We start from the raw sequence: 53056 nt of genomic DNA on the forward strand, positions 1-53056 counted from the left end.
GCAAGCAGGGCAGCATTTCCGGCCTGCTGAAGACTCTGGGCAAGATGAGCCCGGAAGAGCGGCAGGAAAAGGCGCCCGCCATCCAGGCGCTGCGCCAGTCGGTTGCCGATGCGCTGACCGCGCGCAAGGACGAGATGGAGGCCGCCGAACTCGAAGCGCGCCTCGCCACCGAAACGATTGACCTGACCCTGCCCGCGCCGCAAGCGCCGAAAGGCAGCGTGCACCCGGTGAGCCAGGTGATGGACGAACTGGCGGAAATCTTTGCCGACCTCGGCTTCGCCGTCGCCACCGGGCCGGAGATCGAGGACGACTGGTACAACTTCACCGCGCTCAACATGCCCGAAAGCCACCCGGCGCGCGCGATGCACGATACCTTCTATTTCCCGGACGCCGCTCCCAAGGGCGGCAAGATGCTTCTGCGCACACATACCAGCCCGGTGCAGGTGCGCACCATGATGGCGGAAGGCGCCCCCTTACGCATCATTGCGCCCGGCCGTGTCTATCGCTCCGACAGCGATGCGACGCACACGCCGATGTTCCACCAGATCGAGGGGCTGGTGATTGACAGGGACATTCACCTCGGCCACCTGAAGTGGACGCTGGAAACCTTCCTGAAGGCATTCTTCGAGACAGAAGATATCGTCCTGCGCCTGCGCCCCAGCTACTTCCCCTTCACCGAGCCGAGCGTCGAAGTCGATGTCGGCTTCGCCATCGAGAACGGCCAAGATGGAAAACTTCGGCGCATCCTTGGCGGCAGCGGTGACGAGCCGGGCCACGGCTGGATGGAACTGCTGGGTAGCGGCATGGTCAATCGCCGCGTGATCGAATTCGCAGGGCTGGACCCCGACGAGTGGCAGGGCTTTGCCTTCGGCTTGGGCGTGGATCGCCTGGCCATGCTGAAATACGGCATGGACGACCTGCGCGCCTTCTTTGACGGGGATTCCCGCTGGCTGTCGCACTATGGCTTCAGCCCTTTCGACCAGCCCACCCTTTCCGCCGGCGTAGGAGCGAAGGCATGAAGTTCTCGCTCGAATGGCTGACCTATTTCCTCGAAACCGAGGCCAGCGTCGCCGAAATCGCCGCCAAGCTGAACGCCATCGGCATTGAGGTGGAAGACATCGAGGATCCGGCCGAGAAGCTGGAAGGCTTCCGCGTGGCCGAGGTGCTGACCGCCAAGCCGCACCCCGATGCCGACAAGTTGCAGGTGCTCACCGTGTCCACAGGAGAGGGCGATCCGCTGACCGTGGTCTGCGGCGCACCCAATGCCCGCGCGGGAATGAGGGGCGTGCTGGGCGTGGCAGGCGCCGTGGTGCCGGCCAACGGTATGAAGCTGCGCAAGTCGGAAATCCGCGGCGTCGAATCGAACGGCATGATGTGTTCGGTGCGCGAGCTGGAGTTGGGCGACGCGCACGAAGGCATCATCGAACTGCCCGAAGATGCTCCGGTGGGCGAAGACTTCGCCACCTACCACGGCGCATCGCCCGTGTTCGACGTGGCGATCACGCCCAACCGTCCCGATTGCATGGGCGTCTACGGCATTGCCCGCGATTTGGCCGCAGCAGGGTTGGGCACGCTGAAGCCCCTGCGCGAGCATGACATTGCTGCCACGTTCCCCTGCCCGGTGGAAATCCGCACCGACGATCCCGATGGCTGCCCGGCGTTCTACGGCCGCGTCATCAAGGGCGTGACCAATGGGGCAAGCCCCGAATGGATGCAGAAGCGCCTGATGGCGGCGGGCCAGCGCCCGATCAGCGCGCTGGTGGACATCACCAATTACATGATGCTGGCCTTCGGTCGACCGGCACACGTCTATGACCTTGCCAAGCTTTCCGGCCCGGTGGTCGCCCGCCGCGCGAAGGATGGCGAGAAGGTGCTGGCGTTGAACGAGAAGACCTACAACCTCGATTCCAGCATGACCGTGATCGCCGACGATAACGGCGTCCACGATATTGCCGGTATCATGGGCGGCGAAGAGTCTTCGGTGCAGCCCGAAACGACCGACGTATTGCTGGAGATCGCCTATTTCGATCCCGAAGCTATCGGCGTGACGGGCCGCAAGCTGGGCATCGCCACCGATGCCCGCACCCGTTTCGAGCGGGGAGTGGATCCGGCATGGCTGGACAAGGGGCTGGAAAGCCTCACCAGCCTGATCCAGCGGTTCTGCGGCGGGGAGGCGAGCGAGATCGTGCGCGCCGGAACACCGCCCACGGAGCCGAAAGTCATCGCCTTCGATCCGGGCTTGACCGCGCGCCTTGGTGGAGTGGACGTGTCCGAGGCCGAACAGAAGCGCATCCTCGAAGCGCTCGATTTCGGTGTTGGCGCGGACTGGAACGTCACCTGTCCGCCGCGTCGTCACGACATCGAAGGCGCGGCCGACCTGGTTGAGGAAGTGGTGCGCATCCACGGCCTCGACAACGTAGCGAGCGTGGCCCTGCCGCGTGCCGAAGGCGTTGCCCGGCCCACCGCCACGCCGATGCAGGCGCTGGAACGGCGCCTGCGCCGCGGTGCTGCCGCGCGCGGTCTGAACGAGGCCGTGACGTGGTCTTTCCTGCCCACTCCGCAGGCTGAGCATTTCGCCGATGGCGATGCGCTGTGGGTGCTCGACAATCCCATCAGCGAGGACATGAAAGCCATGCGCCCCTCGCTCATCCCCGGCCTCCTGAGCGCGGCCAAGCGCGACGCCGATCGCGGCGCTGCCGGCTCGCGCCTGTTCGAGATCGGTCGCCGCTACCTGCGCGCAAAGGACGGATCGAGCGACGAACATGCCACTCTTGCGGTGGTGCTGGCGGGCGAGAAGACCCCGCGTGGCTGGTCCAATGGCAAGGCTGCGAAGTTCGACGCCTTCGATGCCAAGGCGGAGGCCGAGGCGCTTCTTGCCGAGGCTGGCGCTCCGGTCGACAAGCTGATGGTGATGGGCGAGGCCGGCGGCCAGTTCCACCCCGGCCAGTCCGCCACCCTGCGGCTCGGCCCCAAGAACGTGCTCGCCCGCTTCGGCGCGCTGCATCCCGCAACGCTCGATGCCTTCGATATCGACGGACCGGTGGTGGCCGTGGAAATTTACCTCGATGCCATCCCTGCCAAGAAGGGGAAGGCCGGGTTCGAGAAGCCGGACTTCGCCCCGCCCGCGCTGCAGTCGGTGGAGCGCGACTTCGCCTTCCTCGTGCCGCAAGATCTTGCCGCGGCAGACCTGCTGCGCGCCGTGAGAGGCGCAGACAAGGCGAACATCGTCGATGCCCGCGTGTTCGACGTATTCGCAGGGCAGGGCGTGCCCGAAGGCAAGAAGTCGGTCGCCATCGAAGTGACGCTTCAGCCGGGTGAGAAGTCCTTCAAGGACGAGGAACTGAAGGCGATCAGCGACAAGGTCGTCGCCGCTGCTGCAAAGCAGGGCGCGGAACTTCGCGGCTGATCCATGACGTCCAATCGCCGAACATTCGCGATCATCTCGCACCCCGACGCCGGTAAGACCACGCTGACGGAAAAGCTGCTGCTGCAAGGCGGCGCAATCCACCAGGCGGGGCTTGTGAAAGCGCGCGGTGCTGCACGGCGGGCGCGCTCGGACTGGATGAAGATCGAGCAGCAGCGCGGCATCTCGGTCACCTCCTCCGTGATGACCTTCGAGAAGGAATACGATGGTGAAACCATCACCTTCAACCTTCTCGACACCCCGGGACACGAGGATTTCTCCGAAGACACCTACCGCACGCTGACCGCAGTCGATTCCGCCATCATGGTGATCGACGCGGCCAAGGGTATCGAGCCGCAGACGCGCAAGCTGTTCGAGGTGTGTCGCCTGCGCTCCGTCCCGATCATCACCTTCGTCAACAAGGTGGACCGCGAAGGCCGCGACCCGTTCGAGACGCTGGACGAAGTGGCCGACATGCTGGCGCTGGATGTCAGCCCGCAGATGTGGCCCATCGGCATGGGCGGCCTGTTCGAAGGCCTGCTGGACTTCAAGACCGGCGAAGTCGCGCGACCCGAAGGCGATTCGAAGGAATATCTCGGCAAGCGCGAGGCGAATGCCGACATCCCCGAACAGTATGCGGAGGAAGCGGAGCTTGCGCAAGCGGGCTATCCCGAATTCGACCTCGAAGCCTATCGCAACGGCGACCTGACGCCGGTTTACTTCGGTTCGGCGCTGAAGAACTTCGGGGTCGAGGAACTGATCGACGCCATCGCCCAAATTGCCCCGCCGCCGCGCCCGCAGCCCGCAGGCGAGACAAAGATCGGCCCGGAACATGACGAGGTTTCCGGCTTCATCTTCAAGGTGCAGGCCAACATGGACCCGAACCACCGCGACCGCATCGCTTTCATGAGGCAGGTGTCTGGCACCTTCAAACGCGGCATGAAGCTGACCCCCTCGGGCCTCGGCAAGCCCATTGCCGTCCATTCCCCGATCCTGTTCTTCGCGCAGGACCGCGAGATTGCCGATACGGCGGAGCCGGGCGATATCATCGGCATTCCCAACCACGGCACCCTGCGAGTTGGCGATACGCTTTCGGAAAAGAACGAGATCCGCTTCACCGGCCTGCCCAACTTCGCGCCGGAAATCCTGCGCCGCGTGCAGTTGAAGGACCCGACCAAGACCAAGCAATTGCGCAAGGCGCTGGACGACCTTTCGGAAGAGGGCGTGATCCAGGTCTTCTATCCGGAGATCGGCGGCAGCAGCATCGTCGGCGTGGTCGGCCAGTTGCAGCTCGATGTGCTCGTGTCGCGTCTCGGCGCGGAATACAAGGTGGATGCAGGGCTGGAGGCCTCGCCCTTTGCCACCGCGCGCTGGCTGAAGGGTTCGGACGCCGCGCTGCGCGAGTTCGAGCGGTTCAACCAGGGCAACCTGGCGCGCGACCGCGACGGCGACCTCGTTTTCATGGCGAAGAGCGCGTGGGACGTGGGCTACCAGGAAGAGAAGAACCCGGACCTCACCTTCTCCGCCACCAAGGAGCGGTGACAGGGCGCGGCCTCTCGCGTAGGTTGCCTCCATGTCCGACTTCTTCGACGAACTGAACTTCAAGCACATCGAGATGATCGAGGACCAGCCGGTCTTCTTCGTCGCGACTGCCGCTGCCGATGCGCGCATCAACCTTTCGCCAAAGGGCCTGCGCGACACCTTTCGCGTGCTGTCTCCCGGCCGCGTCGCCTATCTCGACCTTGGCGGATCGGGCAACGAGACGAACGCGCACCTGCTGGCGGACGGGCGAATTACGCTGATGTTCTGCAATTTCCAGCAGCCCGCGCTGATCCTGCGCATCTATGGCAAGGGCAGGCCGGTACTGCCGTGGGAGAGCGGGTGGGACGAGATCGCCCAGCACTTCATCCTCCTGCCCGGCACGCGGCAGATCTTCGATATCGAGGTGGAAAGCGTGCAGACAAGCTGCGGCTGGGGTGTGCCATTCATGGAGTACGAGCGGGAGCGCAAGACGCTGCTGAAAGCGCACAGCAATGCCGACCCGCAGGAATGGGCAGGCAAGCACAAGCGCCGCCGCGAAAGCATCGACGGCCTGCCGACGCGCACCACGGACCGCTATATCGCCGGGGACGTGCCGCAGGACGGCTGATGCAGCTCACTTTCGCCAGCTACAACATTCACAAGGGCGTGGGGCTGGACCGGCGCCGCGATCCCGATCGCATCCTGTCGGTGATCGAGGAGCTGGATGCCGATGTCATCGCCCTGCAGGAAGTGGACGAGCGGTTTGGCACCCGGCGCGCCGTGCTCGATCAGGAGGAGCTCAGCGACAACGGCTGGCAGATCGTTGCTCACTCCACCAAGCCTGCCAGCATGGGCTGGCATGGCAACGCCCTGCTGGTGCGCGACAGGCTGGAGGTGCTGGAAGTGGAGGCCGAGACTCTGCCTCAGCTCGAACCGCGCGGAGCGGTGCGGGCGCAATTGCGTGCCCACGGCCAGCAGATCTGCGTCACCTCGATGCACCTCGACCTGTCAGGCCTGCTGCGCAAGCGGCAGTTCGCGCACCTGTGTAACAACTCGCGCGCACCCGGCCTGCCAGCCGTGATGCTGGGCGACTGCAATGAATGGATACGCCCCATCGGCGGCGAACGCGGCCTTGCGGCGCACTGGGACATGGTGGAACCCGGCAAGAGTTTCCCCGCACGCAGACCCCTGCTGGCCCTCGACAGGCTGATGCATACGCCACACTGGAAACTGGAAAAGGCCGAAGTTCACGCAAGCCCGCTGGCACGGCAGGCATCGGACCACCTGCCGATAAAAGTGACATTGAGCCTATCGTAAGCACGGTGCTGCCCAAAAATTAGGCGCGCTGCCTGCGAATTGAGCGTTGAGGGAGCGCCACAACGCCGATCATCCCGTCAAGTTCCGGTAAACATTCACATCCCTGCATTTGGCACGGCTGTTGCAACGCAGCATCCGCGGCCGGGAGCAACCCGGCAAGTCATAGGGGTCAGGGATGAAATTCGTCATCGCCATCATCAAACCATTCAAGCTCGACGAAGTGCGCGAAGCACTCGCCGGCCTGGGCGTCGCCGGCATGACCGTGTCGGAAGTGAAGGGTTTCGGTCGCCAGAAAGGGCAGACCGAGATCTACCGCGGTGCCGAGTACTCGGTGAACATGCTTCCCAAGGTGAAGCTCGAAATCGCTGTCAGCGACGAGCTCATGCCGAAGGTCGTCGAGACCATCCAGGAAACCGCCAGCACGCAAAGCATCGGCGACGGGAAGATCTTCGTGCTCGAACTCGCTTCGACCACGCGCATCCGCACCGGCGAAACCGACGAAACCGCGTTGTGATCAGGGGGTCAGACAAAATGAAATCTGCAATTCTCAAGACTGGCGCCGTCGCTGTGACCGCGCTGCTTGCATCCAGCCCGGCCTTCGCGGCCCCGGCTGCCGATGCCGCCGCCGAAGTGGCGGCCGACGCCGTGGGTGGAGGCACCGCCTACATTTTCAACACGCTGCTGTTCCTTATCGGCGGCTTCCTGGTGATGTGGATGGCGGCGGGCTTCGCCATGCTCGAAGCGGGCCTCGTGCGCGCCAAGAACACCTCCACCCAGTGTCTCAAGAACATCGGCCTCTATTCGATTGCCGGCCTGATGTTCTGGGTCATCGGCTATAACATTGCCTACCCGGGCGACTTCAACGGCTTCATTGGTGGTTTCAGCGGCCCTTACGGTACACAGGGCGTCGGTGAAGCCGATCTGGAGACGGGCTACTCGGTCGCTTCCGATTGGTTCTTCCAGATGGTCTTCTGCGCCACCACCGCCTCGATCGTTTCGGGCACCTTGGCGGAGCGCATCAAGATCGTGCCATTCTTCATTTTCGTGACCATCCTCACCGGTGTGATCTACCCGGTCGTAGTCAGCTGGGAATGGGGTGGTGGCTTCCTTGACCAGATGGACTTCTCCGACTTCGCCGGTTCGACCTTGGTGCACTCCACCGGTGGCTGGGCCGCCCTCGTCGGTGCGCTGATCCTGGGCCCGCGCCTTGGCCGCTACACCGATGGCAAGGTCAACGTGTTCCCCGGTACCAACATTCCGCTGGCAACGCTGGGCACCTTCATCCTGTGGCTCGGCTGGTTCGGCTTCAACGGCGCATCGCAGCTGGCGATGGGCACCGTGGGTGACGTGTCGGACGTGTCGAAGATCTTCGTGAACACCAATATGGCTGCCTGCGGCGGCGTGGTTACCGCGATCATCCTGACGCAGCTTCGCTACAAGAAGGCGGATGTGACCATGGCGATGAACGGCGCGCTGGCTGGTCTCGTGTCGATCACCGCCGAGCCGCTGATGCCGAGTGTCGGCCAGTCGATCCTGATCGGCGCAATCGGTGGTGTCATCGTGGTCTTCACAGTTCCGCTGCTCGACAAGCTCAAGATCGACGACGTCGTCGGCGCCATCCCCGTCCACCTGTTCGCAGGCATCTGGGGCACGCTGATCGTCTGCTGGAGCAATCCGGACGTGCCGCTCGGTGCGCAGATTACCGGTGTCGCCGCAACAGCTGTCTGGGTGGGTGTCGCTTCGGCCATCGTGTGGTTCGCACTCAAGGCAACCATCGGCCTGCGCCCCTCCGCCGAGATCGAGACCGCCGGCCTCGACATCCACGAAACCGGCGTGGAAGCCTATCCGGGTCTCGCCAACCAGGCGTAACCCATCACCGAATTGGCGGGGGCGGGAACCACCTCTCCTCTCCCTCCCGACCCCGCCAACACTCGTTCCTCCTGCGAACGTACAACTCAACAAGGGTCGGAGCCGCAAAGCTCCGGCCCATTTTTTTGTTGCACGTGGGGGCCGGTGTCCGGTTACAAGGCCGCCATGTCCCGCCCGGCGCGGCGGGAATCCGAACCTACAGGGGAACCGCGCATGAAAATGGTCGTCGCAGTCATCAAGCCGTTCAAGCTGGAAGAGGTGCGCGAAGCGCTGGCCGTCATCGGCGTTGCCGGGATGACCGTGTGCGAGGCGAAGGGCTTCGGTCGCCAGAAGGGACAGACCGAGATCTACCGCGGCGCGGAATATGCCGTGAACATGCTGCCCAAGGTGCGGCTGGAAATCGTCGCCAGCGACGAGATTGCACCCAAGATCGTCGAGACCATTCGCGAGGCGGCCAACACCGGATCCATCGGGGACGGCAAGATCTTCGTTCTTGAAGTGGGCGATGTAACCCGCATCAGGACCGGTGAGACCGGTGAACTTGCGGTTTGATTCCAAAGGGATTGGTTGCCCTGTCATACGGTGGCGAAGCCCGAAAAATTTCGCCCTCGTGTAGACTTTTTACAACGCCGATCTTCCAGCCGGATTTAGTTGCGACTTAAGCCCCTGAAATACAACATGAATTCGAGGTGCGGGCGGGCGATCTCATCCGGTATTTGTGCAAATGCTTCAGTTTGCACGGCAGGATATTTTCGTTTGTTGCTGCATTGGCGCAATTCATGATTTAGTATTATCGGTCTTACAGCGAGAGGTAGATCAACCAATGAAGAAGCTTCTAATCAGCGCCTCGGTGGTTGCGCTTGCCATTCCGGCAACCGCTAATGCCCAAGTCTATATCGGTGTTAGTGGTGGTGCCGCCGCTAATGAGAACGCCGAGAACGAAGGTGAATTCACCGCGACTCTTCCGGCCCAGGGGCCGGTTGCGGCCGTTCCGTCCGGGACGGAGTATGAATTCGAAACCAATGTCGGTGTGGGCTGGACGGCCGGCGCGCAGCTTGGTTACGCTTTCGACAACGGCTTCCGTGTCGAGCTGGACGGCAACTACCAGGCGATGGATATCGAATACCATCGCGGCCTGACCGTCGGCGGCACCAACATCGACGACAGCGATCTTGGCCGCGTGCTGCTTCGCCAGGAGCCCACCAACAGTTCGATCGGCGCGTTCCTTGCCAATGGCACGGGCGACGTGGAAACCTACGGCGTGTTCGCGAATGTCCTTTACGATATCCAGCTGGGCAGCATTGAGCCCTACTTCGGTGTCGGTGCCGGTCTCTACTGGGTTGATCTTGATTATGCGCCGAGCGGCGTGGAGCTGGTGAACGACAACGACACGACCTGGGCCTACCAGGGCATCGTCGGTGTCTCGGGCAACATCGCCGACAACGTGCAGATGTTTGCTGAGTACAAGTATCGTCGCATGTTCGCAGATTCCGACAGCTATGATGTGTCGGTGCTGCCGGTAACGCTGTCGACGGAATTTGCGCAGCACACCGGCACGATGGGCCTGCGGTTCATGTTCGGTGGCGAAGAAGCGGCCCCGCCGCCTCCGCCGCCGCCGCCCCCGCCGCCGCCCCCGCCGCCTCCGCCGCCGCCGCCGCCTCCGCCGCCGGCTCCGGTCTGCGAGCAGGGCCCCTACATCGTGTTCTTCGATTGGGACGAGTCCACCATCACTCCGGAAGCAGCCACCGTGCTCAACTCCGCCATCACCGCCTATGGCGATTGCGGCACCGCGGCCATCATGCTGGCCGGTCACACCGACCGTTCCGGCTCGGTCGAGTACAACATGGGTCTGGCAGAGCGTCGTAACGCCTCGGTCCGCGAATACCTCACCGGTCGCGGCATTCCGGGCGGTCGCATCTCCAGCGAAGCCTTCGGCGAAAGCATGCCCCGCGTGCCCACCGCAGACGGCGTGCGCGAACTGCAGAACCGCCGCGTGGAAATCACTTACGGTCCGGGCTCGGGCATGTAAGTCCACTCGGACACAACAACGAAAAGGGCCGGGAGCAATCCCGGCCCTTTTTGTTTGCCTATTGTTCGCCCCGGCTTTCCAGCCAGCGCCGCCGGATCATGTCGGACGTTTCGCGGCTGCCGTCATGGCTCCAGCCGGGTTCTCGCCAAAGGTAGGAAAGTTTGTGCCGCCACGGTGCCTTCCACACGTCGCGCGCGATCCCGATCCATTCGTGAAATACGGCGTAGAAGAGGTTGAACGTGCCGAGCTGGCTGACGATGCCATAACGAATGCGGTCCTCGCCGTCTTCGGGAGCGAAGGTGCCGAACAGCCTGTCCCACACGATGAACGTGCCCGCATAATTCCGGTCGAGATAGCGGGCGTTCACGGCATGATGGACCCGATGGTGCGACGGGGTATTCATCACCGCTTCGAACCATCGCGGCAGTCGCTTCACCGTCTCGGTATGGATCCAGAACTGGTAGACGAGGTTCAATCCCGCACAGGCGAGGATCATGCCCGGCTCGAACCCGATCAGCGCGAGCGGCAGGCGGAAGATGAAGGACAGGGCAACGAAACCGGTCCAGCTTTGTCGCAGCGCGGTGGAGAGGTTGTAGTGCTGGCTGGAATGGTGATTGACGTGGCTCGCCCAGAACCAGCGCACGCGGTGCGCACTGCGATGGAAAACGTAGTAGGCAAGGTCGTCCAGCACGAAGCAGAGCGGCCAGGCCCACCATGCCCAGCCGATGGAGAGTGGCGCAAAACCGTGCACCCACACCAGCAAGGCAGCCGTCAATCCGCCGGTGATCGCGCCTGCAACGGTGCTGCCGAGGCCAATGGCGAGTGACGTGCCGGTATCGCGCCATTCATAAGCGTGGGCATCACCGGCAAAGCGCGTCCACAGCAGTTCGCCTAGGATAAGCGCCACGAAAACGGGAATCGCATAGGCCACGGGGTCGAAAGGCATCAGCCGTTATTATCACCGCTGTCAGTATTGGCCCAGTCTCTTGCGCTTTCGCCGATGGTGATTCGCAGGAAAGGCCGGTTTCCAGGGGTTACCGAATCGCCTTCCACCCGAATGGGTGTATCGGGCGGCACCAGCCGAAAAACGAACTGGTTGCCATGCGGCACCAACATGGCGAGCCGCCCGTCAGCATCGCGGGCGATGGCTGCTGCGCCTTCCGTATCGAGGGCGATCTCGACCGGTTCGAAACCTCCAGGGGCCAGCCTGAACAGTTCGCGCGCTTCCTCCTCATCGGAAAGGTTCGCGCTCTTCCGTGAGCCCAGCAACCAGGCGACCGTGACGATCGCCACGACGGCTGCAAGTGAACCGACGAACTGCAGCACCGCCGCTGGCACCGCGTCAGTCACTATTCCTGACGGCCAGCATTTCCAGCGTCGGCCGGATGCCGCTGATGTCGTATCCGGCGGAAGCTGCTGCGCGCGTCAACGTATCCGCATTCTTGCCACGATGCGCTTCCGCCAATGCCCAAAGGTAGGTCGAACGGGTGCCGGAACGGCAATAAGCGAGGATCTTTCCATCCGCCTTTTCAAGCGCCCGCGCCATGGCATCCACCTGGGGCTGGCTGAAGCCGGAATGGCCAACCGGGATGGCGACATAGTCCATACCCTTGTCGCGCGCGGCATGCTCTATCGCTTCACCGCGGGGCTGGTCCTCGCTCTCCCCGTCCGGCCTGTTGTTGACGATCAGGCCGAATCCCTGCGCCGCCGCCTCGTTTATGTCGCTTTCGGTAAGCTGCGGACTGGCCCACACGGTATCGGTCAGTCGCTTGAAATCGGTCATGGTCGGGTCCCTTGGTGCCTGGCGGCGGATGCCGCTATATGCCTGCAAAGGGAATGCGATATGCCGCGCTGAAGGGCAAGGGCAGGCCGTTGCAGCAGTGTCACAGGGGCGTAATCTTAAATCATTCGCGTCGGGACGCTTTCTCCGTTATACATGCACGCAGGTGCGACAGGGCAGGTCCGTCGTACCCGGTCGATGGGAGGTTCGCTCGCGCTATCGACTGCTGTTTTCGACGAGGGCGGGATTGAAGGTTTTACGTATACATGGGTTATGATCGAGGGCGTCGCGGTCGGGGGCGCGACAAGCGGGACAATATCGGCGAAGAAGGTTTCGATCCCTTCATGGACGGACCTCCGCCCATGGAAGGCGGCGGCTGGCGCGATGGCGGGAATGACCGCTTTGGCGGCGGCGGCGGTCGCTTCAACGATGATCGTGGCGGCGGCTATGGCGGTGGAGATCGCGGTGGCTTCGGCGGCGGCAACCGGGGCGGTGGCTTCGGTGGCGGCGGCGGTGGCCGTGGCGGTCCGCGCGGTGGCGGCGGCGGTGGTGGCGGCATGCCCGCTCAGGTCGTTGGCACTGGCCAGGGCAAGGTAAAGTTCTTCAACGCCCAGAAAGGCTTCGGCTTCATCCAGCGCGATGAAGGCGGTGAAGACGTGTTCGTGCATATCAGCCAGGTGGAACGCGCCGGGCTGGAAGGCCTGGCCGAAGGGCAGGAACTGCAGTTCAACCTCGTCGACCGTGGCGGCAAGATTTCCGCTGCCGACCTCCAGGTCGTTGGCGACGTGATTGAAGTGCAGTCCGCACCGAAGAGTCCGCAGCGCGAGCTGACCGGCGAAAAGGCCGTGGGCACGGTGAAGTTCTTCAACACCATGAAGGGCTTCGGCTTCATCACGCGCGACGATGGCAAGGAAGACGCTTTCGTGCACATCAGCGCTGTCGAGCGTTCGGGCCTTCCCGGCATTGCCGAAGGGGACCGATTCGAATTCGATCTCGAAGTCGACCGACGAGGCAAGTACTCGGCCGTCAATCTGGTGCCGGCGCAGGGCTGAGCCCGCACCCACCAGCCAAGGTAGTGGCGGCCGTGTATGTTTGACCGGCCGCCACCACCCTCCTAGATGAGAGCTATTGGCGGTCCGGCGAGACCGCTTTTTTGATTGCAAGCTTTCTCAAGGAAAATTCAAATGTCCATCACTCCGCTGATGCCCGTCTATCCACGGTGCGGCGTCCGGCCCGTAGAGGGCGACAACTGCCACCTGATCGACGAGGACGGCACCCGCTACCTTGATTTCGCTGCCGGTATCGCGGTGAATCTACTCGGTCATTCGCACCCCGGCCTGATAGGGGCGATCCAGCAGCAGGCCGCCAAGCTGATGCATGTGTCGAACCTCTACGGCAGCCCGCAGGGTGAGGAGCTGGCGCAAAAGCTGGTCGACACGACCTTCGCCGATACGGTGTTCTTCACCAATTCCGGCGCCGAAGCTGTCGAGTGCGCGATCAAGACCGCACGTGCCTATCACCAGCATGCCGGGAACGAAGAAAAGTACGAGCTGATCACGTTCAAGAACGCGTTCCACGGTCGCACGATGGCGACGATCAGCGCGTCGAACCAGGAGAAGATGCACAAGGGCTTCAACCCGCTCCTGCCCGGCTTCAAGTACGTCGAGTTCAACGATCTGGAAGCTGCGAAGGCAGCCATCGGCCCGCACACGGCAGGTTTCCTTGTCGAGCCGATTCAAGGCGAGGGCGGCATTCGTCCGGCCACGCAGGAATTCATGACCGGCCTGCGCCAGCTATGCGACGAGCATGACCTGATGCTGGTGCTGGACGAAGTCCAGTGCGGCGTCGCGCGCACCGGCACTCTCTACGCCTACGAGCAGTACGGCATCGAGCCGGATGTAGTCGCCACGGCAAAGGGTATTGGCGGCGGCTTCCCGCTGGGCGCGTGCCTTGCCACGGAAAAGGCCGCGCGCGGCATGGTGATCGGCACGCATGGGTCCACCTACGGCGGCAACCCGTTGGCGATGGCGGCAGGCAACGCCGTGATGGATACCGTCGCCAACGAGGAGTTCCTCGCCGAGGTGCGCGCCAAGGGCGAACGGCTGCGCAGCCGGCTGGAGCAGTTCATCGGCAACTATCCCGAGCTGTTCGAGAGCGTGCGCGGCATGGGTCTGATGCTGGGCATCAAGATGAAGGTCGAACCAAGACCGTTCATGGTGCACCTGCGCGACAATCACCAGTTGCTCACCGTGGCCGCGGGCGATTCCACGTTACGGCTGCTGCCGCCTCTCGTGATCGAGGATGCCGAGATCGACGAGTTCTTCGAAAAGCTTTCGGCAGCCGCTGCAGATTTCGAGGTCCCGTCAGACTCATGACCGATACGCCCCCGCTCGACGTTGCGCCGGTGGTGCGCAATTTTCTCGACCTGTCGGATGCTGGTGGTCACGCCATCGCGGCGATGATCAACGACGCGCAGGATCGCAAGCGCGCCCGGCGAGGTTGGCCCAGGGGCATGGCCGACACAGACCAGCCGCTGGCGGGCCACGTACTGGCCATGGTATTCGAGAAAAGCTCCACCCGCACTCGGGTTAGTTTCGATATCGCTATGCGCCAGCTTGGCGGTTCGGCGCTGATCCTCGATGCGGGAACGTCACAGCTCGGGCGGGGAGAATCGATTGCCGATACGGCACGCGTGCTGAGCCGGATGGCCGATGCCATTATGGTGCGCACCGACGATCACGGCAAGATCGAGGAAATGGCGCAATATGCCCACGTGCCCGTCATCAACGGGCTCACCGATCGCTCGCACCCGTGCCAGATCGTGGCTGACTTGCTGACCGTGATCGAGCATCGCAAGGCGCTGCCGGGTCTTGAGGTGGCGTGGTTCGGCGACGGCAACAACGTTCTGCAATCGATCCTCGAGGCAGCGGCGCTGATGAAGTTCAACGTGCGCGTGGCAACGCCCGCAGGTTTCGAACCCGAAGCGGAATTCGTGCAGATGGCTCGTTCCGCCGGCTCCACCGTCATCCTGACGCAGGACGCCGCCGAGGCGGCTTCCGGCGCGGACGTCATCGTAACGGACACCTGGATTTCGATGGGTCAGGCCCATGCCGAAGAAAAGCTGGCAGCGATGGAGCCGTACCGCGTGAATGCTGCGCTGATGGCGCAGGCCAAGCGCGACGCTATCTTCCTGCACTGCCTGCCAGCCCACGTCGGCGACGAAGTGAGCGCGGATGTATTCGAGGGTCCCCAGTCCGTCGTCTTCGACGAGGCGGAGAACCGGATTCACGCACAAAAATCCGTCTTGCTGTGGTGTTTCGGAAAGCTGGGCTGACCGCGCTTCAAAAAGCCGCGCTGCGCCCCATATGAGGCGCATGAGCGATACCCAATCCGAGACATTTTCCGACGAACTGCTTGGCTTCTCCATTCCCTCGCGCGATTCGCGTGGGCGGGCCGTGCGGCTCGGCCCTGTGCTGGAAGACGTGCTGTCCGCACACGATTATGCGCCCGCACTCAAGCACGCCCTGGCCGAGGCTCTCGTGCTGGTGACGCTGATGGGCGGTCTGCTGAAGGATGAAGGCGACCAGCTAACCATGCAGGCGCAGGGCGAGGGCGGTATCGTCAGCCTGCTGGTGTGCGATTACCGCGATGGGCAGATCCGCGGTTACGTGGAGCACGACGAGGAACAGATGGCAGCCGAAGGGGTCAACCCCTCGCTCGAAGCCCTGTTCGGCAAGGCGCACCTCGCTATCACGTTCGATATTGCCAAGATCGGCAAGCGCTACCAGGGCATCGTGCCGCTGGAAGGCAACTCGCTTTCGGCGGCCGTGGAGAGCTATTTCGCCCAGAGCGAGCAAATTCCCACCCTGATCCGCACGGCCATTACTTCCGGTTCAGGACGAACGACTGCGGCAGGATTGCTGGTCCAGCACCTGCCGGAGGGTGAGGAAGGACGCGAACGCCTCCATGTTCGCATGGACGATCCCGAGTGGGAGCACGTGTCCGTGATGGCGGAGAGCCTGCGGCACGAGGAACTGGTCGAGGCCGGTCTGTCGCTCGAGGAAATGATCTGGCGTCTCTATCACGAAGAGGAAAAGGTGTTGATCAGCCCGGGGGCGTCCCTTTCCAAGGGTTGTCGCTGTACCGTCGAGCATTTCGAAGATGTACTGTCGCGGTTCCCCAAGGAAGATCGCCGCGACATGGCCGACGAGGATGGGATAATACTCGTCGATTGTGCGTTCTGCTCGAAAGTCTTCCCAATTCTGGACTAACAGTTCGTCGTAACTGCAGTGCAATTGGTCGTTCATCTAATTCGTGCTACACAGCCTGTTGAAGGAGCAGAATACCGTGTCAGGCATCAAGGGCAGGTTTGGTATTGCGAGCGCGGCAGTGGCGACTGCCATGGCGCTGACCCCTGCCTCTGCCCAGGCGCCCGAACTGGCGATGCTCAATTCCCTCGACAAGGGCACGTGGGAATTGCGTCTGCGTCCCGAAGGGACAACTCAGCGAATCTGCCTGCGCACTGGCCGGGAATTCATCCAGTTGCGCCATCGCCAGCCGAATTGCGATCGCTTCGTTGTTCAGGATGAGCGGAACGAAGTCACGGTACAGTACACATGTCGAGGCAACGGGTATGGCCGCACGACCATTCGCCGCGAAGGACCCGACGTGGTGCAGATACGCAGCCAGGGTATCCACGGCGGCGCGCCGTTTTCCATCGAAGGCGAGGCTCGGCACGTCGGCTCCTGTTGACAGGCGGCTTCCGCTTGCCCGCGGCAGCATGAATGCCTAGCGCGCAGACATGACTGCAAACGAAAAGATCGCCGTCGTCCTTCTCTCGGGCGGGCTGGATTCCATGGTGACCGGCGCCCTGGCTCGCGAGCAGGGCTTTCGCCTGCATGCGCTTTCGATCGATTACGGTCAGAGGCACAGGCGCGAACTGGAGAGCGCTTCGATCATCGCGGGGAAACTGGGCGTGGAGCGGCACGTGCAGTTGCCACTCGACCTTCGCCAGTTCGGCGCCTCTGCACTTACTGACGACATCGACGTGCCCAAGAGCGGTGTGGGTGAGGACATTCCCGTCACCTACGTTCCGGCGCGCAACCTGCTGTTCCTTGCCCTGACGACGGCATTTGCCGAAAGTTCGGCGTCGAGCGACATTTTCATTGGCGTGAACGCGCTCGACTATTCGGGCTACCCGGACTGTCGCCCGGAATTCATCGCCAGCTTCGCGGAAACCGCGCGCCTGGGGACGAAACAGGGTGTCGAAGGGCGACCCTTCGAAATCCACGCGCCCCTGCAGCATATGACCAAAGCGGACATCGCCTGCGAATGCGATCGGCTCGGCCTCGATCCCGCGTGGAGCTGGTCATGCTACGACCCCGCGCCGGACGGACAAGCCTGCGGTCTATGCGACAGTTGTCGCCTTCGCCTGAAAGGCTTTGCCGAAGCGGGGGTGGAGGACACCACCCGCTATGCGGCCAAGCCGGACTGATCGCGTCAGCTGCGGGAGAAGACGCCGCAAGCCACGCGGCTGCCCGCTGCGCCTGCCGGGTCGGTCATGTAGTCGTCAGCGCCTTCGTGAACCACGAGAGCCGTGCCATCGGCGTCGAAAATCTGCGGGATCACCGTGGCGCTGGAACCGCGCAGTGTCGTGCTGACCGTGCCGACGCCTGCGGCAGAGACTTCGGCGTTGGGCAGGTCACCAAGGTGCGCGCCCTGCGGGTTCTGCGTACCGTGCTGGTTGCCCATCGGGTTCAGGTGACCGCCGGCTGAGGTGAAGTCGCTGGCACTGCAATCGCCGGTCGTGTGCAGGTGGACGGCGTGGGTGCCTTCGGAAAGGCCATCCAGAGACACCGACACCATCACTTCGTCGTTCTGCGAATAGAGCATGGCCGTGCCGACATCGTTGCCCGAACGGTCCTGAATCATGGCGCTGCCGATTTCCATGGCTTCCTGCTCGTAAGGCGTGGCGCAGGCAGCGGTGGCGAGAACGGCAAGTGCGGCGAGGGGAAGGGTGTGGCGGTGCATGGCGTTTCCTTTGAACTGCATTCCCCTGTCTTACGCATCAGGCCGCCAAAGTTTCCGTCACGCGAGGGGCAGGATGCCCAGCGTCACCATTTCCGAAATCAGATCCTCGATTGCAGCGCGCGCTTCCGCGTCGACGGTGCTGCCGCCATCGGGAACGGAAACAGGGGTTGCCCGATGCCAGCCCTCGGCGAAGCGCGCCATGCCGCCTGCTTCCTTGTCGAACAGCGTCATGCCTTCGACCGGGGTGAGAAACAGCCAGCTGCCACCTTGCCGGCAGGCGATGGTGCCTGCCTGCTCGGCCCAGTCGCCGGAGGGCTCTGCGCCGACGATCCAGCATTCGCCGTCGGAGGGAGTAACGGGCGGCACGCTGGCCTCGCCCTCGACGACGATATGCAGCAAGGCATCGAGGAGGGCGAAAGCCTCGTTCACGGTAAATTCCTTCTGCGCCTGCGCGGCAAAAAGGTTCGGCAGGCCGTGGCGCGGGGTAGAGGAGGTGAAAGCGAAGGGATCGGACATAGAGTTAGCCTTAGTCGAGTGCGGTCAGGAAAAGGGGTTTGGATCGGGCGTGGGAGCCGACTTGCAACACCCACAATGGCTTGCCGGGATGTTCTCCATGGAGCGCGGCAAGATCCGCAGCACCGATAGCCAGCCAAGGTTCTGAGGTTTCCCAGGTCACCACCGGCGCGTCGGGATTACCCAGACCCACTTCGTAGCGCTCGGCCTGCTCGTTCAGCGGCACGTCCACCGTGCCACTCCAGCCCCAGCTGCCACGCGAACGGCGGGTCCAGCGCAGCACAAGGCTGCCATCGCTATCGCGGACGGCGCGGCCGTGCACGGGCGTGAGTGGCTCGCGGCTTCGCCCTGCAGCCATGATCGGCGCGACCACGGCTTCGTTATCGGCAAGGCCGATCGCAGCAATCACACGACTGTCAGAGACTTCGCTCGGCTGCAATGCAATCGGCTTGCGGTCGAGCAGGATGAAACCCGCCCCGGCAGGCGTGCCACCAGCGGCGACGTGTTCCGTACCCCCGCGACCGCGAAGGAGTCCTGAGAGAAGCCATTGGCCTCCGCCTAGGTCCTCCGCATGACAGAACTGGATGATTTCCTCTCCGACCACCGCGCGGTTTGCGCCGCTCGCAAGGTCGTCCGGCGTGGCCGTTGGCAGGACGAGGTCCGTTGCGTCCAACAGAACGTCCAGAGTCGCCTGCCGATCGATGAACAGGGCGCTGCCGGGCGCAAGGGCGGAGGACGTGGTACCGGTTATGCTGCGCCGCGTGCCAGTGCCGCCGATAGGCACGAGGCTGCCGCCACGCTCGGCGTAGAGCGTAGCGCCGGTCCACCCGGACGTTGCCGAGCTGGGTGCGGCGAAGACCTGCCGCTGGTCCATGCTGCCTTCACCGTCCCAGGGCAATTCGACTGCGCGCAAGGTCGTGGGGCTTGCGACCGCGTCCTTGGGACTGGCGGGCGTGCCGGGGTCGGTCGGCGTCTCGGCGCCGCGCAGATAGGGCAGGCGGAGCAGTTCAAGCTCCAGCCCGTTCTCGCGCCATTCCCACGCCTCGATCCGCCACTTGCCGGACTTGCCCGGCACGGTGACGATCTGACCGGGGCCGATTGCCGGATCGAGCTGGGCCACGCGGTAGGCCATGCGCTCCTGCGACCAGCCAGCGCGTTCGGCGGCGTCGTCTGCCAGTTTGCGAGCTTTCGTCGCCGCAAGTGCTCCGGGAAATTCCACGATGCGGCTGCGACCGGCCTGTGCCCGCCCGCCCGCCCGTTGCAGACCTGCCTGGTAATCGCGGTCGACGTCGTAATAACGCAGGCCGCCGGGCAACTGGACCGCGTCTGCCCGCCGCTGGCTGGCGCGTCCGGACACGGCACCGAAACTCTCGCGCGACAGGTCCACCGCAGCTTCGGGCAACCGGGCGACGGGTTCGCCCGCCGGATGACCGTCGAAGAACGTCAGCCGCGTCCCGCTGGCATCGCAGGCGAGGGGATAGACCCGGTCGACCGAATCGAGCACCGCCTGAAGCGGGCCGCCGGAGTCGGAATAGCCTTGCAGGCCTGGCAGCACGCGGTCCGCAGAGCCCGTCGCGATGGCGGGCGAAACTATGGATTGCAGGCTCACCGCGCCATCGTCAGCCACGATCTCGAAGGTAAGAGCGGGAATGCGGTTGCCGAAGTCGCCCAATTGCAGGTCTTCGAACACGCAATAGGCCAAGCCCCGGAAGGCAGGGCAGGCCGCGCCCTTGTCGGCCGCGATCAGCGGGTCGGGCTGCTGGTCGCCGTGGCCGGAATGGACGCGGAACGTGCCGCCCACCTTCAGGTCGCCCGCGCTTCCGCGCAGCAGGTTTCCGTCCGCCCAGATGCGCCGGACAGTGGCAACCGGGCGGCTCGCCAGAGCGACCGCGAACGAGGTGGAATAGCTGTAGGTGGTGACAGAGGGCTGACCTTTGCCGCCGCCTGCTTCCTCGCTGCTTTCGACGAGGTCGGTAGCCCAGATGATCGTTCCGGCAGCGCGCATGGTGCCGAAATGGCGCGGCACGGGTGTGCCGTAGCTGGAGGTGGTGACGCTGAGTTCCTGCAGGCGTGGGCCTTCGCGGTCTGCGGGGCCGAACAGCGCGCCGTCGATCTGGCTGCCGAGCAGCGAGCCCAGCGCACCGCCTAGCGGTCCGCCGATGGCCGTGCCGACGGCAGTCAATACGAGAGTAGCCATGGAATATCCTTCAGTTGCCGGTCAGGCGCCAGCGGGCGACGACTGGCCAGGGCAAGGGCGCCGGGCTTTCCACCACGCGCCCCAAACCGGCATGGGCATGGATCAGCGACGATCGGGGGCCGACAATCGCGAGATGGAATTGCGCGGTCGAGGGGCGAAGCAGGACGACATCGCCGGGCCGCGTGCCACCTTCATGCGGAACCAGCCCGGCAGCGGGGAGCAGGCGGGCAAAGTGTGCAAGATCGAGGTTGCGCATCGCGTAGCGCGGCACCGCAGGCGGCGTTCGCCCGATCCGCGCCAATGCTGCGTAAACAAGTCCGATGCAGTCGACGCCGGTGCCGGGATCGCGGCCAAGCAGGCGGAAGGGCGCGCCGACCATCTGCTGCGCTGCTTCGGCGAGGGCTGTCGCATCGCTCACGAGGAACTCGTGGGATAGCGCGTGAGCAAGTCATTGCCGGGCAGGAACGGCTCCCCTTGGAAATTGGCGGCGTTGCCGAAGCGATTGGCGCAGGTCTCGATGGTGTGATCGCAACCCTCGCGCAGGTAGGCGCGGTGGCCCGCTGCCAGGTCGGTTGCGATGGATTGGTCAAGCACCAGCAAGCCGCCCAGCACATCCACGACATGCATCGTGATCCCGGAATGCGGGCCGTCAATCCAGCGCACTTGCCCGTGGCGGTAGGCTTCGGCGGAAGGTCCGCCAAAGCCCACGGCGTTTCTATCTGCATCGATCAGCGAGGCATGGCCGATCCGCGTGAAGCGCGCGGGGTTCAGGCGGCACGCGGCATCGCAGAAGGCGGCACGGCACGTGGGGCTGGTGCGAGGAACGAAGTCTTCCTCCAGCGCCGCCTTGGCGGAGCGCAATTCGGCGGTGAAACCCTGATCCTCCGCAGAGATGTTCCCCAGCGTGCCGTGAAAAAGGCTTGCGCGAGACAGGCTGGTCCAGTCGACAAGGCCGATGGCCACGCGTGCATCGGCGTAGCGCCCGCTTTCGAGGTCCGCCGCCGAAATGGTATCGTGCGCAAGGATTCCCTGCACTTCCACGCTGTCCCGCTCCAGCTTCGCGGTGCGGCGGATGGCGGAGGGCAACATGCCGGGCGCTGCAAGATGGGTAACGCCGTCGAACGTGAGCGGGCGATTGTGGCTGGTGAACGCCAGCGTCACCCCGTCCCGGCGCTCGATACGCCACCACGTGGCAACGCCTTCCAGCTCGTTGCCGAAGAACACGGGCGTCATACGTCCTCGCGCACTTCGACAAGCGGCACCGAGGGGGCCTCACCTGCGGCAAAGGTAGAGCAGGAGATGTCGAGCCGGTCCTGTGCAAACCGTACGGGCACGTCGAACAGGAACCCTGCGCGCACTTCGGTTCCTTCGGGCGGGGCATCGCTCAGCACGACGCGACCACCGGCGCCCAGCGTCCAGTCTGTTGTCTCCACGCCGCCTACGCTGACCCGAATCGTTTCCGCGCGGGGGCGAGTGATCTGGCGGACCTGTGGATCGTTGCCCGCACCGTAGGACTTCGACAGCCGGAAGGTTGCGGCAAGACCGTCGCCGGTGCCGATCAGCTGGTCTGTGGGCGTGGGGCTGCCGGTAAGGCCGTTGGAGCTGAAATCGAACGGGTCCGCCAGCCTGAACCCGCGGGCGGGGCCGCGGCGGGCACGGAAGAATTCCAGCAGCACGCCCAGCTCGGCCTCGGACCTGAGGCCGGGACCGACATCGTAATGCATCCGCGCGTCGCTCCACTGACTGTTGCGCCGTTCGAAACCCGACGCGGTGAGCGAGATGGAGGTGGAGAATTCGGGGCTGGCGGCGGTATCGCGCCCCAGCGCCAGCGGGTAGAGCACATCGTCGAAAGCTTGCAATTCGTCCTCCTGGGATTGGGTCAGGCGCACGTATCCGTCGCGCAGGACCTGGGGCATGGCCCATACGAACTGGCGCGGAACGCCGCGTTCGATGGCTTCGTCCACGCCGTCGTCGATCAGCTGCCAGAATGCGTCCGCGTCGGCCGGGTCGAGCACGAAGCCGGATAGGTAATCCTGCACGGCCAGCGGGTAGCCGAGCCGTTGCTGCACTTCAGCGTAGGCCCTCAGGCGCCGGGCTTCGGCTCCCGTGGTCAGCCAGTCGTAATCCTCGAGCTGAAGCCGTTCGTAGGCGGGATAGGCCCAGTCTGTCGGCATGTTCGCGCGCCGCAATTCCGGCCATTTCGGGTCGAGCACGGTAGGTGTGAATAGCAGCAGATAGACCTGCGCCGCCTCTCCCGCCGTCGCCTTAACCGTGTCGCGGATCGCCTTGGTGGCATTGGCAAGGCGCTTTCCGGCCCAGTCGAGGTGGTTGAGCTGCGCTTGGTCCAGCGTCGCGGTGAGGTCCGGAATGTCAGGCGCATCGGGCACAAGCCGCCGGGCGTCCTCGTCATAGATGCACAGCTTGCCTTCGGGCGTGATCCACCACCACGGTTCGCCGATCTGGAAATGCACCGGCAGTCCTGCGTCCATCACCTGCCGGACAAGCGCCGTCGCGACCTTGTGAAGGAAGAACATGCCTTTCGAAAGCGGGGTGATAAGCGTGGAGGGCGGGTCCCACCCCGTCAGCGCCAATTCGCCGTCGTAGGTGCGCTGGCCCCATTCGGGCGGGCAATGCTCGGCAAACAGTTCAAACGAAAGCGAGACGACCGGCTCGAAACCGAATTCCACGCAGCGGGCGAAGAAATCCTCGTGCCAGGCGATGAACGGCTGGCACAGCACTCCCGTCGGTTCTGCCTGCAACTTTCCCTGCTTTCGCGTGAGCCTGTAGTAATGGCTCATGCCGACGTAGTGGACCAGCGCATCGCGGTAGCCCAGTTGCATGATGCCGCGCATCATCCGGGCAGGCGTGAGGTTGTAGCTGTCGTCGTAGGCGGTGCACATATGCAGGCCGTGCGGCGGCACGATCACGTCGCCGATGGTCAGCATGGCGCGGTCGCCGTCGCAGTTGATCTCGGTCAGCTCCACCCATCCGTTGCTGCGGGCGAAGAGCAGTCCCGCGGCGTCGGGATCGTAGGTCGGGGCCACCAGAGAGATGAACATGCGGTCTATGTCGCCGGGCGCCACCGCGTCGCCGTCTGCCAACCATCCTTCGCGCAGGGCCGAGAACGGCAGGTTCACGCTCGCATCCTGCGGCGTTCCCTCGGCGTAGTTCCACAGCCGCACATACCAGCTACGCGCGGTTCCCGAAGCATCGCGGCCTTCGATAGTCAGCGTTGGCCCGTGCACCGCATCCAGTGGCAGAACGCCGTCGGAACGCCAGCGGAAGCTGAGCGTGGTGCGCGAATAGTCGCGGTCGGTATCGTAGGAGAGCAGCGGGTGGTCGAACCGGTCCTCGCTCTCCCAGATCAGCCCGACCAGCCCGCCCGCAAGCTGCAGTTCGAGATCGACCCGCAGCGAATCGGGGCCGGTGGAGACCACGCTGGCCATGTCGCCGCGCGGGAAATCCACGGTCCAGAAGCGCGGGTCGAAGCGCTGGATGAAATCGGTGTCCTGCCCATTGCGTTCACGGGCGAGCCAATAGGCCATTACCTGTCTCCCTCAGCCTTCTCTCATTGCGCGGGCAACGGCGCTTGCGACCTGGCGGGAGGAGCGTTGCAGCATCACCGGCGCATCGGTGCCGCGCGGAGCGGCGAGGTTGATCGAAACGCGCACATCGCGCCCGCCACCCGGTTGCGGAATGCCGGCCTCGACGCGGCCTGCACTGGTGGGCACGAACAGCTCCGGCCCGCGCTCGCCGACGAGATAGGCACTGCCAGGCGCGACGGGACCGCCGGTGGCGCGGCCGGGCAGACCGAGGACCGAACCGACGAGGCCGTTCAGCAGCGAGCCCAGCCCGCCTGCGCCGCCGCCCTGCCCCTTTCCGAACAGGCTGCCGATGCCGGACTGCACCGCTTGCGCTGCGATCTGGTTCATCGCGTTGAAGGCCACGTCCTTCAACTCGTCGAAGCCCAGCTTGCCGCGCCGGATAGCGGACAGCAGGCCGCGCTCCAGGACGTTCCCGGCGCGGGAAAAGCCGTCGAGCAACGAGGTGTCGAGGCTGGTGCGCATCGATTCCACGTCGGCGCGAAAGCCGGCGGTGCTGGCGCGCACGTCCACCATCAGGGTTTCCACGGTGTCATCCATTGCTGTCTTGCTCCAGGAGACGGTCGAGGTCGGCGCGGCTCATGCCGTCCGCTTCGCCATCGGGGGTTTCGAAAATGCTGGCGAATTCGCGCGGCGTGGCTTGCCAGAACCAGTGCGGCGGCCAGCCGAAGAGGCGCGCGGCCACACCGGCAAGGCGCCGGGCATGGTCGCCGAACCGCTCGTTCATGACCGGCCTTGCAGGATCTGCTTGAGCAGTTCGCGCAATGGGCCGGAGGCTGCGGCAAGGCCCATGGCCATCACCGCCTCGCCCATGACATTGCGCGAGATGCTTTCGCGCCCCTCGCAGCAATGCCAGAACAGCGCGGCGATTTCCGCCAGCCGCAACCGGCCCTCGCTGGCGCGTTCGACCAGGGCGAACAGCGGGCCGAGTTCGTCCTCTGCCGCCACCAGCGCGGCGAAGGTCGGGCGCAGGACGCGAACCTGCCCGGCGACGACCAGGGCAGCCTCGCCGCGTTCGGGATTGGCTGTCTGGCTCATGCGGGGATCACGGCTCCCGAGCTTTCCAGCTGCAGCGTGTAATTGCGCTCGCCGTTGAAATCGCCCGCGTAGTCGAGCCGCTGGACGAGGAAGCGACCGCGCAGCTTCGCGCCGTCCTCGAACGACAGTTCGAAATCCTCGATCGTGCCTGCCAGCGCATGGGCGCGGATCGCGGCTTCGGCATCGCTGCCGAGGAAAATGCCTGCCGCGCTGACGGAGACCGAGCGGGTGCCCGCGCCGGAGAGCAGGTCTCGCCAGCCGCCCGACTGCTTGTGCGTCACGACCACGGCATCGCCGTTGATCGACATCTGGGTGGTGCGGAGACCGGCGACGGTTTCATAGGTGGGCGGCTGTGCGCCGTCCCCGATCTTGAGAAGGAAGGCGCTGCCTTTCTGGGCTGTCATGGGTGTTTCTCCGGTGTTGGGGTCAGGCTTCGAGGATGCGGAAGCGGTATTCGATCAGCACCGCACGCGTGTTGCGCGGGCGCTGTTCAGCGCGGGCGCGCAGGAAAGTGGTGCTGGCCAGTTCAAGGCCGGGATGCTGGCGAGGCAGACTCTCGATACGCTCCTCGACCTGCGAGGCGATGGCCGAGGTTTCCGCCGCTGCATCCCCGCGGGTCTGCAGCTCCAGCGCCACGCGAACCTCGCGTCCGCGCCGGGTCTTCGTGCTCCAGTCGGTGCTGGCGCTGGCGGCGATGCCGAGCCATGGCAGGCTGGCGCGCGAGGGGGCTTCCTCGGCAACGTCATTCAGCGTGGTGGAAAGGACCGGGTCGCTCGCCAGCCATTCGATCAGGATCGTGCGCAGCAGGCTTTCCATCTAGCGGGTGTCCTTCATCGTATCGGGCCAGAGAAGGCGCGCGTCGCGCCAGCGCCAGGGATCGCGCTGCTTTTCGCGCAGAGTATTTTCGGCGCGGGCTTCGGCCTTGATGCGGGCGCGGGCGGCAAGGCGCCGGGCGAGGGCGGCAAAGCCGTTCGTCGATGCCTCGATCATGCCAGCCGCATCCGGCGCCAGGGCTGCCAAAGGGCTGCGACCGCACGCGGTGGGGCGTGGTTCGCCTCCCCGGAATCGCGGTCGCGATACTGGTGCGCGGCGAGGCGGATGATGCCGTGGCGCAAACCTTCGGGAAGGCTTGCCCAGTCAGGCGCAAGCCCCGCATCGAAGCGCACCACGATGCGGCTTTCGGCAATTGCGCGCGTCAACCGGACCCGGCCACAACCTTCTGCGGTAATGTCGATCAGGTATCCGTCCACCGGCAGCGGGAAGCGTGTTCCGTCGGACGCCAGGCGTTCGACACCGGTGATGGACACGACGGGCGCGGCGGCAATGCGCTGCCAGTCGTAACGATCGGGCAGCACTTCCTCGCATCCCGCCTCCAGCGGAATCAGCCCGGTAAAGGCCTCGCAGGTGTCGAGCGCCGCGCGCAGCAGGGCCGTGAGGGTATCGTCGTCGCGGGTGGTGGTAATCGCGAGCCAGTCTTTCAGCTCGGCAAGCGCCGCGTCCGCCAGCAGCGGCGGCACGATCATAGCTCGCTTCATTTGGTTTTCCTTTTGTGTTTCGATTGCGCCTCCGCGCAATCGTCCTCGGCGGATTCTTGTTTCATGCGCCCATCTCCGTGGGCGCGTCCTCGGTGCTATTCGCTCCGCTTCGCTGCGCGGCACCTGCGGGCTGCGCGGTCGCGCGCTGTCGGTCGCTGGTCGCGACCGAAATAAGTGCAGTGTCGACACGGAAGTGCGGGACACGGTCCGCGACTAGCGGACCGCAAGGACGAATGGCCGCCCGCAGCGGGCGCCGCTATGCTGCGCATCTAGCGAGGACGCTCCGACGGAGGTCGGAGCGAAAAACAAAGATGCCCGCCTGCCGGAGTTGGGGAAGGGAGAAACTCAACGGCAGGCGGGCTAAACGGGCGGCGGCATGTTCCTCGCCGCCCGCTGGTCGAAGCGTCAGATGGCGCGCGCTTACGCTTCGATTTTCAGCAGCTTGATCGCCGAGCTGTCGAGCACCTGGCCGCCCACGCGCTTCGTGGCGTAGAAGTGCACGAAGGGCTTGTTGGTGAACGGATCGCGCAGGATCTGCGTGGCGCTGCGTTCGGCGATGATGTAGCCGGCCTTGAAGTTGCCGAAGGCGATCGGGAAAGCGCCGCCTGCCACGTCCGGCATGTCTTCCGCTTCGATCACCGGGTAGCCCAGCAGGCGATCCGGCTGGCCTTCCACCAGGCCCGGCTGCCACAGGAATGCACCGTCGCTGGTCTTCAGCTTGCGCACTTCGGAAAGCGTGGCCGAGTTCATCACCCAGCTTGCACCTTGGCGATGCCCCGCCTTCATTGTGTGCACGAGGTCGATCAGGCGGCCCTCGGGATTGGCGTCGAAGCCGTCCGCATCGCCCGAACCGATGTACTGCACCGAGCCGAACGGACGCACGGCATCACCCGCCATCGAGGTCGGCGAGGCGAGGAAGCCGCGCGGCTGGTCCACGCCAGAGCCATTGACGAAAGCAGCACCTTCGGCGCGGGCGAATTCCATCGCCACTTCGCTGGCGAGCCAGCCTTCGAGGTCGAACGCGGCATCGTCCAGCATGGACTGGCTGGCGGCCGGGTTGGCGTAGAGCTCACCCGTCGGCGGCGCAATTTCGGCGAAGTTCGGGGCATCGGTTTCCGGGCGCGGGGCGCTCTCGCCGACCCAGCCCGACGCGGTGCCGCCGGTGGTGACGAGCTTGCGATAGCCCGCAGAGCCGACTTGCACCACCTGCGCGATCTGGCGGATGGGGGAGATTTCCTTCAATTCGCTCGCGATCATCGCATCGATCTCGCGCGGGACGGCATAGCCGCCATCGGCGGGGCTGGAGCCGGACATCGACTTCAGTTCTGTCTCACGGCCACGGCGCAGGTAGCCATCGACGAAGCCTTTGACTTCGGCGCTCGGTTCGGTGGCACCAGCATTGCCGATAGCCGGACGCGCGGCGGCCTTGCCGATCCTGTCGATCCGGGCTTTCACCTCGTCGACGTCCGAACGCAGCACCTTGATCGCTTCGTCGGCCTTGTCCTGGCGGGCGACGATGTCGAAGCTGTCGTTGAGCGTGTCGGTATTCAGAGGGGTTTCGATCTGGATATCCATGTATTTCCTTTCGGTGGGGGAGAGTAATCTTCGGGCGCGAAGCGACCGCAAGCGCGAACGCGCGTCGGCCGGTCAGGCCGGAAGCCAAGGCTGCGGACGCAGCCGCCGGCGCTTGAGGCTAAACAAACAGGTGGACTCGCGCATTCGGTTGCAGGGGGTGGGTGACGAGGCTGACTTCGAACAGGTCGATATCCTCCAGCACGCGCCCGGCTGGCCCGCGGCGGTATCCGCGGGCGCGGTAACCGAAGCTAAGGCCGTTGGTGCGGCGCGAGAGGAGTTCCTGGCTGGCGCGGCTGTCAGGGTTGTCTATGCGGGCGATCACCCTCAGGCCGCGCGCGTCTTCCTGCGCCAGTTCGACGGTTCCGATCGGCTGGTCCGGGTTGTGCTGCCAGTAGAGCGGGAGCGGTTCCTTCCGCTCCGCCAGCGTGCGGGCGAAAGCGCCTTTCACGATCACGTCCTTCGCGCTGTCGGCAATGTCGAATAGGGCGGCGTAACCCGCGATACGGGTCAACGCAGCAGCTCCGGCACGCCGATGCGCACGGCGATGCCGATCAGCAGCAGCGCCATCAGGCCGCGCACGCACCATTCTATCACCGCCTTGGATGCGCTGGCCTTCGCCGCGCGCCAGGCGCTCAGCAATTCGCGCAGTTCGTCGAGATCGTCGTGCGCGCCCTCGTCGTCGAGGCCCAGCTTGTCGAGCACGCGTTCCGCGCCCAGTTCGCTCGATTCCTCCACGATGGCGCGCAGCGTCACCAGGTCCGCGCCGGTATCGATCGCCTGGGCCACCAGCCCGGCGAGCATGTCTTGTCGGTTCATGTGTTGTCTCCAGCAGGCGCCGAAGCCGGGGCAAGACCAAGCATCGCGCGCTTCTCGTCAGCGGTAAGGAAGTCGGCCCCGCTCACCTGCGACCACAGCTTCTCGCGGTCCTCCGCCAGCGCGGGCACTCGGTCGAGATCGACCGACAGCGCGAGGTCCGGAAACCACGGCGAGAGGCCCTGCGAGAGGCCGTCGAGGATCTTGGCCGCCAACGGCAGCAGGGTGAGCCGCCACAGCGCGCGGTTGGCCTCGCGGTAATTGGAATAGGTGTTGTCGCCCGGCAGACCGAGCAGCATGGGCGGCACACCGAAAGCGAGCGCAATGTCGCGCGCAGCCGCCGCTTTCAGTTCGGCAAAGTCCATGTCGGCGGGCGAGAGGGACAGGCTCTGCCACTTGAGGCCCCCTTCCAGCAGCATCGGACGGCCCGCGTTGCCGCCGCCCTGGTAGGCGCTGGAAAGCTCTGCCTTCAGCCGGTCGAACTGGTCGGCCGTGAGGCCAGCGGTGTCGCTGCCGTTGTCATAGACCAGTGCGCCACTGGGCCGCGCCGCGTTCTCCAGCAGCGCGAGGTTCCAGCGCGCGGCCTCGTTGTGGATCGCCACGGCCTGTTCGGCAGCAGAAAGGCAGCCCGCGCCGTAGTGATCGTCCGCCGGGTGGAAAGCCTTGAGGTGGATGAGGCAGGGCCAGCCGTCCTCGTCCTCCACCGGAATGTCGCGGGTCATGTCGCCCACGCGGTAGCGGTAGCCGACGGGCCAGCCATTCTCGCCCTGCACGACCGAGACCCGCTCGGGCCGCAATGCGAACAGCGAGGCGGGGCGATTGCCCACGCCTTTTCCGATCTGCACGAAGGCATTGCCGTGCAACAGCAGGTGCGCGGCAAGCGTTTCCATCAGCGATCCGCCATCCTGCGCGGCGCGCAGCATCACGGCGATCTCCGGAGCAGTGTGGGACAGGGGCGCATTGCCTACCCCCTCCGCCACGATCCGCACCGCCCGCTGGGCGACCGGATTGTCGAGAAACGCGTGGCGCACGGCGGAGCGATATTCGAACGGCTGGCGAGCACCGCCGCGCTCGTGCGTCCACCCCCAGGCGGAATGAAACCCGCGCCCGATAGGCACGGCTGTAGCTCCGCCACCGCCCTTGAAGGCGGCGCGGAGGCTGTCGAAGAATGACATCGTGTTTCCTTTGTCTAGTGGCCTAGAGTTGTCGGACAGCAGGCTCGCCCCGCTTGCCCAGCATCAGTTCCGTCATTGCCCACACCAGCGCATCGGCCCTGTCAGGCGAGCGCCCCGGTCCTTCGTAGCCGCCGCCGGCCATCACGCCGCACAGTTCGTCTTCCAGGGGCGGGAAGGTGCCCACGTGGTTCACGCGGCCTGCTTCGTAGAGCGCGGCGACGGGTTCGGCGCGCGCGCTTTTGCCGGTCCTGGCGTGGACCAGTTTCAGCGGCATTTGGCAGTCGGCGGCGCGCAGCACGCTTTCCACCATCGCGCCACCCTGGTTGGCCTCGGCCACCACGCGGTCGGCTTTCCAGGCAATCGCGGCGGCGGCCACGGCGCGTGCCCAGCGTTCGGGGCTGGGGCGCTCCACGCTGGCATCGGCCAGCACCTTGGCCTGCCCGCTCTCTGTGACAGCGCAGACCACGATCCCGCAGGCATCGCCGCGCGCGCTGGCGGGCGGGTCCACGCCGATCACGGTGCGTACGCGCTGCTCCAGGCACAAGGTCTCGCGGCACTGCTCCAGCATGGAGCGGGACCACAGCGCGCCCTCGACATCGGCCAGCAATTCGCCGTCCAGCTCCTGCCGACCCAGCGCGCTGCCACCGTATTGCCCGCGAATGGTCTGGATAAAGCCCGTGGGGAGGTGGTCAACATTGTCGTAAGTGCTGCCCCGCGTCACCACCACGCCGGGGTCCCGCTCCTGCTCGATCAGGCGGCGCATGATCGGCACCGCGCGCGGGGTGGTGGTGGCGAGGACTTGCGGGTTTTCACCCAGGCGCAGGCCCATTTGCAGGTTGTCCCACGTCTTCATCGCGCGCTCCGAAGAATTATCCCATTTGGCAATTTCATCACACCAGGCATAACCATGTTGCGGGCCGCGCAGGCTTTCCGGCTCGCTGGCGGAATAGAGTGTTGCCTGCGCGCCATTGGGCCAGGTCAGCCGCCGTAGAGAGGGTTCGAATTCCGGCCCGTCCGGGTAGAGGTGGCAGGCAAGGATGCCGCTCTCGCCTTCCACCATCACGGCGCGCGCTTCCGCGATGGAACGGGTGACGAGGGCGATGCGGGCATCGGGGTTGTCCTCCGCCACGTGGCGCACCCATTCGGCCCCGGCGCGGGTCTTCCCAAAGCCGCGCCCGGCACAGATCAGCCACAGCCGCCAGTCCTGTGCAGGCGGCATCTGTTCGCGGCGCGCCCAAAGCGGCCAGTGGTATTCCAGCAGGTCGCGCTCTGCCGCGTTGAGTTCATCGAGGAAATCGTAGCGTTCCGGGTCCTCCGCCTTGGCGAGCGCCTTGCCGCGCTCAATCTCTTCCATTGGCCCCGACTTCGCTAACGCCCTTTACGACGCCATCCTCCTTCAGCAGCTTCTCCGCCGCGGCGCGGCGCTCGCGCATCCGGTCCAGCTTGGCATTCAGGCCGGCGAGGACGGTGGCCTTGTCGCGGCTGCCCTGCCGGGCCTTTTCCTTGGCCGCTGCCTCGCGGTGCGCGGCCAGCAGGCGCAGGGCATTGGCAATGTCGAATTTCGTTTCGCCCGGCGGCGTTCCGAAGCGAAGCCGCTGCAGCGTTTCCATTTCCAGGTGCTCGTATCCTTCCAGCAGGGCCGCGCTCCACTGGGCGCGGAATTCGGGGTTTTCCCGTCGCCACTTGTAGACGTACGACGTCATGGCTCCGGCCTTCTCGGCGGCCTTGGTGACGTTCGAGGTTTCGGCCAGCTCTTCCAGAAAGACGTGCTTCCAGTTCTGTTTCAGGTTCTGGCCCCGCTGTTCCTTGCGCGGTTTTACGCGTTTCGACATGTGATCCCGCCCTTGTCCTGAGCGATTGCCGAGCGCGCCGTGCGGGCACGAAAAAGGGCGGCTCCCGTAACGGGACCGCCCTTGAAGCGCCTCCTCGATGGGGCGGCGCCGACTCGGTTTATCGCGATGTTCCGTTTCTCTAACCAAACAGTGTGACGATGTCAACGTGAAAGTGCCATATGGGTTAGTTTGTTGGACTCGCCCTCACACTTGCGGGGCCGGTGAACCTGCCGTAGATGCCGCAAAACCTTCAGGGACTTTCCATGCTTCGCGGACTTTACAACTGGACGATGGCCAAGGCCGCGCATCCCCATGCGCAGTGGTGGCTGGCGTTCTTCTCGTTCATCGAATCGAGTTTCTTCCCCATCCCGCCGCACCCGCTGCTGGGTCTGATGTGCCTGGCGGAGCCGAAGCGGGCGATCCGCTTTGCCCTGATCTGCACGCTGGCATCGGTGCTGGGCGGCCTGTTTGGGTACCTCATCGGTTATTTCCTCTACGAAGCCGTGGGCGAATGGCTGATCGGAATGCTGGGCCTGACGGACAGCTTCCCCAAGGCCGCCTGCTACATCCGCGAACAGGGCGCGGCAGCGGTGTTCCTTGCCGCGGGTACGCCGATCCCATTCAAGCTGATGACCATCACCGCCGGGTTCATCGAGATGAACCTCGTGACCTTCATCCTCGCCGCGATCGCGGGCCGGGCGCTGATCTTCATGGTGGTGGGCGTGCTGTTCCAGTTCTTCGGCGCGCCGATCAAGGCGATCATCGACAAGTACCTGGGCACCGTCACCACGATCTTCGTTGTCCTGGTGGTGGCCGGTTTCATCGCCATCACCCAGCTTGGCGGCCACGAGGGCGAGGCCGACGCGAGCGACCCTTGCGCCAACGTCACTTCGATGGAGCAGCTTTAATTCGACAGTTGTCGAAATAACGCTTGCGCTGGCGGGCGGATATTTCGATAAGTGTCGAAATGAAGCAGCAAGACGTTATCGCCGCGCTCGGAGCGCTCGCGCAGGATTCGCGGCTGGAGGTGTTCCGCCTGCTCGTTCGCACCGGCAAGGAAGGGCTGGCCGCAGGCGATATCGCGCAGCGGCTGGGCATCCCTGCATCCTCGCTATCGTTCCACCTGTCGCAGTTGCACGAGGCCGGGCTAGTGTCCCAGCGGCGAGAGGGCCGCTCGCTGATCTACAGCGCCGACTATGCCAGCATGAACGCGCTGATGGCCTTCCTCACCGAGAACTGCTGCGAGGGGGAGGGTTGCGAAGCGACTGCCGCCCCGCGTACTGCCGGAGCCTGCTGAGCCATGCGCAACGTGCTGTTCCTGTGCACCGCCAACTCGGCCCGCTCGATCCTTGCCGAGGCGATCCTTCGCGATGCCGCGCCGGGCCGCTTCGCCGCATTCTCCGCCGGCAGCACGCCGCGCGGTGTGCCCAATCCGCTGGCGCTTGAACTGCTGGCGGCGAAGGGGCACGCGGTGGACGGCCTTTCCTCCAAGAGCTGGGACGTCTTCGCGGGAGAGGGCGGGCCGACCATCCACGCCGTCATCACAGTGTGCGACAATGCCAAGGGTGAAAGTTGTCCGATATGGCCCGGCCATCCGGTGCAGGCCCACTGGGGCATTCCCGATCCCGCGAGCGTGGCAGCCGACGGCACCCACATCGATGGGGAACTGGCGGGCTTCGAAACCGCCTACGCGCGCCTTAGCCAGCGGATCGAGGCGATGCTGGCGCTGGACGATGATTCGATGACAGCGCGCGAATGGCGCGATGCGCTCATTGCCATTGGCAAACAAAGCGAGGGAGCAAGCTGATGGCATCGTTCGAACGCTACCTGTCGGTCTGGGTGGCACTCGCCATCGCTGCGGGCGTGACGTTCGGCCTGATTGCCCCCGGTGTGGCGGCGGGCCTGGCGGGGCTGGAATACGCCTCGGTCAATCTCGTGGTCGCGGTGCTGATCTGGGCGATGATCTACCCGATGATGGTCGCCGTCGATTTCGGTGCGATCCGCGATGTCGGCACGAAGCCCAAGGGGCTCATCATCACCGTGGTGGTGAACTGGCTGGTGAAGCCTTTCACTATGGCAGCCCTCGCGGTGCTGTTCTTCGATTATCTCTATTCGGGCCTGATCGCACGGGACGATGCGCAGCAATACATTGCCGGGCTGATCCTGCTGGGGGCGGCGCCGTGCACCGCGATGGTATTCGTTTGGTCGCAACTGACGAAGGGCGATCCGGCCTACACGCTGGTTCAGGTGTCGGTGAACGACCTGATCATGATCGTCGCTTTCGCTCCCATCGTTGCCCTGCTGCTGGGCGTTACCGATATCGTGGTGCCGTGGGACACGCTGCTGCTGTCCGTCGTGCTTTACGTTGCCATTCCGCTGCTTGCCGGATGGCTGACGCGCCGGGCGATTACCGGAAGTGCGAAAGGCAACCACAACGCTGTCGGGGCCTTCACGGCCCGCCTGAAACCATTCTCGATCCTCGGCCTGCTCGCCACCGTCGTCCTGCTGTTCGCCTTCCAGGCAGAGACTATCGTCGGCCAGCCAATGCTGATCGTGCTGATCGCCATCCCGATCATCATCCAGTCCTACGGGATCTTTGCCGTGGCATACGCCGCCGCATGGGCGTGGCGCGTGCCACATGCCATCGCGGCACCCTGCGCGCTGATCGGCACGTCGAATTTCTTCGAACTGGCCGTGGCGGTGGCTATCGGCCTCTTCGGCCTTTCCAGCGGCGCTGCGCTGACCACGGTGGTCGGCGTGCTGGTGGAAGTTCCGGTGATGCTGTCGCTGGTGGCGCTTGCCAACCGGTCGCGGGAGAAATTTTCCGGCTGACCGGTTGGCAAAGAGCGATCAGCCCTCGAACTTCGTTTCGAGAGTGATCTCGGTATCGAGAAGGCGAGAGATCGGGCAGCCTTCCTTGGCGTCCTTCGCCAGTTCCTCGAACTTCGCCTGGTCCATGCCGGGCACCTTGCCCTTTGTGCTGAGTGCCGACTTCGTCACCTTGAAGCCGGCATCGTCCTTCTCCAGCGTGACTTCGGCGTGGGTGACGACGGAGCCGTCGGTATGCCCGGCCTCGGCCAGCTTGAAACTCAATGCCATGGTGAAACAGCTGGCATGGGCCGCCGCGATCAGCTCTTCCGGATTGGTGCCGGGCTCGTCCTCGAACCGGGTCTGGAAACCGTAGGGCTGCGCGGCGAGCGCGCCCGAGCCGGTGGACACGTGACCCTTGCCGCCTTTGCCAAGGCCCTCGTACGTCGCGCTGCCGGTGTTGGTCGTCTTCATGGGGAAATCTCCTTTCCACATGAAGACGAGCAGCAGGCGGCGCTGTTCCGGATCAGATAATACCCACGGCCTTTCCGGCGCGTTCGAACATGCCGAGGATGGTTTCCACCTCCTCGTCGGAATGCACGGCGCACAGCGAACAGCGAAGCAGCGTCATGTTGGCAGGTGTTGCCGGCGGGCGGGCGAGGTTGACGTAAAGCCCCTCGGTCAGCAGCGCGCTCCACATGGCGGCGCCCTTTTCCAGGTCCGGCATGATCACCGCGACGATGGCGCTCTGTGGCTCGTCGGTGCCCAGCTTGAAGCCGAGCTGCGTCAGGCCCGAGTGCAGGCGCTGCGAGTTCTTCCACAGGTGCTCGCGCTTGTCCTTCGCCGTCATCAGCTTGCGGATCGACGTTGCCGCCGTGGCTACCACGCTGGGCGGCAGGCTGGCGGTGAAGACGTACGGGCGGCACACCAGGCGCATGATCTCGAACTTGGGATGGTTGGAGACGCAGAAGCCGCCAACCGTGCCCACGCTCTTCGAGAAAGTGCCGATGATGAAATCGACATCGTCGATGACGCCTGCCTGTTCCACCACGCCGCGGCCATGTTCGCCGATGAAGCCCATCGAGTGCGCCTCGTCCACCAGCACCATCGCGCCGTTGTCCTTGGCGATCTTCACCATTTCCTTGAGCGGGGCGATGTCGCCCAGCATCGAGTAGACGCCTTCCAGCACCACCAGCTTGCCCGCGCCTTCGGGAATGCGCTTCAGGCGCTTTTCCATTGCGGTAATGTCGTTGTGCTTGAACGGCACAATCTCGGCGTTGCCCATCGCGCAGCCATCCCAGATTGAGGCGTGGCTATCGATGTCGAGCACGACGTAGTCGCCCTTGCCCGCGATCGTGGAAATGATGCCGAGATTAGCCTGGTAGCCGGTGGAGAAGACCATTGCGTGGTCCATGTCGTAGAACTCGCGCAGCGCGTCCTCGCACTCCTTGTGGCCCTGGTAGGTGCCGTTGAGCACGCGGCTGCCGGTGGTGCCGGAGCCGAAATCGGCCAGCGCCTTCTGCCCGGCGGCCACCACGTCCGGGTCGAACGTCATGCCCATGTAGTTGTAGGTGCCCAGCAGGATCGTGTCGCGCCCGTTGCAGATCGCGCGGGTGGGGGAGAGCACGCGCTCCATAACCAGTGAGAACGGATCTTCCACGCCGCTGGCGAGCAGGTTCTCGCGCAGCTTGATGGTGTCGTCGAACTTGCTGAACAGGTCGGGCGTGTCGCCGGTGAGTTCAGGCGGCTGGTCCGCCTGCATGATGCCTTCGCTCATAGCGTCCTCAGCTGCTCACCAGGTCGTGCACGGCATCGACGAGCTGGCCGTACTTCTCGATCTCGGCCTGCTGGTTCATCGAGATGATGATGTCGAATTCGTCCTCGATCTCGGCGACGAAATCCATCACCGTCAGGCTGTCGAATTCCAGGTCGCCGGCGAAGGTCGTGTCCTCGGTGATGGCGATGCCCTTCTTGTTGAAGGGCTCTATGATCTTGCGAATGCGGGAATCGACTTCGGCGCGGTCCATGCAGGAAATGTCCTCAAAGGCTACTGTGGCTGCTCCCCCTATAGGGGAGGCGAACGCCCGCGGCAAAGCTTTCGCGCCGCTGCTTGTCAAGCCGTTTGGCTCTTGGCAGGTTCACGAGAAGCGCCGCAGGTGGGCGGCCGCAATGGCGGGGGCACGATGAACGAAACGAAAACCGGGGAGCCGCGCAAGTTCGCCACCAATTCGGTGCAGATGCTGCGCACGGTGCAATCGAACACGCTGGCGCTGTCGCAGATGGCGGACCAGAAGGCCTCGATCCTGATGGGTGCGACCTTCGTGGTGTTCTCCATTGCGATAGGCCGCGCGCTGGAAGGAGAGATGCCATGGTCGCTGACGGTGCTGGCCGTGTTCGCCTTCCTCAGTTCGCTGTCGGCGGCGTGGGCCGTGATGCCTTCCATCCTGAGGCCGCCGCAGGTGCCGAACGGGCAGCAGAACCCGCTGTTCTTCGGTCATTTCACCTATCGCGACGAGAAGGAGTGGGCGGATGAATTCCTAGGGCAGATGCAGGACGAGGAAACGATGTTCCGCATGATGCTGCGCGATCTCTACCAGAACGGACTGGTGCTGCAGCGGCGCAAGTATCGCTACCTGACCTATGCCTACAGGCTGTTCATTGCAGGAATGGTGCTGACGCTGGCGGTGGCCGCCATCGAGTATTCGCTCGTCTGACTGGCTGGTCTGACTAGCTGGCAACCGCCTTGGGCGCGCCGTCGACGAGGCCCCTTACCGCCGCCATGAACGGGCCGATGGAAACGGGCTTTGCAAGGTAGCCTTCGGCGCCGGATTCGCGGATGCGCTGCTCATCACCCTTTCCGGCATAGGCGGTCACCGCCAGCACCGGCACTTCGCACAGGTCTGCATCGTGCTTGAGGATGGAGATGAGATCGAGGCCGGAGACGTCCTGCAACTGGATATCCATGACGACCAGGTTGGGCGTGAAAGCGCGGGCGGCTTCGATGGCGAGATTGCCGTCGGCCACCGGCTCGACAGAAAAGCCACCTGCCTGCAGCACGTCGCAGAAAAGTTTCCGGTTTAGATCGTTGTCCTCGACAACGAGGATACGCTTCGTCATTTAGCCCCCGAACCCCTCCGACCCGATGGAGGGACAACCAAACACTTATATTTATTACGGACTGCCAACCATTCTTAACACAGGTGAAGATTACGTAAAGGATGCTTCCGCATTAGCCCTTGCCGCCCTCGGCTGGGTGCTGGCGGACGAGCGGCGGGCGCACCGTTTTCTCGACCTGACCGGCCTATCGCCCGATGGCCTGCGCGAATCGATTGACGAAGTCTCCACGCACCGCGCCGTCCTCGATTTCCTCAGCCAGCACGAGCCGGACCTGCTGGGCGCGGCAGAGGCGCTGGACGTGCCGCCTGAAACGCTGGTTGCCGCTCGAAAGGACCTGCGCCGATGACCCCACTTTCCAACACTGGTCGCCCACTCGTCGTCACCGATTGCGATGAAGTGCTGCTGCACATGGTCCGCCATTTCCGCGACTGGCTGGATAGAGAGCACGACATCGAGTTCCAGCTGGAAGGCGATCCCTTCGTCCAGTCCATGCGCCGCCGCAGTGGCGAGCAGCCGCTGGAGGAGAAGGAGGTCTGGTCCCTGCTGGGCGGGTTCTTCGACACGCAGATGGACCGGCAGGAGCCGATCGACGGCTCGATAAGCGCGATCCGCGAATTGCAGCGCGAGGCCGACGTGGTGGTGCTCACCAATCTCGTCGACGAGCGCAACGAGGCGCGCCGCCGCCAGCTGGAATCGCTCGGCATCACCGCGCCGGTGTATACCAACCAGGGGCCGAAAGGCGGCGCGCTGTCGCGCATCGTGGAGGAGCACGGATCGCAGCGGATCGTTTTCGTGGACGATATCGCCAAGCATCACGAATCGGCGATGGAGACGATCCCGCACGTCCATCGCCTGCATTTCGTGGGCGAGCCGGCCATTGCCCCGCACGTCCCCTGCGCGCACAAGGCGGGCCACGCCCATGCGCGGATAGACACGTGGGCGGATGCCCTGCCATGGATCATGGAAACCCTGCACGGAGAGAAACAATGAGCATCGAGGCACGCCTTCAGGAACTCGGCATTGCACTGCCGGAAGTCTCGCCCCCGCTGGCCAGCTACGTGCCGGTGATGGTGCAGGGCGATCTCGCTTTCGTGTCGGGGCAGTTGCCGTTCATCGACGGCGAAGTGGTGACAGGCACTTTGGGCAAGGATGTCGACCTCGATAAGGCAATCGCCGCCGCGCGTGCCTGCGGGCTGATGATCCTGGCGCAGCTTCGCCACGAGATCGGCTCGCTCGACCGGGTGGAACGGATCGTCAAGCTGGGCGGCTTCGTCGCCTGCACCCCCGATTTCACGGACCAGCACAAGGTGGTGAACGGCGCGTCCGACCTGATGGCCGAGGTGTTCGGCGACATGGGCCGCCACGCCCGCGCTGCCGTGGGCGTGCCCAGCCTGCCGGTGGGGGCTGCGGTGGAAGTGGATGCGGTGATCGCCATTGGGCCTCGCTGACCTCGAGCGATCCGGGAAACTCGCCGCGCTGCATTCGCGCGCCTACGCCCATCGCGGGCTGCACGATACCGGTGTGCCGGAAAACTCGCTGGCGGCGTTCAAGGCGGCCATCGCGGCGGGACTTGGCATCGAATGCGATATTCGCAAAAGCAGCGACGGGCGGGCGATCGTGTTTCACGATGCGGACCTGGCGCGGCTGACAGGCCGGGAAGGGGCCATGGGTGCCTTCCCCGTCGGCGACCTCACCGCCATGACCCTGACCGGCAGCGAGGACACCATTCCAACGCTGCGAGACGTGCTGGACCTCGTCGATGGCCAGGTGCCGTTGCTGGTGGAACTCAAGAGTGACGATCGCCGCCCCGTCGGTGCGCTGTGCCGCGCGGTCCGCCGGGACCTGGAGGGTTACACGGGTGCGGTAGGCGTAATGAGCTTCGACCCGCGAATCCCGCGCTGGTTCGCCGGCAAGGAGCCGGAAGTGCTGCGGGGGCTGGTGGTGACGGAGCAGAATGCGCGCACCTTGATCGACAGCATCAAGCGCCGCCTGTCGGTGTCCCATGCGAAGCCCGATTTCCTCGCCCTCGACATCCGCGACCTGCCCAGCTCGCTTGCCAGATCGCAAGCGCGCAAGGGCCGCGCGCTGTTCACCTGGACGGTACGCAGCGCGGCGCAGGTGGAAACCGCCTTGCAGGCAGAGGCCGTGCCCATAGCCGAAGGTCCGGGGGTGGCAGCATGTGAGGCGGGTGCCTAGATTGAGGCCGATGGCCGAATCCTCTTTCACCGCCAGAGTAGCCCCGGCAGTCGGCGACATTCCCGCCGCCCAGTGGGATGCGCTGGCGGGCAAGGACAATCCCTTCACCAGCCACGCCTTCCTGACCTTGCTTGAGGAATCGGGCAGCGTCGGTCCCGGCACGGGCTGGCAGGCCGCGCCCCTGCTGCTGGAGGATGCCTCGGGCACGCTGGTGGGCGCACTGCCCAGCTACCTGAAGGGGCACAGCCAGGGCGAATACGTGTTCGACCAGGCCTGGGCCGATGCCTGGCACCGCGCGGGCGGAGAGTACTACCCGAAACTTCAGGTCAGCGTGCCTTTCACGCCCGCCACCGGCCCACGCCTGCTGCTGGCGGACGAGGGCTACGCCCCGCTGCTGCTAAGCGCGGCGGAGCAACTGGTGCAGCAGAACGGCTGGTCGAGCGCGCACGCGACATTCATCGAACCTGCCCAGCAGAAGCTGTTCGAGGACGCCGGCTGGCTGCGGCGCGAGGATATCCAGTTCCACTGGTACAACCGCGATTACGATAGCTTCGACGGGTTCCTCGCCGATCTCACCAGCCGCAAGCGCAAGGACCTGCGCAAGGAACGGCGCGCGGCGAACGAGGGGCTGGAGGTAAAGGCGCTGACGGGCGACGACATCCGGCCAGAGCACTGGGACGCCTTCTGGCTGTTCTACCAGGATACCGGCGCGCGCAAGTGGGGCACGCCCTACCTGACGCGCGCGGCGTTCGACCTGATGGGAGAGCGCATGGCGGACCGCGTGCTGCTGCTGCTGGCCTACGAAGACGGCAGGCCTATTGCGGGCGCGCTCAATTTCATCGGCGGGCAGGCGCTATACGGCCGTTACTGGGGCTGCCTGTCGGACAGGCGCTTCCTGCATTTCGAGCTGTGCTATTATCGCGCCATCGATGCGGCGATAGAGCTGGAGCTGGACCGCGTCGAAGCGGGCGCGCAGGGTGGGCACAAGCTGGCCCGTGGTTATGAGCCCGTGGCGACAGTGTCGATGCACTACCTCGCCGATCCGGGTTTTCGCGACGCGGTGGAGGATTTTCTCTCCCGCGAGCGGATGGGCGTGGGCATGGACCAGCTACATCTGGCCCAGCGTACGCCCTTCAGGAAGGGTTAGGCAGCGTCGGCCTCGCCGCGCAGCCATTCGCGCGCACGGCGCTGGGCTTCGGCGATTTCACGGGCGGTCATCTCGTCCGACACGTCGGCGCGGCACCAGCAGGCGGCTTCGTGCCCCTGTGCGGCGGCGAGGTTGAACCACTTGTGCGCCTCGATCAGGTCGCAATCCACGCCGTGGCTGCCGGTGGAATAGGCCACGCCCAGGTCGTAGTAGGCATTGGTATCGCCTTCCGCGGCGGCGGCCAGGCAGCGCGCCACCAGCATGTCGGCCCCCGACACGTCGGCAGGTTCGATCTTTGCAAAAGTCTCGATCTTGGCAAGTTCCATGATCGCTCGTCCCCATGTTGCTCCGCCGGACCAATGTGTGTCCGGACAGGGCGATGTTTTGATGAACGTGGTCAAGAAATGGTTAACGCGGCGGGAGAATTGTTGATTCCGCCCTTGACGGTGGGCTTCTCGAGATTGCCGCTTGTGCCGACTTTGCGTGAGCCCTATAGGGCCGCCGGACGACGGCTTCAGCAGCCGGGGGGATAGATCCCGATTCAAGGACGGGACGGTCGCCGGGTGCAGCAGGGGAAGCTTTCACGGATCCGTTTTTCGGAGTGACTGAATGGCCACCGCCACCCATGACGATATCGACATCCTAGCCAAGGCGAAGCGCGCCCTGCCCGCGGATTACTCGCCAAGCGAAGATGAAGAATACATGTCGGAGAAGCAGCTGAACTACTTCCGCGTCCTGTTGCTGGAGTGGAAGCGCAGCATCGTCCAGGCATCGGAGGGCACCCTGCAAAGCCTGCAGGACGGCCCCATACGCGAACCCGACCTCAACGATCGCGCCTCCAGCGAAACCGACTGGGGCATCGAACTGCGTACCCGTGATCGCCAGCGCAAGCTGATCTCCAAGATCGACGCGGCGCTGCGCCGCATCGACGAGGGCGAATACGGCTGGTGCGACAAGTCCGGCGAGCCCATCGGCATCAACCGCCTGATCGCGCGCCCGATCGCCACCATGACCGTGGAAGCGCAGCAGGCGCACGAGCGGCGCGAAAAGGTTTCCCGCGACAGCTGATCGCTTCCATGACCCGGAATGGGACAGGTGCAACGCTGATCGCAGGTCTTAACAACTCGTTAGGCAATTGGGCCCAATTCCGTGCGCGTCATTCGCGTGCAAGCTGATGACCGTGTCGCAACGGAAACGAAGAGCAAGCAGCCATGAGCAATGTCGATACCCGCCAGGTCGATCGCGACAGCCTGTTCCTGCTCGCGCAGCTGCGCGTCGACGGGCGCGACGAGACCTACCGCGTCAAGGTGCGCAACCTTTCCGCAGGCGGGATGATGGCCGAAGGCGACGTGAAAGTGCTGCGCGGCGCGCTGGTGGAAGTGGAACTGCGCAACATCGGCTGGGTCGATGGCACCGTCGCCTGGAAGCAGGACAACCGTTTCGGCATCGCTTTCGTGGACGAGATCGACCCAAGGCGCGCCCGCGCCTCGGTCAGCGGGTCCACCGTCAACCACGGAGCCGGCCCGAAGCAGGTGTTTGGCTCCGACGGCAAGCGCATGCTCAAGCTCTAGGCCGGTTAGCAAGCCCGGTTGAAGCCGCCCGCGACCGCGCCTATCGCAGCGGGCATGGTCGCCCGGCGATTCCTCCCTCTCGCAGCACTTTGCGCCGCCCTTGCCGCCTGCGGCTCGGCGGACGATGGCGCTGTTGACGTGGCGCTCATCGGCTCACCCGAAAGCGTTCTGACCACCAGCCTGCGCCTCTCCGCTCCCGCCCAGCACGTGCGCGCGGCCACCCAATCGGGCCTTGTCGCGCTCAACGCGCAAGGGGAAACCGTCCCTGCGCTGGCAGAACGCTGGATCGTGACCGACGACGGGCGCAGCTTCATCTTCCGCCTGCGCGAGGGCACCTGGCCCGACGGCTCCGAACTCACCGCCGCCAGCGCGCGCGATGCGCTGGAAGACGCTATTGATGGGCTGCAAGGCACGTCGCTGGGGCAGGACCTTGCCCCGGTGGAGGAAGTGCGAGCGATGGCCGGAAGGGTGATCGAGTTGCGGCTTTCCACGCCCGAGCCCTACCTGCTGCAGATCCTCGCCCAGCCGGAACTGGCGCTGCGCCAGCCCGGCGGCGAAACCGGGCCGATGACCCTGCAGCGCGAGGGCGAAGCGATCTCTCTGATGTTCAAGCCGCCGCTGGAACGCGGCCTGCCCGACGACGAGGAATGGCAGGAGGACGTGCGCGAAATCCGCCTGCATCCGCTGTCGGCCGAGGAGGCCATCGCCATGTTCGACAGCGGCGAGGCGGAAACGGTGATCGGCGGCACGCTGGGCAATTTCCCGCTCGTGGAAACCGGACCGTTGTCTTCCGGCACCCTGCGGCTGGACACGACCTACGGCCTGTTCGGCCTGCAGGTGCGCGCCGACGGCGGCCTGCTGTCCAACACCGGCGTGCGCGAGGGTCTGGCAATGGCGATAGACCGGCCTGCGCTTCTAGCGCGCTACAACATCAGCGGCTGGGTGCCCACGACGCGGCCCGTTTCTCCGGGCCTTCCGGGCGACCCGGGGCTGGTGAACGAACGCTGGGTGGACCAACCCATCGAGGAATTGCGCGAGGAGGCCGCCGCGCGCATTTCCGCATGGCGCGCCCAGTTCGATGAGGGCGACCTGTCGCAGCCCGCGCGCGTCACGCTTGCCATCGGCGATGCGCGTGGCTGGGAGCTGCTCTACCGCGATCTTGCCGCCCAGTTCGCCACCGTCGGCCTCAGGCTGGAGCGGGCGGAGGATGCGCGCGATGCGGACCTGGTGCTGGTGGACCGCGTGGCCCGCTATCCGGCGCCGCGCTGGTTCCTCAACCAGTTTCATTGCAGCCTCGACCGCGGCCTGTGCGATGAAAACGTGGATGCGCTGGTGGAGATCGCGCTGGCCGAAACCGATCCCGTGGCCCGCGCCCGCACTATGGCACAGGCGGAGGCGGAGCTGACGCTGGCCAATGTCTACATCCCCATCGGCGCGCCGCTGCGCTGGTCGCTGGTGCGCGGCAGCGTGGATGGCTTCCTGGCGAACCCCTATGCCTTCCATCCCTTGCCGGAGATGGCGCAGATACCCAGATAGTGGCCAAGGAGATACCGCTTCATGGCCGATAAGCCGGAAACGAAACTGACAGTGCTGGAACCCGAACCGCAGGACGGGGCTGGTACCCAAGCCGGGCGTGCGCGTCGCATGAACACCATGCAGGACCTGCCCATCGGCAACGATCCCGCCTCCATCCGCCGCCGGATAGAGGCGATGGAAATGGTGCTGGAGCGCAGCTTCGTCGTGCCCGGCATCAATCGCCCGGTGGGCCTCGATGCGATCATCGGCCTGGTGCCGGTAGTGGGCGATATCATCGCCATGGGGCTGGGCGCGTGGATCGTGTGGGAAGCGCGCAACCTTGGCCTGCCCAAGTGGAAGCTGTGGCGCATGGCCGGCAATGTCGCGTTCGACAGCGCGGTGGGCGCGGTGCCGGTGGCGGGTGACCTGTTCGACTTCATGTTCCGTTCCAACACGCGCAACCTGAAGATCGTGAAGAAGCACCTCGACAAGCACCACCCTGCCAGCAAGGTGATCGACCAGTAGTTTCCTTCGTGACCGGTTTGGCGTAGGCGGAAAGCATGGCCAAGCGCGACGTCACCTATTCATCCTACCTCGATCTCGAGCGTATCCTGTCGGCGCAGCACCCTGCGTCCGATGCGCACGACGAATTCCTGTTCATCATCGTCCACCAGGCCAGCGAGCTGTGGCTGAAGCTGTGCCTGCACGAACTCGAAGCCGCGCGCGAACTGGTGATCGCGGACAACCTTGGTCCCGCCTTCAAGATGCTGGCCCGCGTGGCGCAGGCGCAGCGGCAGCTGATCTCCAGCTGGGACGTGCTTTCCACCATGACGCCGCACGACTATTCGCTCGTGCGCCCGCACCTCGGCAATTCCAGCGGCTTCCAGTCGGCGCAGTACCGGCTGATGGAATTCATCCTAGGCGGCCGCAATCCCGACATGGTGACGATGCACGAGGCGACGCCCGAAGTGGCGGACAAGCTGAAGGCCGAACTGGCGCGGCCCAGCCTCTACGGCGAAGTGCTGCGCCTGCTGCAGCGGCGCGGTTTCGACCTGCCGGACGATATTTTCGACCGTGACCTTACAGCTCCGCACGAACCGCTGGACGTGGTGACCGAAGCCTGGGCGCAGGTCTACCGCGAACCGCAGAAATACTGGGACCTCTACGAACTGGCGGAAAAGCTGGTGGACCTCGAATACCACTTCCAGCGCTGGCGTTTCGGCCACCTGAAAACGGTGGAGCGGGTGATCGGCTTCAAGCGCGGCACCGGCGGCACGGCCGGGGTTCCTTACCTCGAAAGTGTGCTGAAGCTGGGCTTCTTCCCCGAACTGCTGGCCGTGAGGACGCAGATTTGACCCGCTGGCAGGACGAAGCCGCGCGCCTTGATGCCGCCGATCCGCTGGCGGATGCCCGCGCGCAGTTCCTGATCGACGACGATCTTGCCTACCTCGACGGCAACTCGCTGGGCGCCTTGCCCAAGGCGACGCCGGAGCGGGTTGCCGAGGTGGTGCGCGAAGAATGGGGCGACGGGCTGATTTCCAGCTGGAACGCGGCGAACTGGATAGACCTGCCGCAGCGTATCGGCGCAAAGATCGCGCCGCTGGTGGGTGCGCAGCCGCACGAGGTGGTGGTGGCGGATTCGGTTTCGGTGAACCTGTTCAAGCTCATCAGCGCGGCTCTGGCCATGCGACCGGGGCGCAAGGTGGTGCTGAGCGAACCCGGCAATTTTCCCACCGATCTCTACATGATCGAGGGGTTGGAGAAGCAAGGCCTTGCCGAGCGGCGGCTGGCGAAGCGGGGGAGCATCGAAAGCGCGCTGGATGGCGACGTTGCGCTGCTGCTGCTGACCCATGTGCACTACAAGACCGGCGAAATGTTCGACATGGCGCGGCTGACGAAAGCGGCGCACGATGCGGGCGCGCTGGTGCTTTGGGACCTGTCGCATTCCGTTGGCGCGGTGCCGGTGGACCTGAGCGGCGCAGGGGCGGACTTCGCAGTGGGCTGCGGCTACAAGTACCTGAACGGCGGCCCCGGCGCCCCGGCCTTCGCCTTCGTGGCGGAGCGGCACCATAAACAGTTGCAGCAGCCGTTGAGCGGCTGGATGGGGCACGCGAAGCCGTTCGAATTCTCCGACGATTACGAACCCGCGCCTGGCGTCGACCAGCTGCTGTGCGGCACGCCGCCGATCGTGTCGATGAGCGCGCTGGAAGTGGGTGTGGACCTGATGGCGGACATCGGCATCGAAGCGCTGGTGGCAAAATCGCGCAGGCTTTCCGAATTCACCCGCGCGGCCATGGCGGACCTGGTGCCGGAACTGCCCTGCATTTCGCCCGAGGACCCGGAGGTGCGCGGCAGCCAGCTCTCCTTCCGGCAGCAGCACGCTTACGAACTGTGCCAGGCCCTGATCGCGCGCCGAGTGGTGGGCGATTTCCGCGCGCCAGACGTGCTGCGCCTCGGTTTCGCGCCAGCCTACGTGCGCTTTGCCGACTGCTGGCGTGCGGTGCGCACACTTCGCGATATTCTCGACAGCGGGGAATGGCGAAAGGCTGAATACGCCGAGCGTTTGGCGGTCACCTGAAGTCTCAGATATCGAAGCCCGGTTGCGGTGTGACTTTGGCCAGGTCGATGCGGACGAGGGCGGCGCTTTCGGGTTTGAGCTCGCGCGTCAGGAACGCACCCAGCACCGCGGCGCTCGCCACCATCACCAGCAGCATCAGCGCGCACCATGCCCGTCCGGCCATGCCCAGCTTTTCGCGCTCTGGCGCTTCGATGGCGTCTCGCTCGCCCATGGGTGAAGCCTACGGATGACGGGTTTAGGAGCCGTTAAAGCTGTTCGGCACCTTTCCTACGCTCACAACCGCGCTCCACGTTGCGCGAATGATCGAGAAAGCGCGGACAATACCGGGAAACGAAAGGTTACAGGCCCAACGCGGAATGCATGTGCAAACTGCTGCTTTCACTCGGGAAATACTGCGGAGGAAGTTTTCCAAAACGCCCCTGTCGGCGTTCCACGTTACCGCCTCACTCCTCCAGCTCGATGTCCCAGTACAGCCAGTCGCGCCAGGTTTCGTGCAGGTAGTTGGGCGGAAATGCCTTGCCGTGCTGCTGCAATTGCCAGCTCGTCGGCCGGATGGGCTTCACGTAAAGCTGCATCCCCGCCTCTTTCGGCGTGCGCCCGCCCTTCTTCATGTTGCACGGCGCGCAGGCGGTGGCGATGTTCTCCCACGTAGTCTTGCCGCCCTGCCTGCGCGGGATCACGTGGTCGTAGGTCAGGTGCTGCTGGCTGCCGCAGTACTGGCAGGTGAACTTGTCGCGCAGGAACAGGTTGAAGCGGGTGAAGGCGGGAAACTCGCTGGTCTTCACATATTGCCGAAGCGCGATGACGCTGGGCACCTTCATGTCCAGCGATTGCGAGTGCACCGCCCTGTCGTAGCTGGCGACGATATCGACGCGCTCTAGGAACACCGCCTTGATCGCGGTCTGCCAGGGCCAGAGGCTGAGCGGGTAGTAGGACAGCGGAGTGTAATCCGCATTGAGCACGAGTGCCGGGCAGCTCTCCAGCGTCCGGGTCGGGTCTTCTGCCGCGCTCCGGAATCTCGCGGCCCGTTCGATCAGTTCGGCTTTGAACACGCCTGTGTCCTCCCTGATACGTCTAGAAATGCACTTGCACGGCAAAGCGTCAACCCTGTTACAGACAGGCTATCCACAGTGATATTCACAAGGCGCCGCCTAATGTCCTATGCGGGTCGCGCATGATCGTTACCCGTTTCGCCCCCAGTCCAAACGGCCCGCTGCACCTCGGCCACGCCTGGTCCGCCGTGGTGGCGCACGATCTGGCGCGCGAGAGGGGCGGGCGTTTCCTGCTCAGGATCGAGGATATCGACGGTGCCCGGTCCCGCCCCGAACTGGCGGACGATTTTCGCCGCGACCTGGAATGGCTGGGGCTGGAATGGGACGAAGTGCCCGCGCAGTCGACCCGGCTGGATAGCTACGAAGCGGCGGCGCGGCGCCTGATGGACGAGGGCCTGCTGTACCGTTGCACCTGCACGCGGACGGAGATCCAGGCGCTGGAACCGCGCATGGGGCCGGAAGGGCTGGTCTACCCCGGCACCTGCAAGGGGCTTCATCGCGATCTTGACCGCCCAAGCGCCCTGCGGCTGGACGTGGATGCGGCCATGGCCCGTGCCGGTGAGCTGTTCTGGAAAGACGAGACTGCCGGGCGCATCGCCGCCGATCCGCGCGAACTGGGCGATGTCGTGCTGGTAAGGAAGGATGCGCCCGCCAGCTATCACCTTGCCGCCACGCTGGACGATGCGGCGGACGGTGTCACGCTGGTAACGAGAGGGGCGGACCTGTTCTTCGCCAGCCACATCCACCGCCTATTGCAGGAACTGCTCCGCCTGCCAGTGCCCACGTGGCACCACCACGCGCTGCTGCTGGAGGAAGACGGGAAGAAACTGGCAAAAAGCCGCCGGTCGGGCGAGCGCGGACTGGGCCTGACGGAGATGCGCGAGGCGGGGAAAGATGGCCGTGCGCTTGCCGAAAACCTGCGCATGGGCCAAATGCCGTGTGGCATTGCCCTGTCACGCTTCCCACATGGTGAAACATGAATACATTCCTCATCATCCTCCTCGCCATCTTTGCCATCATGGCCGCCGTCTCGCTGGTTCGCGGCATCGTCGCCTTCCTGCAGACCACCAAGCTGGACCTCGAAAGCGGGGGCGAGAACTCCAAGGAACTGATGGAGCGTCAGAACAAGGCGATGTTCGCTCGTATCAAGTACCAGGCGCTGGCGATCGTTGTCGTCGCCGTGCTGCTGATGGTAAACAGCTGACTTGGTCAAGCTCAACAAAATATACACCCGGACCGGGGATGACGGAACGACCGGACTGGTCGACGGCTCTCGCCTGCCCAAGCATTCGCCGCGATTGCAGGCGGTGGGCGAAGTGGACGAGGCGAATGCCGCGCTCGGCCTCGCTGCCGTGGTCGCTGACGGTTACATCAAGTCCGATCTCGTGCGCTTTCAGAACGCGCTGTTCGATCTCGGTGCCGATCTGGCGACGCCGCTGGGAGAGGTCGGGGGCAATGATTTCGAGCCTTCGGAAATGGTCCTGCGCATCGTCGCCTCGCAGGTCGAACACGTGGAAAACCGCATCGACGGGCTCAACACGGGCCTTCCGCCCCTGACCAGCTTCGTGCTTCCCGGCGGCAGCGAACTTGCCGCGCGGCTGCACCTGGCGCGAACCGTCGCGAGGCGCGCCGAACGGGCGATGACGGCGCTGGCCGAAACCGAACCGGTCAACCCCGCCGCGCTCGCCTTCATCAACCGGCTGTCGGATTACCTCTTCGTGGCGGCGCGTATCGCCAATCACAGCGGCAGGGGCGATGTCCACTGGGTGCCCGGCGCAAATCGCTAGCCACGGTTCGGAACCTGCCGCCTTTGCCGCCCGTTATGATGGCAAAGGAGATTTCCATGACCGACAAGAATTCCGAATCCAAGGAACAGCGCATGGCCGACCTCGCGCCGGAAATGCACAACGACGAGCAGGACGACCATCGCATGCAGGCGCAGGAAGTGTCCGAGGAAGCCCGTCGCACCACGGTGACGACGCGCATGCCCACGGAAAGTGAGCGCGATCCAAACGGAACCGGCATTTTCGGCAATCCGACGCAGGATACGGTGGACCGGATGCGCGACATGGAAAGCAGCGGCCGGATCGACATGAACGCTTTCGCCGGCGAAGCAAACCACGACGATAATGTCGAGAAGTTCGGCAAGGACGCAAAGCCTGACGGCCTGCGCGGCGACGGTACCTAAACGCTGGAGATCGTACCGTCGTTGAGGATCCACAGCGCAGCAATCAGCAGGCCAGCCCCCGCAGCAATCGAATAGGCCACCAGCTTGATATTCGGCAAGCGGGGCGAATCGACAGCATGAGATGACAAGCGTTCGAACGCCTTACAAGCGCGCCGCTCGGCACTGATGGCAAAGACGATGGCAAGCGCGATGAAACCGGTGGCGATCGCCTTGGCCAGCCACGGCGGTTCGAACTCGCCGAACAGGGCGCGAAAGCCGATCCCGATGGCAATGGCGGCAAAGGCCGTACGCATCCACCCGGCGAAAGTGCGCTCAAGCGCCATGATGGTGCGATCCTCGGCCCAGTCGGTGCGGTTCTCCGCCCACTGGGTGTTCTTGTCTTCATCATTGTCGGGATCATGCACAGCCATGGCGGCAGGCTACTGCAAGGACGTGCAAATGCAACGCTACGAGTCGCCTGCCTCGCGCTTCAATCGGTAGAGCAGGTCCAGAGCATCGCGCGGCGAGAGCGCATCGACGTCGGTCTCGCGCAGCTTCTCTCTCAGGGTGTCACACTGCTCCTCTTCGGCGGCGATGCTGGCGGCAAACAGGGGCAAGTCGCCAAGACCTGCCGCCAGACCGCCGGTTTCGGCGCGTCCCTTCTCCAGCTTGTCGAGCACGCTGCGCGCACGTTTCACAACAGGCGCGGGCACGCCTGCCAGCTTTGCCACGGCGAGACCGTAGGACCGGTCCGCCGCACCTTCCGCCAGTTCGTGCAGGAGGACGAGATCGCCTTTCCATTCCTTCGCGCGGACGTGGTGGAGGGACAGCGCCTCGCAAGTTTCGGCGAGGCGCGCCATCTCGTGATAGTGGGTCGCAAATAGGCAGCGGCTGCGGTTCGTCTCGTGAATAGCTTCGGCCACGGCCCAGGCCAGCGCCAGTCCGTCATAGGTGCTGGTGCCGCGGCCAACTTCGTCAAGAATCACGAAACTGCGCTCCGTCGCCTGGCTGAGAATCGCCGCAGTCTCGACCATTTCGACCATGAAAGTGGAGCGCCCGCGGGCAAGGTTGTCGGACGCGCCGACGCGGCTGAAAAGCTGGTCTACCAAGCCGATCCGGGCGAACCGCGCGGGCACGAAACCGCCAGCCTGCGCCATCAGCACGATCAGCGCGTTCTGTCGCAGGAAGGTGGATTTGCCGCCCATGTTCGGGCCGCCCACCAGCCACAGCCTATCGTCTTCGCCGAGGGCACAGTCGTTGGCGACGAACCGCTCGCCGTTCGCGGCCAGCGCAGCTTCCACCACCGGGTGGCGGCCCGCTTCGATCGCCAACATCGGTTCGTCGGAAATGGCCGGACGACACCATTCGCCATCACTCGCCCGTTCGGCCTGCCCAGCCGCTACGTCCAGCCGTGCCAGCGCGGCGGCGGTTGCGGCAATGGCTTCGCGCCGGGCGGCGACGCGCTCGCTCAGTTCCTCGAAGTGGGCTTCCTCGGCTGCAAGCGCGCGGCCGCCGGCTTCGGCAATCCGGTTGGCTTCCTCGTGCAGGGTGAGCGAGTTGAAACGCACGGCATTGGCCATCGTCTGGCGGTGGGTAAAACCACTTTCGGGTGCCATCAGCTTGTCGGCGTGCTTGCTCGGCACCTCGATGAAATAGCCGAGTACGCCGTTGTGCCGGATCTTGAGCGACGGCGTGCCGGTTTCTTCGCGATAGCGCGCTTCCATTGCCGCGATCGCGCGCCGGGCATTGCCCGAGACTTCGCGCAGATCGTCGAGCGCGGCGTCGTAGCCTTCGGCAACATAACCGCCCGATTGCCGCTCGGTCGGCGGGGAGGGGACCAGCGCGCGGGATAGCAGATCGGTCAGTTCACCGTGGCCCCTAAAGTGCGGCAGCAGGGTATCGAGCAGGGGCGGTCGGTCGGGCTTGCCCTGCAACAGGTCATGAATGCGGCGCGCTTCGGAAAGGCCGTCGCGAATCTGCCCGAGGTCACGCGGTGACCCGCGCCCAGCGACCAGTCGGCCCAGCGCGCGGCCGATGTCGGGCAGGCTGCGCAGCATGTCGCGAAGGTCCGATCGCAGCAGCGGATCTTGCAGGATGTAGTCGACCAGCGCCAGCCGCCCCTCGATAGCCTGCCGGTCGGCCAGCGGCGCGGAAAGGTCCTCGGCAAGTTGTCGCGCGCCAGCGCCTGTCACGCAGCGATCGATCGCAGCGATCAGGCTACCGCTGCGCCCGCCCTGCTGGCTGGCGAGGATTTCCAGCGAGGCGCGCGTTGCCTCGTCCATGGCCATGTGCTCCCCGCTCGCGCGTGCTGTGGGAGGCAAGAGGAGAGGCAAGGTTCCGCGCCCTGCGTGTTCGAGATAGGCCACCATCCCGCCCGCTGCGGCCAGCATGGCGCGGCTGAACTGGCCGAACCCGTCCAGCGTGGCAACGCCGTGGACTTTCTTCAGCCGCGCCTCCCCCGGATCGCTGGCGAAATCGCCGCGCGGGCGCATCACGGCATCGAACGGGGCATCGTCCCAGCCTTCCGGCGCGACGACCTCGCTCGCGCCGATACGTGCCAGCACGGCGGGCAGGCGTTCGGGAACGCATTCCTCCAGCGTCATCGAACCTGTCGAGATGTCGCACGCCGCCACGCCGCATGTGCCGCGTACATCGCACACCGCAGCCAGCATGTTG

At 64.8% G+C, this 53056-nt stretch carries 66 protein-coding genes (2 of these 66 running past the window's edge); 35 read left to right on the forward strand and 31 right to left on the reverse strand.

The window, feature by feature from the left end; all coding sequences use genetic code 11:
• From pheS to D4Q51_RS03570, 9 genes are all read left to right on the forward strand, one after another.
• Positions 1–1019 carry the 3' portion of a phenylalanine--tRNA ligase subunit alpha gene (gene pheS / locus D4Q51_RS03530; protein ID WP_120076371.1) on the forward strand. Its footprint begins 97 nt before the window's first position, so 1019 of the gene's 1116 nt are visible here — the last part of the coding sequence; its start codon lies off the left edge, out of view; the stop codon is at positions 1017–1019.
• Positions 1016–3406 (forward strand): phenylalanine--tRNA ligase subunit beta, encoded by a 2391-nt coding sequence (gene pheT / locus D4Q51_RS03535; protein ID WP_120076372.1) that lies wholly within the window; start codon positions 1016–1018, stop codon positions 3404–3406. Before pheS ends, pheT begins: the two co-directional genes overlap by 4 nt.
• 3 nt (positions 3407–3409) lie before the next feature.
• A complete protein-coding gene (locus tag D4Q51_RS03540; RefSeq protein WP_120076373.1) occupies positions 3410–4945 on the forward strand; it encodes a peptide chain release factor 3 in 1536 nt (511 codons plus the stop codon).
• Between the two features lie 31 nt (positions 4946–4976).
• Positions 4977–5552 carry a pyridoxamine 5'-phosphate oxidase family protein gene (locus D4Q51_RS03545; RefSeq protein WP_120076374.1) on the forward strand — a complete coding sequence of 192 codons (576 nt, stop codon included), beginning with the start codon at positions 4977–4979 and terminating at the stop codon, positions 5550–5552.
• Positions 5552–6241: an endonuclease/exonuclease/phosphatase family protein gene (locus D4Q51_RS03550; RefSeq protein WP_120076375.1), complete on the forward strand. Its 690-nt coding sequence runs from the start codon at positions 5552–5554 to the stop codon at positions 6239–6241. The genes D4Q51_RS03545 and D4Q51_RS03550 overlap by 1 nt, the downstream gene beginning before the upstream one ends.
• A gap of 175 nt (positions 6242–6416) precedes the next feature.
• Positions 6417–6755 (forward strand): P-II family nitrogen regulator, encoded by a 339-nt coding sequence (locus D4Q51_RS03555; RefSeq protein ID WP_120076376.1) that lies wholly within the window; start codon positions 6417–6419, stop codon positions 6753–6755.
• A 17-nt stretch (positions 6756–6772) separates the two neighbouring features.
• Positions 6773–8110 (forward strand): ammonium transporter, encoded by a 1338-nt coding sequence (gene amt, locus D4Q51_RS03560; RefSeq protein ID WP_120076377.1) that lies wholly within the window; start codon positions 6773–6775, stop codon positions 8108–8110.
• Between the two features lie 213 nt (positions 8111–8323).
• Positions 8324–8662, forward strand: coding sequence for a P-II family nitrogen regulator (locus D4Q51_RS03565; RefSeq protein ID WP_120076378.1), 339 nt, complete (start codon positions 8324–8326; stop codon positions 8660–8662).
• Between the two features lie 271 nt (positions 8663–8933).
• On the forward strand, positions 8934–10139 hold the full coding sequence (locus tag D4Q51_RS03570; RefSeq protein ID WP_120076379.1) for an OmpA family protein: 1206 nt from the start codon (positions 8934–8936) through the stop codon (positions 10137–10139).
• 58 nt (positions 10140–10197) lie between these two features.
• On the opposite strand, the gene D4Q51_RS03575 is transcribed toward D4Q51_RS03570, so the two are convergent.
• From D4Q51_RS03575 to D4Q51_RS03585, 3 genes are read right to left on the reverse strand one after another with little or no spacing between them, the layout of a single operon-like run.
• On the reverse strand, positions 10198–11085 hold the full coding sequence (locus tag D4Q51_RS03575) for a sterol desaturase family protein (protein ID WP_120076380.1): 888 nt from the start codon (positions 11083–11085) through the stop codon (positions 10198–10200).
• Positions 11085–11489, reverse strand: coding sequence for a hypothetical protein (locus D4Q51_RS03580; protein ID WP_120076381.1), 405 nt, complete (start codon positions 11487–11489; stop codon positions 11085–11087). Before D4Q51_RS03580 ends, D4Q51_RS03575 begins: the two co-directional genes overlap by 1 nt.
• A complete protein-coding gene (locus D4Q51_RS03585; RefSeq protein ID WP_120076382.1) occupies positions 11482–11922 on the reverse strand; it encodes a protein tyrosine phosphatase family protein in 441 nt (146 codons plus the stop codon). The genes D4Q51_RS03580 and D4Q51_RS03585 overlap by 8 nt, the downstream gene beginning before the upstream one ends.
• A 263-nt stretch (positions 11923–12185) precedes the next feature.
• Between D4Q51_RS03585 and D4Q51_RS16015 the strand changes: the two genes are divergently transcribed.
• The 6 genes from D4Q51_RS16015 (at position 12186) to queC (ending at position 17413) form a co-directional block, all read left to right on the forward strand.
• Positions 12186–12971, forward strand: coding sequence for a cold-shock protein (locus tag D4Q51_RS16015; protein ID WP_120076383.1), 786 nt, complete (start codon positions 12186–12188; stop codon positions 12969–12971).
• Between the two features lie 132 nt (positions 12972–13103).
• Positions 13104–14294, forward strand: a complete 1191-nt coding sequence (locus tag D4Q51_RS03595; protein WP_120076384.1) for an aspartate aminotransferase family protein — start codon at positions 13104–13106, stop codon at positions 14292–14294.
• A complete protein-coding gene (gene argF / locus D4Q51_RS03600) occupies positions 14291–15253 on the forward strand; it encodes an ornithine carbamoyltransferase (protein ID WP_205689431.1) in 963 nt (320 codons plus the stop codon). Before D4Q51_RS03595 ends, argF begins: the two co-directional genes overlap by 4 nt.
• A 40-nt stretch (positions 15254–15293) precedes the next feature.
• A complete protein-coding gene (hslO, locus tag D4Q51_RS03605; protein ID WP_120076385.1) occupies positions 15294–16190 on the forward strand; it encodes an Hsp33 family molecular chaperone HslO in 897 nt (298 codons plus the stop codon).
• 76 nt (positions 16191–16266) lie between these two features.
• Positions 16267–16671: a hypothetical protein gene (locus tag D4Q51_RS03610; RefSeq protein ID WP_240624548.1), complete on the forward strand. Its 405-nt coding sequence runs from the start codon at positions 16267–16269 to the stop codon at positions 16669–16671.
• Between the two features lie 49 nt (positions 16672–16720).
• Positions 16721–17413 (forward strand): 7-cyano-7-deazaguanine synthase QueC, encoded by a 693-nt coding sequence (queC, locus tag D4Q51_RS03615; protein WP_120076386.1) that lies wholly within the window; start codon positions 16721–16723, stop codon positions 17411–17413.
• A 5-nt stretch (positions 17414–17418) separates the two neighbouring features.
• On the opposite strand, the gene D4Q51_RS03620 is transcribed toward queC, so the two are convergent.
• The 19 genes from D4Q51_RS03620 to D4Q51_RS03710 all read right to left on the reverse strand — a co-directional run bounded on the left by D4Q51_RS03620 (position 17419) and on the right by D4Q51_RS03710 (position 32229).
• Positions 17419–17949: a superoxide dismutase family protein gene (locus D4Q51_RS03620; RefSeq protein ID WP_162925120.1), complete on the reverse strand. Its 531-nt coding sequence runs from the start codon at positions 17947–17949 to the stop codon at positions 17419–17421.
• Between the two features lie 57 nt (positions 17950–18006).
• On the reverse strand, positions 18007–18465 hold the full coding sequence (locus tag D4Q51_RS03625) for a DUF2793 domain-containing protein (protein ID WP_120076388.1): 459 nt from the start codon (positions 18463–18465) through the stop codon (positions 18007–18009).
• Positions 18466–18475: 10 nt separating this feature from the next.
• Positions 18476–20659 (reverse strand): phage tail protein, encoded by a 2184-nt coding sequence (locus D4Q51_RS03630; RefSeq protein ID WP_120076389.1) that lies wholly within the window; start codon positions 20657–20659, stop codon positions 18476–18478.
• A 10-nt stretch (positions 20660–20669) separates the two neighbouring features.
• Positions 20670–21077: an NlpC/P60 family protein gene (locus D4Q51_RS03635; RefSeq protein WP_162925121.1), complete on the reverse strand. Its 408-nt coding sequence runs from the start codon at positions 21075–21077 to the stop codon at positions 20670–20672.
• A complete protein-coding gene (locus tag D4Q51_RS03640) occupies positions 21074–21892 on the reverse strand; it encodes a DUF2163 domain-containing protein (RefSeq protein WP_120076390.1) in 819 nt (272 codons plus the stop codon). The genes D4Q51_RS03635 and D4Q51_RS03640 overlap by 4 nt, the downstream gene beginning before the upstream one ends.
• The gene (locus D4Q51_RS03645) at positions 21889–24204 is read right to left on the reverse strand and encodes a DUF2460 domain-containing protein (RefSeq protein WP_120076391.1); all 2316 of its coding nucleotides are present in this window, start codon (positions 24202–24204) and stop codon (positions 21889–21891) included. The genes D4Q51_RS03640 and D4Q51_RS03645 overlap by 4 nt, the downstream gene beginning before the upstream one ends.
• Positions 24205–24216: 12 nt before the next feature.
• The gene (locus D4Q51_RS03650) at positions 24217–24801 is read right to left on the reverse strand and encodes a tail tape measure protein (protein ID WP_120076392.1); all 585 of its coding nucleotides are present in this window, start codon (positions 24799–24801) and stop codon (positions 24217–24219) included.
• Positions 24794–24988 (reverse strand): phage tail assembly chaperone, encoded by a 195-nt coding sequence (locus tag D4Q51_RS03655; protein ID WP_120076393.1) that lies wholly within the window; start codon positions 24986–24988, stop codon positions 24794–24796. The genes D4Q51_RS03650 and D4Q51_RS03655 overlap by 8 nt, the downstream gene beginning before the upstream one ends.
• On the reverse strand, positions 24985–25299 hold the full coding sequence (locus D4Q51_RS03660) for a gene transfer agent family protein (protein ID WP_120076394.1): 315 nt from the start codon (positions 25297–25299) through the stop codon (positions 24985–24987). Before D4Q51_RS03660 ends, D4Q51_RS03655 begins: the two co-directional genes overlap by 4 nt.
• Positions 25296–25703 (reverse strand): phage major tail protein, TP901-1 family, encoded by a 408-nt coding sequence (locus D4Q51_RS03665; protein ID WP_120076395.1) that lies wholly within the window; start codon positions 25701–25703, stop codon positions 25296–25298. Before D4Q51_RS03665 ends, D4Q51_RS03660 begins: the two co-directional genes overlap by 4 nt.
• A 22-nt stretch (positions 25704–25725) precedes the next feature.
• Positions 25726–26115, reverse strand: a complete 390-nt coding sequence (locus D4Q51_RS03670) for a DUF3168 domain-containing protein (protein ID WP_120076396.1) — start codon at positions 26113–26115, stop codon at positions 25726–25728.
• Complete coding sequence (locus D4Q51_RS03675; protein ID WP_162925122.1) at positions 26116–26289, reverse strand: hypothetical protein; 174 nt, start codon at positions 26287–26289, stop codon at positions 26116–26118. It lies immediately after the preceding gene.
• Positions 26286–26834 (reverse strand): head-tail connector protein, encoded by a 549-nt coding sequence (locus D4Q51_RS03680; protein ID WP_120076398.1) that lies wholly within the window; start codon positions 26832–26834, stop codon positions 26286–26288. The genes D4Q51_RS03675 and D4Q51_RS03680 overlap by 4 nt, the downstream gene beginning before the upstream one ends.
• A 420-nt stretch (positions 26835–27254) precedes the next feature.
• A complete protein-coding gene (locus tag D4Q51_RS03685; protein WP_120076399.1) occupies positions 27255–28409 on the reverse strand; it encodes a phage major capsid protein in 1155 nt (384 codons plus the stop codon).
• A gap of 118 nt (positions 28410–28527) precedes the next feature.
• A complete protein-coding gene (locus tag D4Q51_RS03690; protein ID WP_240624549.1) occupies positions 28528–28920 on the reverse strand; it encodes an HK97 family phage prohead protease in 393 nt (130 codons plus the stop codon).
• Positions 28917–29225: a DUF6127 family protein gene (locus D4Q51_RS03695; protein WP_120076401.1), complete on the reverse strand. Its 309-nt coding sequence runs from the start codon at positions 29223–29225 to the stop codon at positions 28917–28919. Before D4Q51_RS03695 ends, D4Q51_RS03690 begins: the two co-directional genes overlap by 4 nt.
• On the reverse strand, positions 29222–30397 hold the full coding sequence (locus D4Q51_RS03700) for a phage portal protein (RefSeq protein WP_120076402.1): 1176 nt from the start codon (positions 30395–30397) through the stop codon (positions 29222–29224). Before D4Q51_RS03700 ends, D4Q51_RS03695 begins: the two co-directional genes overlap by 4 nt.
• A 22-nt stretch (positions 30398–30419) precedes the next feature.
• Positions 30420–31751, reverse strand: a complete 1332-nt coding sequence (locus D4Q51_RS03705; protein WP_120076403.1) for a DNA-packaging protein — start codon at positions 31749–31751, stop codon at positions 30420–30422.
• Positions 31738–32229 (reverse strand): hypothetical protein, encoded by a 492-nt coding sequence (locus D4Q51_RS03710; RefSeq protein ID WP_120076404.1) that lies wholly within the window; start codon positions 32227–32229, stop codon positions 31738–31740. Before D4Q51_RS03710 ends, D4Q51_RS03705 begins: the two co-directional genes overlap by 14 nt.
• A gap of 263 nt (positions 32230–32492) precedes the next feature.
• Between D4Q51_RS03710 and D4Q51_RS03715 the strand changes: the two genes are divergently transcribed.
• The 4 genes from D4Q51_RS03715 to arsB are packed head-to-tail and all read left to right on the forward strand — an operon-like array spanning position 32493 to position 35061.
• Positions 32493–33137 carry a YqaA family protein gene (locus tag D4Q51_RS03715; protein ID WP_120076405.1) on the forward strand — a complete coding sequence of 215 codons (645 nt, stop codon included), beginning with the start codon at positions 32493–32495 and terminating at the stop codon, positions 33135–33137.
• Between the two features lie 59 nt (positions 33138–33196).
• Entirely contained in the window at positions 33197–33526 is a 330-nt protein-coding gene (locus D4Q51_RS03720; RefSeq protein WP_120076406.1) for an ArsR/SmtB family transcription factor, read from the forward strand.
• Positions 33527–33529: 3 nt separating this feature from the next.
• On the forward strand, positions 33530–34036 hold the full coding sequence (locus tag D4Q51_RS03725; RefSeq protein ID WP_120076407.1) for an arsenate reductase ArsC: 507 nt from the start codon (positions 33530–33532) through the stop codon (positions 34034–34036).
• Entirely contained in the window at positions 34036–35061 is a 1026-nt protein-coding gene (gene arsB, locus D4Q51_RS03730; RefSeq protein WP_120076408.1) for an ACR3 family arsenite efflux transporter, read from the forward strand. The genes D4Q51_RS03725 and arsB overlap by 1 nt, the downstream gene beginning before the upstream one ends.
• Positions 35062–35079: 18 nt before the next feature.
• Here arsB and D4Q51_RS03735 read toward each other — a convergent pair whose 3' ends face one another.
• From D4Q51_RS03735 to D4Q51_RS03745, 3 genes are read right to left on the reverse strand one after another with little or no spacing between them, the layout of a single operon-like run.
• Positions 35080–35511, reverse strand: a complete 432-nt coding sequence (locus tag D4Q51_RS03735) for an OsmC family protein (protein ID WP_120076409.1) — start codon at positions 35509–35511, stop codon at positions 35080–35082.
• Positions 35512–35563: 52 nt separating this feature from the next.
• Entirely contained in the window at positions 35564–36814 is a 1251-nt protein-coding gene (gene spt / locus D4Q51_RS03740; RefSeq protein ID WP_120076410.1) for a serine palmitoyltransferase, read from the reverse strand.
• 7 nt (positions 36815–36821) lie between these two features.
• Positions 36822–37064, reverse strand: a complete 243-nt coding sequence (locus D4Q51_RS03745; protein WP_120076411.1) for an acyl carrier protein — start codon at positions 37062–37064, stop codon at positions 36822–36824.
• A 156-nt stretch (positions 37065–37220) separates the two neighbouring features.
• Between D4Q51_RS03745 and D4Q51_RS03750 the strand changes: the two genes are divergently transcribed.
• Entirely contained in the window at positions 37221–37751 is a 531-nt protein-coding gene (locus D4Q51_RS03750; protein ID WP_120076528.1) for a Pycsar system effector family protein, read from the forward strand.
• A gap of 13 nt (positions 37752–37764) precedes the next feature.
• Here the strand turns inward: D4Q51_RS03750 and D4Q51_RS03755 are convergent, their stop codons facing one another.
• A complete protein-coding gene (locus tag D4Q51_RS03755; RefSeq protein WP_120076412.1) occupies positions 37765–38154 on the reverse strand; it encodes a response regulator in 390 nt (129 codons plus the stop codon).
• Positions 38155–38179: 25 nt separating this feature from the next.
• Here D4Q51_RS03755 and D4Q51_RS03760 point away from each other — a divergent pair, with 25 nt between their 5' ends.
• The 5 genes from D4Q51_RS03760 to D4Q51_RS03780 are packed head-to-tail and all read left to right on the forward strand — an operon-like array spanning position 38180 to position 41497.
• The gene (locus D4Q51_RS03760; RefSeq protein ID WP_120076413.1) at positions 38180–38500 is read left to right on the forward strand and encodes a DUF3572 family protein; all 321 of its coding nucleotides are present in this window, start codon (positions 38180–38182) and stop codon (positions 38498–38500) included.
• Positions 38497–39144, forward strand: coding sequence for an HAD family hydrolase (locus D4Q51_RS03765; protein WP_120076414.1), 648 nt, complete (start codon positions 38497–38499; stop codon positions 39142–39144). Before D4Q51_RS03760 ends, D4Q51_RS03765 begins: the two co-directional genes overlap by 4 nt.
• Positions 39141–39602 (forward strand): RidA family protein, encoded by a 462-nt coding sequence (locus tag D4Q51_RS03770; RefSeq protein ID WP_120076415.1) that lies wholly within the window; start codon positions 39141–39143, stop codon positions 39600–39602. The genes D4Q51_RS03765 and D4Q51_RS03770 overlap by 4 nt, the downstream gene beginning before the upstream one ends.
• On the forward strand, positions 39589–40350 hold the full coding sequence (locus D4Q51_RS03775; protein ID WP_120076416.1) for a glycerophosphodiester phosphodiesterase family protein: 762 nt from the start codon (positions 39589–39591) through the stop codon (positions 40348–40350). Before D4Q51_RS03770 ends, D4Q51_RS03775 begins: the two co-directional genes overlap by 14 nt.
• 10 nt (positions 40351–40360) lie before the next feature.
• On the forward strand, positions 40361–41497 hold the full coding sequence (locus D4Q51_RS03780) for a GNAT family N-acetyltransferase (RefSeq protein ID WP_120076417.1): 1137 nt from the start codon (positions 40361–40363) through the stop codon (positions 41495–41497).
• Here D4Q51_RS03780 and D4Q51_RS03785 read toward each other — a convergent pair.
• Positions 41494–41823 carry an SEL1-like repeat protein gene (locus D4Q51_RS03785; protein WP_120076418.1) on the reverse strand — a complete coding sequence of 110 codons (330 nt, stop codon included), beginning with the start codon at positions 41821–41823 and terminating at the stop codon, positions 41494–41496. The two genes, D4Q51_RS03780 and D4Q51_RS03785, sit on opposite strands and share 4 nt — an antisense overlap.
• Before the next feature lie 283 nt (positions 41824–42106).
• Between D4Q51_RS03785 and dksA the strand changes: the two genes are divergently transcribed.
• The 6 genes from dksA to kynU all read left to right on the forward strand — a co-directional run bounded on the left by dksA (position 42107) and on the right by kynU (position 47161).
• The gene (gene dksA / locus D4Q51_RS03790) at positions 42107–42565 is read left to right on the forward strand and encodes an RNA polymerase-binding protein DksA (protein ID WP_120076419.1); all 459 of its coding nucleotides are present in this window, start codon (positions 42107–42109) and stop codon (positions 42563–42565) included.
• A 143-nt stretch (positions 42566–42708) separates the two neighbouring features.
• Positions 42709–43068 (forward strand): PilZ domain-containing protein, encoded by a 360-nt coding sequence (locus D4Q51_RS03795; RefSeq protein ID WP_120076420.1) that lies wholly within the window; start codon positions 42709–42711, stop codon positions 43066–43068.
• A gap of 54 nt (positions 43069–43122) precedes the next feature.
• Positions 43123–44604, forward strand: coding sequence for an ABC transporter substrate-binding protein (locus D4Q51_RS03800; protein WP_120076529.1), 1482 nt, complete (start codon positions 43123–43125; stop codon positions 44602–44604).
• A gap of 108 nt (positions 44605–44712) precedes the next feature.
• On the forward strand, positions 44713–45108 hold the full coding sequence (locus D4Q51_RS03805) for a DUF4112 domain-containing protein (RefSeq protein ID WP_120076530.1): 396 nt from the start codon (positions 44713–44715) through the stop codon (positions 45106–45108).
• Between the two features lie 35 nt (positions 45109–45143).
• Positions 45144–45938, forward strand: a complete 795-nt coding sequence (locus D4Q51_RS03810) for a tryptophan 2,3-dioxygenase (protein ID WP_120076421.1) — start codon at positions 45144–45146, stop codon at positions 45936–45938.
• Positions 45935–47161 (forward strand): kynureninase, encoded by a 1227-nt coding sequence (gene kynU, locus D4Q51_RS03815; protein ID WP_120076422.1) that lies wholly within the window; start codon positions 45935–45937, stop codon positions 47159–47161. Before D4Q51_RS03810 ends, kynU begins: the two co-directional genes overlap by 4 nt.
• Before the next feature lie 4 nt (positions 47162–47165).
• Here the strand turns inward: kynU and D4Q51_RS03820 are convergent, their stop codons facing one another.
• On the reverse strand, positions 47166–47372 hold the full coding sequence (locus D4Q51_RS03820; protein WP_120076423.1) for a hypothetical protein: 207 nt from the start codon (positions 47370–47372) through the stop codon (positions 47166–47168).
• Between the two features lie 232 nt (positions 47373–47604).
• Positions 47605–48213, reverse strand: a complete 609-nt coding sequence (locus tag D4Q51_RS03825; RefSeq protein ID WP_120076424.1) for an HNH endonuclease — start codon at positions 48211–48213, stop codon at positions 47605–47607.
• A 122-nt stretch (positions 48214–48335) separates the two neighbouring features.
• Between D4Q51_RS03825 and gluQRS the strand changes: the two genes are divergently transcribed.
• The 4 genes from gluQRS to D4Q51_RS03845 are packed head-to-tail and all read left to right on the forward strand — an operon-like array spanning position 48336 to position 50401.
• Positions 48336–49193 (forward strand): tRNA glutamyl-Q(34) synthetase GluQRS, encoded by an 858-nt coding sequence (gene gluQRS, locus D4Q51_RS03830; RefSeq protein ID WP_120076425.1) that lies wholly within the window; start codon positions 48336–48338, stop codon positions 49191–49193.
• Complete coding sequence (locus D4Q51_RS03835; RefSeq protein WP_120076426.1) at positions 49190–49417, forward strand: HIG1 domain-containing protein; 228 nt, start codon at positions 49190–49192, stop codon at positions 49415–49417. Before gluQRS ends, D4Q51_RS03835 begins: the two co-directional genes overlap by 4 nt.
• 1 nt (position 49418) lies before the next feature.
• Positions 49419–50000, forward strand: coding sequence for a cob(I)yrinic acid a,c-diamide adenosyltransferase (locus D4Q51_RS03840; RefSeq protein ID WP_120076427.1), 582 nt, complete (start codon positions 49419–49421; stop codon positions 49998–50000).
• A 56-nt stretch (positions 50001–50056) separates the two neighbouring features.
• A complete protein-coding gene (locus tag D4Q51_RS03845) occupies positions 50057–50401 on the forward strand; it encodes a hypothetical protein (RefSeq protein WP_205689432.1) in 345 nt (114 codons plus the stop codon).
• Here D4Q51_RS03845 and D4Q51_RS03850 read toward each other — a convergent pair.
• The gene (locus D4Q51_RS03850) at positions 50398–50811 is read right to left on the reverse strand and encodes a YidH family protein (RefSeq protein ID WP_120076428.1); all 414 of its coding nucleotides are present in this window, start codon (positions 50809–50811) and stop codon (positions 50398–50400) included. The two genes, D4Q51_RS03845 and D4Q51_RS03850, sit on opposite strands and share 4 nt — an antisense overlap.
• Before the next feature lie 36 nt (positions 50812–50847).
• Positions 50848–53056, reverse strand: partial view of a DNA mismatch repair protein MutS gene (mutS, locus tag D4Q51_RS03855; RefSeq protein ID WP_120076429.1) — the 3' portion only. 410 nt of this gene lie beyond the right edge of the window; the window shows 2209 of its 2619 coding nt (coding positions 411–2619); the start codon falls outside the window, past its right edge — the gene reads right to left on this strand; the stop codon is at positions 50848–50850.

It is taken from the genome of Aurantiacibacter odishensis, from assembly GCF_003605195.1.
Taxonomy (GTDB): Bacteria; Pseudomonadota; Alphaproteobacteria; order Sphingomonadales; family Sphingomonadaceae; genus Alteraurantiacibacter; species Alteraurantiacibacter odishensis.

Excerpts from the sequence above, each read along its gene's own strand:
- D4Q51_RS03625 (WP_120076388.1), bottom strand. The coding sequence starts at position 18,465 with ATGTCCGATCCCTTCGCTTTCACCTCCTCTACCCCGCGCCACGGCCTG.
- D4Q51_RS03835 (WP_120076426.1), top strand. The coding sequence starts at position 49,190 with ATGAATACATTCCTCATCATCCTCCTCGCCATCTTTGCCATCATGGCC.
- D4Q51_RS03810 (WP_120076421.1), top strand. The coding sequence starts at position 45,144 with ATGGCCAAGCGCGACGTCACCTATTCATCCTACCTCGATCTCGAGCGT.
- D4Q51_RS03595 (WP_120076384.1), top strand. The coding sequence starts at position 13,104 with ATGTCCATCACTCCGCTGATGCCCGTCTATCCACGGTGCGGCGTCCGG.
- D4Q51_RS03545 (WP_120076374.1), top strand. The coding sequence starts at position 4,977 with ATGTCCGACTTCTTCGACGAACTGAACTTCAAGCACATCGAGATGATC.
- pheT (WP_120076372.1), top strand. The coding sequence starts at position 1,016 with ATGAAGTTCTCGCTCGAATGGCTGACCTATTTCCTCGAAACCGAGGCC.
- D4Q51_RS03795 (WP_120076420.1), top strand. The coding sequence starts at position 42,709 with ATGAGCAATGTCGATACCCGCCAGGTCGATCGCGACAGCCTGTTCCTG.
- D4Q51_RS03800 (WP_120076529.1), top strand. The coding sequence starts at position 43,123 with ATGGTCGCCCGGCGATTCCTCCCTCTCGCAGCACTTTGCGCCGCCCTT.
- D4Q51_RS03585 (WP_120076382.1), bottom strand. The coding sequence starts at position 11,922 with ATGACCGATTTCAAGCGACTGACCGATACCGTGTGGGCCAGTCCGCAG.
- hslO (WP_120076385.1), top strand. The coding sequence starts at position 15,294 with ATGAGCGATACCCAATCCGAGACATTTTCCGACGAACTGCTTGGCTTC.
- D4Q51_RS03655 (WP_120076393.1), bottom strand. The coding sequence starts at position 24,988 with ATGAACGAGCGGTTCGGCGACCATGCCCGGCGCCTTGCCGGTGTGGCC.
- D4Q51_RS03820 (WP_120076423.1), bottom strand. The coding sequence starts at position 47,372 with ATGGGCGAGCGAGACGCCATCGAAGCGCCAGAGCGCGAAAAGCTGGGC.
- D4Q51_RS03715 (WP_120076405.1), top strand. The coding sequence starts at position 32,493 with ATGCTTCGCGGACTTTACAACTGGACGATGGCCAAGGCCGCGCATCCC.
- D4Q51_RS03755 (WP_120076412.1), bottom strand. The coding sequence starts at position 38,154 with ATGACGAAGCGTATCCTCGTTGTCGAGGACAACGATCTAAACCGGAAA.
- D4Q51_RS03770 (WP_120076415.1), top strand. The coding sequence starts at position 39,141 with ATGAGCATCGAGGCACGCCTTCAGGAACTCGGCATTGCACTGCCGGAA.
- D4Q51_RS03645 (WP_120076391.1), bottom strand. The coding sequence starts at position 24,204 with ATGGCCTATTGGCTCGCCCGTGAACGCAATGGGCAGGACACCGATTTC.
- dksA (WP_120076419.1), top strand. The coding sequence starts at position 42,107 with ATGGCCACCGCCACCCATGACGATATCGACATCCTAGCCAAGGCGAAG.
- D4Q51_RS03720 (WP_120076406.1), top strand. The coding sequence starts at position 33,197 with ATGAAGCAGCAAGACGTTATCGCCGCGCTCGGAGCGCTCGCGCAGGAT.
- D4Q51_RS03620 (WP_162925120.1), bottom strand. The coding sequence starts at position 17,949 with ATGCACCGCCACACCCTTCCCCTCGCCGCACTTGCCGTTCTCGCCACC.
- D4Q51_RS03735 (WP_120076409.1), bottom strand. The coding sequence starts at position 35,511 with ATGAAGACGACCAACACCGGCAGCGCGACGTACGAGGGCCTTGGCAAA.
- D4Q51_RS03555 (WP_120076376.1), top strand. The coding sequence starts at position 6,417 with ATGAAATTCGTCATCGCCATCATCAAACCATTCAAGCTCGACGAAGTG.
- D4Q51_RS03675 (WP_162925122.1), bottom strand. The coding sequence starts at position 26,289 with ATGATCGAGGCATCGACGAACGGCTTTGCCGCCCTCGCCCGGCGCCTT.
- gluQRS (WP_120076425.1), top strand. The coding sequence starts at position 48,336 with ATGATCGTTACCCGTTTCGCCCCCAGTCCAAACGGCCCGCTGCACCTC.
- D4Q51_RS03750 (WP_120076528.1), top strand. The coding sequence starts at position 37,221 with ATGAACGAAACGAAAACCGGGGAGCCGCGCAAGTTCGCCACCAATTCG.
- D4Q51_RS03575 (WP_120076380.1), bottom strand. The coding sequence starts at position 11,085 with ATGCCTTTCGACCCCGTGGCCTATGCGATTCCCGTTTTCGTGGCGCTT.
- D4Q51_RS03570 (WP_120076379.1), top strand. The coding sequence starts at position 8,934 with ATGAAGAAGCTTCTAATCAGCGCCTCGGTGGTTGCGCTTGCCATTCCG.
- D4Q51_RS03565 (WP_120076378.1), top strand. The coding sequence starts at position 8,324 with ATGAAAATGGTCGTCGCAGTCATCAAGCCGTTCAAGCTGGAAGAGGTG.
- D4Q51_RS03540 (WP_120076373.1), top strand. The coding sequence starts at position 3,410 with ATGACGTCCAATCGCCGAACATTCGCGATCATCTCGCACCCCGACGCC.
- D4Q51_RS03700 (WP_120076402.1), bottom strand. The coding sequence starts at position 30,397 with ATGTCATTCTTCGACAGCCTCCGCGCCGCCTTCAAGGGCGGTGGCGGA.
- amt (WP_120076377.1), top strand. The coding sequence starts at position 6,773 with ATGAAATCTGCAATTCTCAAGACTGGCGCCGTCGCTGTGACCGCGCTG.
- D4Q51_RS03785 (WP_120076418.1), bottom strand. The coding sequence starts at position 41,823 with ATGGAACTTGCCAAGATCGAGACTTTTGCAAAGATCGAACCTGCCGAC.
- D4Q51_RS03780 (WP_120076417.1), top strand. The coding sequence starts at position 40,361 with ATGGCCGAATCCTCTTTCACCGCCAGAGTAGCCCCGGCAGTCGGCGAC.
- D4Q51_RS03630 (WP_120076389.1), bottom strand. The coding sequence starts at position 20,659 with ATGGCTACTCTCGTATTGACTGCCGTCGGCACGGCCATCGGCGGACCG.
- D4Q51_RS03685 (WP_120076399.1), bottom strand. The coding sequence starts at position 28,409 with ATGGATATCCAGATCGAAACCCCTCTGAATACCGACACGCTCAACGAC.
- spt (WP_120076410.1), bottom strand. The coding sequence starts at position 36,814 with ATGAGCGAAGGCATCATGCAGGCGGACCAGCCGCCTGAACTCACCGGC.
- D4Q51_RS03725 (WP_120076407.1), top strand. The coding sequence starts at position 33,530 with ATGCGCAACGTGCTGTTCCTGTGCACCGCCAACTCGGCCCGCTCGATC.
- D4Q51_RS03850 (WP_120076428.1), bottom strand. The coding sequence starts at position 50,811 with ATGGCTGTGCATGATCCCGACAATGATGAAGACAAGAACACCCAGTGG.
- D4Q51_RS03670 (WP_120076396.1), bottom strand. The coding sequence starts at position 26,115 with ATGGAAAGCCTGCTGCGCACGATCCTGATCGAATGGCTGGCGAGCGAC.
- argF (WP_205689431.1), top strand. The coding sequence starts at position 14,291 with ATGACCGATACGCCCCCGCTCGACGTTGCGCCGGTGGTGCGCAATTTT.
- D4Q51_RS03680 (WP_120076398.1), bottom strand. The coding sequence starts at position 26,834 with ATGAAGCGAGCTATGATCGTGCCGCCGCTGCTGGCGGACGCGGCGCTT.
- queC (WP_120076386.1), top strand. The coding sequence starts at position 16,721 with ATGACTGCAAACGAAAAGATCGCCGTCGTCCTTCTCTCGGGCGGGCTG.
- D4Q51_RS03705 (WP_120076403.1), bottom strand. The coding sequence starts at position 31,751 with ATGGAAGAGATTGAGCGCGGCAAGGCGCTCGCCAAGGCGGAGGACCCG.
- D4Q51_RS03765 (WP_120076414.1), top strand. The coding sequence starts at position 38,497 with ATGACCCCACTTTCCAACACTGGTCGCCCACTCGTCGTCACCGATTGC.
- D4Q51_RS03640 (WP_120076390.1), bottom strand. The coding sequence starts at position 21,892 with ATGACGCCCGTGTTCTTCGGCAACGAGCTGGAAGGCGTTGCCACGTGG.
- D4Q51_RS03760 (WP_120076413.1), top strand. The coding sequence starts at position 38,180 with ATGGAGGGACAACCAAACACTTATATTTATTACGGACTGCCAACCATT.
- D4Q51_RS16015 (WP_120076383.1), top strand. The coding sequence starts at position 12,186 with ATGGGTTATGATCGAGGGCGTCGCGGTCGGGGGCGCGACAAGCGGGAC.
- D4Q51_RS03745 (WP_120076411.1), bottom strand. The coding sequence starts at position 37,064 with ATGGACCGCGCCGAAGTCGATTCCCGCATTCGCAAGATCATAGAGCCC.
- D4Q51_RS03710 (WP_120076404.1), bottom strand. The coding sequence starts at position 32,229 with ATGTCGAAACGCGTAAAACCGCGCAAGGAACAGCGGGGCCAGAACCTG.
- D4Q51_RS03695 (WP_120076401.1), bottom strand. The coding sequence starts at position 29,225 with ATGAACCGACAAGACATGCTCGCCGGGCTGGTGGCCCAGGCGATCGAT.
- D4Q51_RS03845 (WP_205689432.1), top strand. The coding sequence starts at position 50,057 with ATGACCGACAAGAATTCCGAATCCAAGGAACAGCGCATGGCCGACCTC.
- D4Q51_RS03805 (WP_120076530.1), top strand. The coding sequence starts at position 44,713 with ATGAACACCATGCAGGACCTGCCCATCGGCAACGATCCCGCCTCCATC.
- D4Q51_RS03550 (WP_120076375.1), top strand. The coding sequence starts at position 5,552 with ATGCAGCTCACTTTCGCCAGCTACAACATTCACAAGGGCGTGGGGCTG.
- D4Q51_RS03660 (WP_120076394.1), bottom strand. The coding sequence starts at position 25,299 with ATGAGCCAGACAGCCAATCCCGAACGCGGCGAGGCTGCCCTGGTCGTC.
- arsB (WP_120076408.1), top strand. The coding sequence starts at position 34,036 with ATGGCATCGTTCGAACGCTACCTGTCGGTCTGGGTGGCACTCGCCATC.
- D4Q51_RS03650 (WP_120076392.1), bottom strand. The coding sequence starts at position 24,801 with ATGGATGACACCGTGGAAACCCTGATGGTGGACGTGCGCGCCAGCACC.
- D4Q51_RS03665 (WP_120076395.1), bottom strand. The coding sequence starts at position 25,703 with ATGACAGCCCAGAAAGGCAGCGCCTTCCTTCTCAAGATCGGGGACGGC.